Source organism: Streptomyces sp. NPDC102360, assembly GCF_044766085.1.
GTDB lineage: Bacteria > Actinomycetota > Actinomycetes > Streptomycetales > Streptomycetaceae > Streptomyces.
Genome location: NZ_JBIWLG010000004.1, coordinates 507,721 through 557,354, shown reverse-complemented (window position 1 = coordinate 557,354; position 49,634 = coordinate 507,721). Strand labels below are relative to the sequence as shown.

The 49,634-nt window shown below is 69.2% G+C and carries 38 protein-coding genes, 2 tRNA genes, 4 pseudogenes and 1 riboswitch; of the genes and pseudogenes, 24 read left to right on the top strand and 20 right to left on the bottom strand.

Features of this window, described 5'->3' with window-relative positions; translation table 11 throughout:
* Positions 1–606: 606 nt before the first annotated feature.
* Complete coding sequence (locus ACIRHA_RS20905; protein ID WP_403847651.1) at positions 607–1,161, bottom strand: MarR family winged helix-turn-helix transcriptional regulator; 555 nt, start codon at positions 1,159–1,161, stop codon at positions 607–609.
* A 147-nt stretch (positions 1,162–1,308) separates the two neighbouring features.
* On the opposite strand from ACIRHA_RS20905, the gene ACIRHA_RS20900 reads away from it, so the two are divergent.
* Complete coding sequence (locus ACIRHA_RS20900; RefSeq protein ID WP_403847719.1) at positions 1,309–2,583, top strand: MFS transporter; 1,275 nt, start codon at positions 1,309–1,311, stop codon at positions 2,581–2,583.
* A 4-nt stretch (positions 2,584–2,587) separates the two neighbouring features.
* Here ACIRHA_RS20900 and ACIRHA_RS20895 read toward each other — a convergent pair whose 3' ends face one another.
* The gene (locus ACIRHA_RS20895; protein ID WP_403847648.1) at positions 2,588–4,249 is read right to left on the bottom strand and encodes a SpoIIE family protein phosphatase; all 1,662 of its coding nucleotides are present in this window, start codon (positions 4,247–4,249) and stop codon (positions 2,588–2,590) included.
* A 157-nt stretch (positions 4,250–4,406) separates the two neighbouring features.
* Positions 4,407–5,870, bottom strand: coding sequence for an NAD(P)/FAD-dependent oxidoreductase (locus ACIRHA_RS20890; protein ID WP_403847645.1), 1,464 nt, complete (start codon positions 5,868–5,870; stop codon positions 4,407–4,409).
* Between the two features lie 374 nt (positions 5,871–6,244).
* On the opposite strand from ACIRHA_RS20890, the gene ACIRHA_RS20885 reads away from it, so the two are divergent.
* Together ACIRHA_RS20885 and ACIRHA_RS20880 are read left to right on the top strand one after the other, a co-directional pair.
* A complete protein-coding gene (locus ACIRHA_RS20885) occupies positions 6,245–7,009 on the top strand; it encodes a TetR/AcrR family transcriptional regulator (protein WP_403847642.1) in 765 nt (254 codons plus the stop codon).
* A 304-nt stretch (positions 7,010–7,313) separates the two neighbouring features.
* Positions 7,314–9,215, top strand: coding sequence for a sigma-70 family RNA polymerase sigma factor (locus tag ACIRHA_RS20880; protein ID WP_403847639.1), 1,902 nt, complete (start codon positions 7,314–7,316; stop codon positions 9,213–9,215).
* A gap of 10 nt (positions 9,216–9,225) precedes the next feature.
* On the opposite strand, the gene ACIRHA_RS20875 is transcribed toward ACIRHA_RS20880, so the two are convergent.
* Both ACIRHA_RS20875 and ACIRHA_RS20870 read right to left on the bottom strand, forming a co-directional pair.
* Positions 9,226–12,555 carry an AfsR/SARP family transcriptional regulator gene (locus tag ACIRHA_RS20875; RefSeq protein WP_403847636.1) on the bottom strand — a complete coding sequence of 1,110 codons (3,330 nt, stop codon included), beginning with the start codon at positions 12,553–12,555 and terminating at the stop codon, positions 9,226–9,228.
* A gap of 57 nt (positions 12,556–12,612) precedes the next feature.
* Positions 12,613–14,706, bottom strand: coding sequence for an asparagine synthase-related protein (locus tag ACIRHA_RS20870; protein WP_403847633.1), 2,094 nt, complete (start codon positions 14,704–14,706; stop codon positions 12,613–12,615).
* Positions 14,707–15,324: 618 nt separating this feature from the next.
* Between ACIRHA_RS20870 and ACIRHA_RS20865 the strand changes: the two genes are divergently transcribed.
* The 4 genes from ACIRHA_RS20865 to ACIRHA_RS20850 all read left to right on the top strand — a co-directional run bounded on the left by ACIRHA_RS20865 (position 15,325) and on the right by ACIRHA_RS20850 (position 20,378).
* Entirely contained in the window at positions 15,325–16,743 is a 1,419-nt protein-coding gene (locus ACIRHA_RS20865; RefSeq protein WP_403847631.1) for an MFS transporter, read from the top strand.
* 128 nt (positions 16,744–16,871) lie between these two features.
* Positions 16,872–18,104, top strand: coding sequence for an L-2-hydroxyglutarate oxidase (lhgO, locus tag ACIRHA_RS20860; protein WP_403847628.1), 1,233 nt, complete (start codon positions 16,872–16,874; stop codon positions 18,102–18,104).
* A 116-nt stretch (positions 18,105–18,220) separates the two neighbouring features.
* On the top strand, positions 18,221–18,988 hold the full coding sequence (gene trmB / locus ACIRHA_RS20855) for a tRNA (guanosine(46)-N7)-methyltransferase TrmB (RefSeq protein WP_403847625.1): 768 nt from the start codon (positions 18,221–18,223) through the stop codon (positions 18,986–18,988).
* 73 nt (positions 18,989–19,061) lie between these two features.
* Positions 19,062–20,378, top strand: coding sequence for a PrsW family intramembrane metalloprotease (locus ACIRHA_RS20850; RefSeq protein ID WP_403847622.1), 1,317 nt, complete (start codon positions 19,062–19,064; stop codon positions 20,376–20,378).
* On the opposite strand, the gene ACIRHA_RS20845 is transcribed toward ACIRHA_RS20850, so the two are convergent.
* The 5 genes from ACIRHA_RS20845 to ACIRHA_RS20825 form a co-directional block, all read right to left on the bottom strand.
* Entirely contained in the window at positions 20,372–21,325 is a 954-nt protein-coding gene (locus tag ACIRHA_RS20845) for an aldo/keto reductase (RefSeq protein WP_403847619.1), read from the bottom strand. The two genes, ACIRHA_RS20850 and ACIRHA_RS20845, sit on opposite strands and share 7 nt — an antisense overlap.
* Before the next feature lie 192 nt (positions 21,326–21,517).
* Positions 21,518–22,570, bottom strand: coding sequence for a M23 family metallopeptidase (locus ACIRHA_RS20840; protein ID WP_403847616.1), 1,053 nt, complete (start codon positions 22,568–22,570; stop codon positions 21,518–21,520).
* An 11-nt stretch (positions 22,571–22,581) separates the two neighbouring features.
* A riboswitch (cyclic di-AMP (ydaO/yuaA leader) is annotated at positions 22,582–22,726 on the bottom strand.
* Between the two features lie 253 nt (positions 22,727–22,979).
* On the bottom strand, positions 22,980–24,017 hold the full coding sequence (locus ACIRHA_RS20835; RefSeq protein ID WP_403847717.1) for a PP2C family protein-serine/threonine phosphatase: 1,038 nt from the start codon (positions 24,015–24,017) through the stop codon (positions 22,980–22,982).
* A gap of 268 nt (positions 24,018–24,285) precedes the next feature.
* Positions 24,286–24,359: transfer RNA gene (locus ACIRHA_RS20830), tRNA-Met, on the bottom strand.
* 62 nt (positions 24,360–24,421) lie between these two features.
* Positions 24,422–25,657 (bottom strand): alginate lyase family protein, encoded by a 1,236-nt coding sequence (locus tag ACIRHA_RS20825; RefSeq protein WP_403847612.1) that lies wholly within the window; start codon positions 25,655–25,657, stop codon positions 24,422–24,424.
* Between the two features lie 131 nt (positions 25,658–25,788).
* Here ACIRHA_RS20825 and ACIRHA_RS20820 point away from each other — a divergent pair.
* Positions 25,789–25,866: pseudogene (locus ACIRHA_RS20820) on the top strand (transferase); the annotation flags it as partial.
* Here the strand turns inward: ACIRHA_RS20820 and ACIRHA_RS20815 are convergent.
* A pseudogene (locus ACIRHA_RS20815) lies at positions 25,866–26,276 on the bottom strand (DUF5753 domain-containing protein); the annotation flags it as partial. The pseudogenes ACIRHA_RS20820 and ACIRHA_RS20815 sit on opposite strands and share 1 nt — an antisense overlap.
* 496 nt (positions 26,277–26,772) lie before the next feature.
* On the opposite strand from ACIRHA_RS20815, the gene ACIRHA_RS20810 reads away from it, so the two are divergent.
* The 5 genes from ACIRHA_RS20810 (at position 26,773) to ACIRHA_RS20790 (ending at position 31,136) form a co-directional block, all read left to right on the top strand.
* A complete protein-coding gene (locus tag ACIRHA_RS20810; RefSeq protein ID WP_403847714.1) occupies positions 26,773–27,615 on the top strand; it encodes a helix-turn-helix domain-containing protein in 843 nt (280 codons plus the stop codon).
* 407 nt (positions 27,616–28,022) lie between these two features.
* Positions 28,023–28,469, top strand: a complete 447-nt coding sequence (locus tag ACIRHA_RS20805) for a hypothetical protein (RefSeq protein WP_403847609.1) — start codon at positions 28,023–28,025, stop codon at positions 28,467–28,469.
* 632 nt (positions 28,470–29,101) lie between these two features.
* Complete coding sequence (locus ACIRHA_RS20800) at positions 29,102–29,437, top strand: hypothetical protein (protein WP_403847606.1); 336 nt, start codon at positions 29,102–29,104, stop codon at positions 29,435–29,437.
* Between the two features lie 689 nt (positions 29,438–30,126).
* A complete protein-coding gene (locus tag ACIRHA_RS20795; RefSeq protein WP_403847603.1) occupies positions 30,127–30,414 on the top strand; it encodes a hypothetical protein in 288 nt (95 codons plus the stop codon).
* Between the two features lie 233 nt (positions 30,415–30,647).
* Entirely contained in the window at positions 30,648–31,136 is a 489-nt protein-coding gene (locus ACIRHA_RS20790; RefSeq protein ID WP_403847600.1) for a hypothetical protein, read from the top strand.
* 130 nt (positions 31,137–31,266) lie between these two features.
* On the opposite strand, the gene ACIRHA_RS20785 is transcribed toward ACIRHA_RS20790, so the two are convergent.
* Entirely contained in the window at positions 31,267–31,911 is a 645-nt protein-coding gene (locus ACIRHA_RS20785) for a LysE family transporter (RefSeq protein WP_403847597.1), read from the bottom strand.
* Positions 31,912–32,000: 89 nt separating this feature from the next.
* Between ACIRHA_RS20785 and ACIRHA_RS20780 the strand changes: the two genes are divergently transcribed.
* From ACIRHA_RS20780 to ACIRHA_RS20760, 5 genes are all read left to right on the top strand, one after another.
* The gene (locus tag ACIRHA_RS20780) at positions 32,001–32,942 is read left to right on the top strand and encodes a LysR family transcriptional regulator (protein WP_403847594.1); all 942 of its coding nucleotides are present in this window, start codon (positions 32,001–32,003) and stop codon (positions 32,940–32,942) included.
* A gap of 319 nt (positions 32,943–33,261) precedes the next feature.
* Positions 33,262–33,474 (top strand): winged helix-turn-helix domain-containing protein, encoded by a 213-nt coding sequence (locus ACIRHA_RS20775; protein WP_403847591.1) that lies wholly within the window; start codon positions 33,262–33,264, stop codon positions 33,472–33,474.
* Positions 33,475–33,649: 175 nt separating this feature from the next.
* Complete coding sequence (locus ACIRHA_RS20770) at positions 33,650–34,477, top strand: alpha/beta fold hydrolase (RefSeq protein ID WP_403847712.1); 828 nt, start codon at positions 33,650–33,652, stop codon at positions 34,475–34,477.
* 868 nt (positions 34,478–35,345) lie between these two features.
* Positions 35,346–35,939 carry a hypothetical protein gene (locus tag ACIRHA_RS20765; RefSeq protein WP_403847587.1) on the top strand — a complete coding sequence of 198 codons (594 nt, stop codon included), beginning with the start codon at positions 35,346–35,348 and terminating at the stop codon, positions 35,937–35,939.
* A gap of 262 nt (positions 35,940–36,201) precedes the next feature.
* Positions 36,202–36,519, top strand: coding sequence for a hypothetical protein (locus tag ACIRHA_RS20760; RefSeq protein WP_403847584.1), 318 nt, complete (start codon positions 36,202–36,204; stop codon positions 36,517–36,519).
* A 114-nt stretch (positions 36,520–36,633) separates the two neighbouring features.
* Here the strand turns inward: ACIRHA_RS20760 and ACIRHA_RS20755 are convergent.
* A pseudogene (locus ACIRHA_RS20755) lies at positions 36,634–37,076 on the bottom strand (NUDIX domain-containing protein).
* A gap of 106 nt (positions 37,077–37,182) precedes the next feature.
* Here ACIRHA_RS20755 and ACIRHA_RS20750 point away from each other — a divergent pair.
* Positions 37,183–38,412: a hypothetical protein gene (locus tag ACIRHA_RS20750; RefSeq protein WP_403847582.1), complete on the top strand. Its 1,230-nt coding sequence runs from the start codon at positions 37,183–37,185 to the stop codon at positions 38,410–38,412.
* A gap of 760 nt (positions 38,413–39,172) precedes the next feature.
* Here ACIRHA_RS20750 and ACIRHA_RS20745 read toward each other — a convergent pair.
* The 4 genes from ACIRHA_RS20745 to ACIRHA_RS20730 all read right to left on the bottom strand — a co-directional run bounded on the left by ACIRHA_RS20745 (position 39,173) and on the right by ACIRHA_RS20730 (position 42,192).
* Complete coding sequence (locus ACIRHA_RS20745; protein ID WP_403847579.1) at positions 39,173–39,301, bottom strand: hypothetical protein; 129 nt, start codon at positions 39,299–39,301, stop codon at positions 39,173–39,175.
* 643 nt (positions 39,302–39,944) lie between these two features.
* A complete protein-coding gene (locus ACIRHA_RS20740) occupies positions 39,945–40,274 on the bottom strand; it encodes a hypothetical protein (RefSeq protein WP_403847576.1) in 330 nt (109 codons plus the stop codon).
* A 27-nt stretch (positions 40,275–40,301) separates the two neighbouring features.
* On the bottom strand, positions 40,302–40,835 hold the full coding sequence (locus tag ACIRHA_RS20735; protein WP_403847573.1) for an NUDIX domain-containing protein: 534 nt from the start codon (positions 40,833–40,835) through the stop codon (positions 40,302–40,304).
* 1 nt (position 40,836) lies between these two features.
* Positions 40,837–42,192 carry a tetratricopeptide repeat protein gene (locus tag ACIRHA_RS20730; RefSeq protein WP_403847570.1) on the bottom strand — a complete coding sequence of 452 codons (1,356 nt, stop codon included), beginning with the start codon at positions 42,190–42,192 and terminating at the stop codon, positions 40,837–40,839.
* Positions 42,193–42,422: 230 nt separating this feature from the next.
* On the opposite strand from ACIRHA_RS20730, the gene ACIRHA_RS20725 reads away from it, so the two are divergent.
* The 4 genes from ACIRHA_RS20725 (at position 42,423) to ACIRHA_RS20710 (ending at position 45,473) form a co-directional block, all read left to right on the top strand.
* On the top strand, positions 42,423–43,178 hold the full coding sequence (locus ACIRHA_RS20725) for a hypothetical protein (RefSeq protein WP_403847567.1): 756 nt from the start codon (positions 42,423–42,425) through the stop codon (positions 43,176–43,178).
* Between the two features lie 86 nt (positions 43,179–43,264).
* The gene (locus tag ACIRHA_RS20720; protein ID WP_403847564.1) at positions 43,265–44,185 is read left to right on the top strand and encodes an aminoglycoside phosphotransferase family protein; all 921 of its coding nucleotides are present in this window, start codon (positions 43,265–43,267) and stop codon (positions 44,183–44,185) included.
* The gene (locus tag ACIRHA_RS20715; protein ID WP_403847561.1) at positions 44,186–44,884 is read left to right on the top strand and encodes a class I SAM-dependent methyltransferase; all 699 of its coding nucleotides are present in this window, start codon (positions 44,186–44,188) and stop codon (positions 44,882–44,884) included.
* A gap of 28 nt (positions 44,885–44,912) precedes the next feature.
* On the top strand, positions 44,913–45,473 hold the full coding sequence (locus ACIRHA_RS20710) for a hypothetical protein (RefSeq protein ID WP_403847558.1): 561 nt from the start codon (positions 44,913–44,915) through the stop codon (positions 45,471–45,473).
* A gap of 41 nt (positions 45,474–45,514) precedes the next feature.
* Here ACIRHA_RS20710 and ACIRHA_RS20705 read toward each other — a convergent pair whose 3' ends face one another.
* The gene (locus tag ACIRHA_RS20705) at positions 45,515–47,296 is read right to left on the bottom strand and encodes a hypothetical protein (protein ID WP_403847556.1); all 1,782 of its coding nucleotides are present in this window, start codon (positions 47,294–47,296) and stop codon (positions 45,515–45,517) included.
* Between ACIRHA_RS20705 and ACIRHA_RS20700 the strand changes: the two are divergent.
* Positions 47,240–47,599: pseudogene (locus ACIRHA_RS20700) on the top strand (site-specific integrase); the annotation flags it as partial. The gene ACIRHA_RS20705 and the pseudogene ACIRHA_RS20700 overlap by 57 nt on opposite strands.
* A 148-nt stretch (positions 47,600–47,747) precedes the next feature.
* On the opposite strand, the gene ACIRHA_RS20695 reads toward ACIRHA_RS20700, so the two are convergent.
* Both ACIRHA_RS20695 and ACIRHA_RS20690 read right to left on the bottom strand, forming a co-directional pair.
* A tRNA-Lys gene (locus tag ACIRHA_RS20695) sits at positions 47,748–47,820 on the bottom strand.
* Positions 47,821–47,919: 99 nt separating this feature from the next.
* A complete protein-coding gene (locus ACIRHA_RS20690; protein WP_403847553.1) occupies positions 47,920–49,416 on the bottom strand; it encodes an amino acid permease in 1,497 nt (498 codons plus the stop codon).
* Positions 49,417–49,634 lie beyond the last annotated feature (218 nt).

The following is a 49,634-nucleotide window of genomic DNA, read 5'->3' as shown; positions in this document are numbered from 1 at the left end:
CAGTCGGAGGAATAATCCGACCGTTCACAGCGTCCTCGCTGTGCGCCTGCCCATCAAATGACCGGCAGGACTTTTCAAAGGAACCTCGTCCCAGCGAATGCTGGAGACGGGGTATCAACAAATTTTGGCGTTGATTTTTGGCACGCTGTTGAGTTCTCAAGGAACGGACGCTTCCTTTGTACTCACCCTCTCGGGCTTTCCTCCGGGCGCTTCCCTTCGGTCTTGCTGTTTTGCGTTTCCGACTCTATCAGATCGTTTTCCGATCCGTTTTCCTCGGTTCCGCTTCGCTTTCCGGCCTTTCGGCTTTCCGGCGAGTCCGACTCTATCAGATCCTTTCGGGCCTGATTCCCAGTCAGAGGGGCTTGTCTTCGCGGCTGTTGGGCCGTTCCGACGTTCCAAACTTTAGCGGATTCCCAGCCCCCGAGCTAATCGGGGGTTCGGAATTGAATTCGGGCATGCCGAACAGAATCCCGGTTGGGTGATCGTGCTGAGATTGGGTGCCGCTTGAGCGGCGGATGTACTGCCGAAGAACCGTTACGGCTCCGTGGCAACCCGAGGTACCTTACGGACCGGGGGAGGCCGTGTCAACCCTCCCCTTGCCCGGCTTCAGGCCAGGTCGTTGAGGCGGCCGCCGGCGTCCGGCTGGGCGTCCTCCACGCGGCGCAGAAGACGCGTGAGGACCTCGCCGAGGGCGCTGCGCTCCCCTGGGGTGAGGTCCTGGAGGAGGTCCTCCTCGAAGACCGAGGCGAGGCGCATCGCCTCCAGCCACTTTTCGCGGCCCTCCGTGGTCAGCTCCACGATGACCCGGACACGATTGTTCTCGTCGCGGTCGCGGGTGACCAGGCCCTCCTGGACCATGCGGTCGATGCGGTGGGTCATCGCGGCGGGGGTCAGACCGAGGCGCTTGGCGAGGTCGCCGGGGCCCAGGCGGTACGGATCGCCCGAGAGGACGAGTGCCTTGAGGACCTCCCAGTCGGTGTTGCTGATCCCGATCTCCGCGGTCTGGCGCCCGTACGCCACGTTCATGCGGCGGTTGAGTCTGCCGAGCGCCGAGACGATCTGCTCGACCTGGGGGTCGAGGGCATGGAACTCGCGCTGATACGTGGCGATCTGCTCTTCGAGCGTCGGCTCGGCAGCCGGTGCGCCTTGGGTGTCCGCCATGGCGCGAAGTATGGCACGGGAGTGATTGGCGTTGAAGTCCTTGCGTGTGTACTCTTTAGCTTCGAACTTTACCTTCTAAGTCTTCAGTACTAAGACCCGGACCAGTGCGCCGGGCCAGCGAAAGGGCAGGTGAACGTGGTCAGGGCGATGGGCGCCGCGATGCGCCGGATTCAGGTGGGCAGCGCGCTGAGCGCGTTCGGCGTCGGCTTCACGGTTCCGTTCCTCTATGTGTATGTGGCGGAGGTCCGGGAGCTCGGAGCCGGAGCGGCGGGGATCGTGCTGGCCGCCTTCGCCATGGCCGCCCTGGTCGTCCTGCCCTTCACCGGTCGCGCCATCGACCGGCGCGGCCCGCTGCCCGTGCTCGTCGCGGCCTCGGTCGTGGCGTCCGTGGGAGCGGTCGGTCTCGGGTTCGCCACGTACGAACCGGCTGCCATCGTGGCCGCCGCGGTGCTCGGTGCCGGGACGGCGGTGCTGCAGCCGGCCCTCGCGACCATGATCGTGTGGTGCTCGGCACCGGAGACCAGGACCCGGTCCTTCGCGACGCAGTTCTTCCTGCAGAACCTGGGCCTCGGCATCGGCGGGCTCATCGGCGGCCAGATCGTGGACGAGTCCAGGCCGGACAGCTTCCTGCTGCTCTTCTCCATCGAGGCCGTGATGTTCCTGGTGCTCGCCGGGATCGTGCTGACCGTGCGGATGCCGCATTCGCCGGCGCTCGGCGAGGCCGTGCCGAAGGGCGAGGGCCAGGGCGGCATGCGGGCGCTGCTCGGGCACCGGGCGATGATGCAGCTGTGCGTGCTCGGGTTCGTGTTGTTCTTCGCCTGCTACGGGCAGTTCGAGTCGGGGCTGAGTGCCTACGGGGTCGAGGCGGCCGGGATCTCGGCGTCCACGCTCGGGATCGCGCTCGCCGCCAACACGGCGATGATCGTGATCGCCCAGTTCGCCGTGCTCAAGCTCGTCGAGCGCCGGAAGCGGTCGCGGGTGATCGCCGCGGTGGGGCTCATCTGGACCGTCGCGTGGCTGGCGGCCGGGTATGCGGGGATCGGGCACGGCAGCCAGGCGATGGCGACCGCCGCGTTCATCTCCACGTACGCGCTGTTCGGTCTCGGTGAGGCGATGCTGTCGCCGACCGTGGCGCCGCTCGTCGCCGATCTCGCTCCGGCCGGCATGGTCGGCTCGTACAACTCGGCCTTCGCGCTGGTGAAGCAGCTCGCGCTGGCGGTCGGGCCTGCCGTGGGCGGGCCGATGGGCGCCGCGCTGCACGGGCCGTACATCGTGACGTTCGTGCTGTTCTCGCTGGCCATCACCGTGCTCGCGCTGCGGCTCGGCAAGCGGCTCACGCCGGTGCAGGACCAGCCGTCGCTGGCCGGCAGCCGTGTGGTGATGCAGAGCTCACCGGAGCCCGCCGCCGCCACGTCCGGCTGAGACGTCACGCCGGGGGCGCCCCCTGAGCCTTGCCCTGGGGAAGCACGAACTCGCACCACACCGCCTTGCCGCCGTCCGGCGTCCGCCGCGAGCCCCAGTTCGAGGCGATCGCGGCGACGATCGCGATGCCACGGCCCGCCTCGTCCGCCGCTTCAGCACGACGGCGGCGCGGCAGGTGGTCGTCGCCGTCGGTCACCTCGATGATCAGGCGGCGGTCCGTGCGGCGCAGGCGCAGGCGCATCGGCGGGGTGCCGTGCTGGAGGGAGTTGGCGACGAGTTCGCTGGCCGCGAGGACGCCCAGCTCGTGGAGTTCGTCGGCGAAGCGCCAGCTGGTGAGGACGCCGGACGCGAAGGCACGCGCGCGTGGGGCCGCCTCCACGCCGCCGAGCAGCTCGAGCGCCGCGTTGCGGAAGCGCTCGCCCTCGATGCCCTTGCGGGCCGGGTGCTGGACGACCAGGACCGCGACGTCGTCGTCGTGATCGGCCGTGACACCGGCCGCACGGATCAGGCGGTCGCAGACCACCTGGGGTGTGCCGGTCGCGCCCGCCAGCGCGTTCTCGAGCGCGGCCACCCCCTCGTCGATGTCCTCGTCGCGCCGCTCCACCAGGCCGTCGGTGTACATGACCGCCGTGGATCCGGCGCCGAGCGGCACGGAGCCCGAGGCGTGCAGCCAGCCGCCGGTGCCGAGCGGGGGTCCCGTGGGCTCGTCGCCGCGGTGGATCGTGCCGTTCTCGTCGCGTACGAGGATCGGCAGATGGCCCGCGGACGCGTAGACGAGGCGGCCCTCGTTCGGATCGTGGACTGCGTAGACGCAGGTGGCGATCTGGTGCGGGTCGATCTCCGTAGCGAGGCCGTCCAGTAGTTGGAGCACCTCGTGCGGGGGCAGGTCCAGGCGCGCGTAGGCGCGGACCGCGGTGCGGAGCTGGCCCATGACCGCGGCCGCCCGGACGCCGCGGCCCATGACGTCGCCGATCACCAGGGCAGTACGGCCGCCCCCGAGGGTGATCACGTCGTACCAGTCGCCGCCGACCGCGGCCTCGGTGCCGCCGGGCTGGTAGGTGGCCGCGATCCGCAGATCGTCCGGCTCCTCCAACTCCTGGGGCAGGAGCGAGCGTTGGAGTGTGACCGCCGTCTCGCGCTGTTCGCGCTCGCTGGTGCGCAGGCGCTCCGCCGCCTCGGCGTGGTCCGTGACGTCGGCCGCGAAGATCAGCACGCCGGGGCCCTCCGCGGTCTCCAGCGGGGTGCACGTGACGGTGTACGAGCGGCCGCCTGACGTCTTGCGGGACTTGACCGTGCGGGGCTTGCCGCTGCGCAGCACCTGGTCGAGGAACGGGAGCAGGCTGAGCTCGTCGAGCTCGGGCAGCGCCTCGTGGGCGGGCTCGCCCGCGGTGCGCTCGCCGAAGGCCGCGACGTAGGCGTCGTTGACGTACGCGATGCGGTGCTCGGGGCCGTGCACCACGGCGACGAGGGCGGGGATGCGGTCGAGGACCTCGCGTACGGGCAACTCGTCGACGCAGCCCTCCTCGACGGGGTCCTCTTCGGACACATGCTCGGCGCGGGCAGCGGGGACCGCGCCGTCGGCCCGCTGGGGTCCGCCGTGGTCGGCCCGCGCCGCCGCGCGGCGCTGCGTTCCGGGGAGCCGGGCGCTCCAGCGCGTGAAGTTCACAGGGGAAAAGCCTCGTGGGGTCGAGGGCGGGCGAGGGGCCCGCCCAGGGTCGTGGACCAGTCTGGCCGACCGTACTGACAAACGTCAGACGCCGGTCCGCGAGCGGGGGTTCCGCGCTCCGGTCACCAGTGCTCCGTCGGGGACGTCAACAACACGCTCAGGGCGACCCCTTCGGGTTCTCCGGGGGCCCTTGCGGGGTGTCGCGGGAGGGCCCTCCAGATGGGTCCGTAGGAGGGACCGCTCCGGCCGCGAGTTCGAACTCGGCGCGGGGCTGTTCCAGTGAGCCCAGCGAGACGATCTCTCGCTTGAACAGACCGGAGAGCGTCCATTCGGTCAGGACACGGGCCTTGCGGTTCACGGTGGGCACCCTGCTGAGGTGGTAGACGCGGTGCATGAACCAGGCAGGGTAGCCCTTCAGTTTGCGGCCGTAGACGTGCGCGACGCCCTTGTGGAGGCCGAGGGAGGCCACCGAACCCGCGTACGCGTGCTCGTAGTCGGTGAGCGGTTCGCCGCGCACGGAGGCCGCGATGTTGTCGCCGAGGGTGCGGGCCTGGCGCACCGCGTGCTGCGCGTTGGGCGCGCACTCCTTGCCGGGCTCGTCCGCGGTGATGTCCGGGACCGCCGCGGCGTCGCCCGCTCCCCACGCGTGCGGGGCGCCGTCGACGGCGAGCGTGGCGGTGCACTTGAGGCGGCCGCGTTCGTTGAGCGGCAGGTCCGTGGCGGCGAGCAGCGGACTCGGCTTGACGCCAGCCGTCCACACGACCGTACGTGTGGGGAAGCGCGAGCCGTCGCTGAGCACCGCTACGCGGTGCTCGCAGGATTCGAGCCGGGTCTCCAGGCGTACGTCGATGTTGCGGCCGCGCAGTTCGCGGATCGTGTACTGGCCCATTTCCGGGCCCACTTCGGGCAGGATCCGGCCGCTCGCCTCCACGAGGATCCACTTCAGGTCCTCGGCCTTGATGTTGTGGTAGTACTTCGCCGCGTATCGCGCCATGTCCTCCAGCTCGCCGAGCGCCTCCACTCCCGCGTAGCCACCTCCTACGAAGACGAAGGTGAGCGCCGCGTCGCGGATCGCCGGGTCGCGTGTGGAGGAGGCGATGTCGAGCTGTTCGATGACGTGGTTGCGCAGGCCGATGGCCTCCTCGACGGTCTTGAACCCGATGCCGAAGTCGGCGAGCCCGGGGACCGGGAGCGTGCGGGAGACCGAGCCCGGCGCCAGGACCAGTTCGTCGTAGGTGAGGGTGGCCGCGCCCGTCCCCTCCTCGTCGCTGGCCAGCGTGGTGTACGTGGCCGTGCGCTTGGCGTGGTCGATGGAGTGCGCCTCGCCGACGATCACCTGGCACAGGTCGAGCGCGCGGCGCAGCGGGACGACGACATGGCGCGGCGAGATCGATCCTGCGGCGGCCTCCGGCAGGAAAGGCTGATAGGTCATGTACGGGTCGGGGGTGATCACGACGATCTCCACGGCACCGCTCTTGAGCTCCGGTTTGAGCTTCTTCTGGAGTCGCAGAGCCGTGTACATCCCGACGTAACCGCCGCCGACTACAACAATGCGCGTACGCCTCGGGGGTACGGGGGTCGTCCCCCGGAAGATTGCAGTCCTCACCCTCCCATGACGCATCGGGCCCATCCGTTTGTCCACAGCCTCGACCATTTGTATGACGACCGGAAGTACCCCTCCTGGACGGGCGGGCGACCCGCGCGCGCGGGAGGTGCCCAGGTCAGCGTCCGGAGCGGGGCCCTGGGCCGGGGCGCGGAGCGGCGGGGCCGTCATGGCGAAATCCCGCGCGTCCTCCTTTCGAGGGGCACCCGGTGCGGAACCTGCCCCTTCTGAATTGCCCCCGGCTCAACTATGTTCGTCTCTTGTCGGGGTGTCTGGGGGGATACGCGGGCGATCGGGACGCGGTCCCGGAAATCGCTGTCTGTTCCGCTGGCTCCGACAGACAATGGCGGGGAGTGTCTCCGGGGGGAGACGTCATTACCGGGGGAACACATATGCACATTCAGGACTCTCATTGGACCTCAGCCTCTGCCGTCGCGCCCTCTGGCGCGGTCGCGGGGGCCAACGGGCGGGGTGCGGGCGACAGTTCGCGCTCCACGCCGCTTCGTGTGGACGCACAGCGCAATCTTGAGCATGTACTGCGCGCCGCCAGGGAGGTCTTCGGCGAGCTGGGGTACGGGGCGCCCATGGAGGACGTGGCGCGTCGCGCGCGCGTCGGGGTGGGCACGGTGTACCGGCGCTTTCCCAGCAAGGACGTACTGGTGCGGCGGATAGCCGAGGAGGAGACCGCGCGGCTGACCGACCAGGCGCGCACGGCGCTCGGCCAGGAGGAAGAGCCGTGGTCGGCGCTCTCGCGCTTCCTGCGGACCTCGGTCGCCTCGGGTGCGGGCCGGCTGCTGCCTCCGCAGGTACTGCGGGTGGGGGTCGCCGACTCCGACGAGGGCGGGCGGGACGAGCCGCGCGTGCCCGAGCAGCGTGTCGCGACACCCGAACTGCGGCTCGTCGAGCGGCAGCCGGCGGCCGGCGGCGAGAGCCTGCCCTCGTACGACACGGGGGCCGCGGCGCTCCTCGAGGTCGTGGGCCGGCTCGTGGACCGCGCCCGGGAGGCCGGTGAGCTGCGCACCGACGTGACCGTGTCGGACGTGCTGCTGGTCATCGCGACGGCGGCCCCGTCGCTCCCGGACGCCGTACAGCAGGAGGCGGCCTCCGCACGGCTGCTCGACATCCTGCTCGAAGGGCTGCGGTCGCGGCCGGCGTGACCGGTCGACGTGACGGGTCGGCGTGACCGGTCGGCGTGACCGGTCGGATCAACGGGCCCGATCAACGGGTCCGATCCTCACCGAACCGACGGAGTGACCGCGAGTCGACCACACAGTCACTCGCGGTCAACTCTCGTTTACGGCACGGTGGTTGATGCTTCCCCGAACGAGTGATCCTTAGGGGTCGAGCACGCGAAATCTCCACGGATGAGTGGTTGCGGTGCAGCAGCTACTTCGGGGGCCCGTGCGTGTGGCACTCTTTCCCGGTGATCGGGTCAGAGTGGGCGGTCGGGGGCATTCCGCAATGAGCGTTGACGGGCGGGACGAGCAGCGGCCCGAGGGCGGCGGGACGAGCGCGGAGAGTGCGCCGCCGCAGCAGGTGCCGAGCCAGGGCGGTCCGGGGCGCACGCCCACCGAGCAGCCGGACATCCAGACATCCGTGCCGCCTCAGCGCGAGGGCGGCTCACCCGGCGGCGTCGACGGCGAGGCGCCGTCCTCCGATGCCGACCTGATCGCCCGCATGCGCGCGGGCGACGACAGCGCCTACGAAGAGCTGTACCGCCGCCACTCCGTCGCCGTGCGCCGCTACGCCCGCACCTGCTGCCGCGACGGGCACACCGCCGACGACCTCACGGCCGAGGTCTTCGCCCGCACCCTGCAAGCGGTGCGCAGCGGCAGCGGTCCCGAGCACGCGGTGCGCGCCTATCTGCTGACCACGGTGCGCCGCGTGGCCGCGGGCTGGACGAAGTCGGCGAAGCGCGAGCACCTCGTCGACGACTTCGCCGTGTTCGCCACACAGGCCGCCCGCTCCTCCGAGACCCTGGACGACGACACGCTCGACCTGGGCGCCGACGTCCTCGCGATGCACGAGGCCGAGCAGTCGATGGCCATGCAGGCCTTCCGCTCGCTGCCCGAGCGCTGGCAGGCCGTGCTGTGGCACACGGAGGTCGAGGAGGAGTCGCCCAGCGAGGTCGCCACGCTCTTCGGGCTCGACGCCAACGGCACGCGCGTGCTCGCCAAGCGGGCCCGCGAGGGCTTGAAGGAGGCCTACCTCCAGGCCCATGTCTCGACCACGCTCACCCAGTCCGAGGAGTGCGCCCGCTACGCGGACCGGCTCGGCGCCTACGCGCGCGGCAGCCTGCGCACGCGGGCGGAGCGGGGCCTGCGCAAGCACATGGAGGAGTGCGCCAAGTGCCGGCTCGCCGCCGGCCAGATCAAGGAAGTCGCCAGCGGTATCCCCGGTGTCGTACCGATCGCGGTCATCGGCTGGTTCGGCGCCGCTGGGTACGCGAAGGCCGCGGCGTTCATCGGCGGTGGCGCCGCGAGTGCGGCGGGCGCGGCCGGGGCCGGTGCGGCCGCGGCGTCGGGCGGCGGCTCCACGAGCGGTGGCGCCGCCGGCGGCGCGGCCTCCGAAGGGCTCGGGGCGCCCGCGAAGGCGGGGATCGCGGCCGGTGTGGTGGCCGCCGGTACCGCCGTCGCGCTGGCGATGGCGCTCACCGGTGACCCGAAGCCGAAGCCGGAGGCGCGAGAGAAGGCGCCGCCGCCCGCCTCGCAGCCGATCGAGCCGAAGAAGCCGAAGCCCGAACCGAAGAAGCCGAAGCCGGAGCCGAAGCCCCCGGTGGCCAAGCCGACGCCGGTACCGCCGAAGCCCTCCCCCAAGCCGACGCCGAAGCCCACGCCCAAGCCGACGCCCCCGAAGCCGAAGCCGAAGCCGCCGGCTCCCAAGCCGACGCCGCCCAAGCCGACGCCGAAGCCGACGCCTCCGCCCGCCCCGGCCGTTTACCAGGTGAACAAGCTGCAGTACGACACCCTCGGGGACGATTCGAAGCCGGAGATCCGCCTCGGCGAGAGCAGCTGGGTGTGGCAGCGCTACGGCATGTCGATCGCCGACAAGCAGTACGCGAACGGGGTGTCGGTGCACTCCCGGTCCTCCGTCACCATCGACCTCAACCGAAGCTGCACGGCGTACGACGCCTATGCCGGTGTCGACGACATGACGCTCGGTCTCGGCGCCGTCCGGTTCTCCGTCTACGTCGACGGGGCGCGGGCCTGGAGCTCGTCCGTGGTCAAGGGCCGTGACCCCGCTGTGCCGGTTCATGTGAACGTGGCCGGGGCCAAGTCGATCCGGCTCGTGACCGAACCGGACAGCCCGGCCGACTCTGTGGCGGTCGCCGACTGGGCGGAGTCCCGCTTCACGTGTAGCTGATCACCCGGCGTCAGTCACCCGAATCGGTACCGGCGCCGGCCTCCAGCTCCGACAGGAGCTGCTCGTGCGTGAGCGTGCTGCCCGCCGCGTGCTCGGCCTCGTACCGTGCGTCGCCCAGTTCCACCCGCGCGCGGTCCTCCACCACCTCGTACTCCTCGCGCTCCGGCATCGACCTCGGCAGACCGGCGCGCATCACGTCGGCTGCCGCGAAGAGGCGCACCGCGCGTGCCATGTCGCCCACGCGCGCGTGAAGTGCGGCTCCGACGTCGACGAGGCCCGCGGTCACCAACTCGGCCGTCTGCCCCAGGACCTCGTCGCGCAGCAGGCGGACCACCTTCCGGAGGCCGGCCCCGGCCCCCGACTCCGCCGCCGTGACGCGCGCGTCGACCACGCCGAGGGCCGCGACGAACTGCGGTGGCGGGGTGCCGCCCTCGGCCACCGCGCGCGAGGCGTCGCAGTGCTCACGCGCGGCGGCCACGTCACCGTCCGACAGAGCGAGGTACGCCCGCAGCAGCCGGGCGAAAGCGGCGGTGTCCACCACCCCGTACCGCTCCGCCTCGTCGGTCGCCATGTCGAGCGTCTTCTGCGCGGCGTCCCGGTCGCCCGCGCGGAAGGAGATCTCCGCGAGGCGCGCCATGAGGAACGGCGACTCGGCGTACGCCCCCACTTCGTAGGCGAGCAGCAGCGCCTCCTCGTACTCTCCCTTCGCCTCCTCGAACCGGCCGCGCCCCATGGCGGCCTCGCCCGCCGCGCTGCACACCTGGGCCCGTATCCAGCGGTCGCCCACCCGGCGGCTCAGCCCCCGCAGCTCGGCGAGGTCGTCGTCGACGCCGCTCATGTTGCCCGGCATGTCGACCGCCATGTGCGCGCGGAACATCAGGGTGACGCCGAGCTCCCAGTCGCCGCCGTAGCGACGGCAGTTGGCGACGGCGGCGTCCAGGTCGGCGCGCACGTCACGGCCGTCGAGCAGGAACAGCGTGAACGGCCAGATGATGCCGGGGAAGCGGGCGCCCTCCGGGTTGGGCGGCGCGAAGACGGACTGCACGCGCAGCGCGTACGCGCGCCGTTCCGCACTGGCGACCGCGCTGTGCGGGTAGACCTCGGACAGCAGGAAAAGGGAGAGCAGCCGCAGATTCATCTGCGGCCAGTACATCGGGTCTTCGGTGTCCTCGGTGTCTTCGATGTCCTCGGTGTCTTCGGAGAGCGCATCGTCCGGCAGCATCTTCACGATGCGCTCGACCCAGTTCGAGCCCTCGTGGCGGTAGTTGCGCAGCCACCAGAACCAGCCCATGTGCAGCGCCAGGGCGATCGCCGACTCCAGATCGGCGGGTTCCGGCCCTGAGGTGACGCGGGTCAGCGCCGCGCGGATGTTGTCCAGCTCCGCCTCCAGGCGCTGGATCCACGGGAGTTGCTCGGCGGAGCGCAGCTTGGGGTCGGCCGCCTCGACCAGCGCGCGCAGGTGGGCGATGTGCCGCCGCTCGGCCCCTTCCCGGAGCTCGGGGTCCTGCGCGGCACGCTCCGTGGCGTACTCGTGGATGGTCTCCAGCATCCGGTAGCGCATGCCCGCGCCACGCTGCTCCTGGTGGGGTGCGGCGACGAGCAGGGACTTGTCCAGGAGGGAGCCGATGACGTCGGCGACCTCGCCGGTGGAGCACACGGCCTCCGCCGCTTCCAGGTCCCAGCCGCCGGCGAAGACGGAGAGCTCGCACAGGGTGCCGCGCTCCCCCTTGTCGAGCAGGTCCCACGACCAGTCGACGACCGCGCGGAGGGTCTGCTGGCGGGGCAGCACCGTGCGGCTGCCGCCGGTCAGCAGGCGGAAGCGGTCGTCGAGCCGGTCCGCGATCTGGCGGGGCGTGAGCAGTCTGAGGCGAGCCGCGGCCAGCTCGATGGCCAGCGGCAGCCCGTCGAGGCGGCGGCAGATCTCGGCGATGGCCGCCTGATCCTGGCTGGGGTCGAAGCCGGGGCGGACCGCTGCGGCCCGTTCGGCGAACAGGCGGTGGGCGGGGTCCGGAGGCAGCGGCTCGACGGGGCGCACGGACTCCCCCGGAACGCCGAGGGGTTCGCGGCTGGTGGCGAGGATCGTGAGGCCGGGGCAGCGCGTGAGGAGGGTCTCGGCGAGCTGGGCCGCGGCGCCGATGACATGTTCGCAGTTGTCAAGGATCAGGAGCAGGCTGCGGTGGGCGCAGTGCTCTACGAGGAGGCTGGTCGGATCGGTCTGCGGGCCCGACAACTCGTTCGTCATCAGGACCGTCTCACGCAGGTCCAGTGCGCTGACCACCGCGCCCGGCACCGCCAGCGGATCGTCGAGCGGCGCCAGCTCGACCAGCCAGGCCTGGGAGAGCGGTGCCGCGGCCTCCTCCGCCAGACGGGTCTTGCCGGAGCCCCCCGGACCCGTGAGGGTGACCAGACGTGCTCCTCGCAAGTGCGAACGGATGGCGGCGAGTTCGAGTTCCCGCCCAACGAACGAATTCAAGCGGGGGCGGAGATTCCCGGTTCGAGCCGGGGGCCGCTCAAGCCCCTGCGGCACGTCAAGCCCCCGCATTTCAAGCCCCGCCGTTGGACGAGAGCCAGCGGGGTCCGGGGCAGAGCCCCGCGACCGCAACCCCGGGTGGGCGGCAGAATCGGCAGGCGCCAGCAACTCCGCATGCAGCGCGGCAAGTTCGGGCCCGGGATCCGCCCCCAACCCCTCCACCAACACCCGCCGCGCATCCTCAAAGGCGGCCAGCGCATCCGCACTCCGGCCGGAGTCCCGCAGCGCCCGAATCAAAAGGGCCCGCATCGGCTCGTCGTACGGATGCGCGATGGTCAGCTCCCGCAGCTCCGGTACGAGGTCGAGGGCGCGGCCCAGGCGCAGATCCGCCTCCACGCGCGCGCGGATGGTGTCCTGGCGGCGGGCCTCGTGCCGGGTGGCGGCCGTGTGGTCGGGGAGGTCGACGAGGGCCGGGCCGCGCCACAGGGCGAGCGCGTCCCGCAGCGTCCGGGCGGCGGTCTCCGGGGCGTCCGCCGCGAGGTCCGCGGCGCCCTCGCGGGCCAGGCGCTCGAAGACGTACAGGTCGATGTCCTCGCGGCGCGCGGCGAGGCGGTAGCCGCCGGCCTCGGAGGTGACCGCCTCCCTGCCGAGTGCGCGGCGGAGCCTGCCGACCAGCGCCTGGAGGGCGGCCGGGGCGTCGGCGGGCGGGTCGCCGGCCCAGACGTCGCCGATGAGCGCGTCGGTCGGGGCGGTGTGCGGGGTGTGCAGGGCCAGGGACGTGAGCAGGGCGCGCAGCCGCGGGCCGCCCACGGGCACAGGTGTGCCCTGGTCGTCGTATGCCTGTGTGGTGCCCAGGATCTTGTACTGCACTGAGGCATTGTCGCCGCTCGGCGGCGGGAGGGCCCAGTTTTTTGCCCGCTGCGGGAGTTACCTGGGCCCCGCCCCCAGGGCGCGCTCCGGGACGACGCTCCCCGTCGGCACCGCACGCGCGCGTGCCGGGGTGCCGGTCCAGCAGGTGCCGCGACGGGAGAGGAGGCGGCGCAGCCACAGTTCGAGGGCGACCAGGTCCGCCAGACCGTCGAGCGGCAGCGGCTCGCCGTCGGCCGCGGCGCGCAGGGCCTTGCGGACCACGCGGGCCTCGATCAGGCCCGTCTGTGCGAGCAGCGGCGTGTCGAAGAGGCCGATCAGGTGGTCCGCCGCGAGGCGGAGCCCGGCGCGGGTCGCCGCGGACGACGAGGCGTGGGAGGGCGCGCCCCAGCCTGCCGGCAGTTCGCTGACGCCGGCGCCTTCGAGGACCCGGCGCAGGATGTCGGCGCGGGCTCCCGGCTGGACGCGCAGCGCCTCGGGCAGGGCGCGGCAGGCGCGGACGACCTGGTTGTCGAGGAACGGGGCGTGCAGGCGCTGGAAGCGGACCTCGGCGGCCTGTTCGAGGATGCGCAGGTCCGCGGCGTGCCGGGCGAGGACCGCGCGGGCGCGGAACTCTCCGGGGCGCTGGCCGGGACCCGGCCCCGGACGGGTCTTGCCGTCGTGCAGGCGAACCGATACTTCAGCGAGCGCCTCTCCGGTCAGCCAGCGCGCGGCGGGCCCCGGTCTCGCCCAGGCGAGGGCGGCGAGCGAGGCCCCGACGGCGCCGCCCGGCTCCTCGAAACTGCGCTGGAGGAGTCGGCTGGAGAGCCCTTCGAGGCCCGCTTTGTAGGGCGTACGGGCAAGTTTTCTGGCCGCTCCGTAGACGCGCGCGGGCACCGTGAAGGAGCCGTCCGCCTTGGTGAGTGCCGCCATGGGGCGCACCATGTGGCGTCGGCGCCGGTCCATCAGCAGGTCGGCCAGGCGTGCGGGGTGGGCGTCCAGGACCTGTCGGGCCCCGTACCCGGTGAAGTGGTCGGCGCTGCCGGAGACGAGGCGTGCGCGGTGCCGTGCGGCCGTGACGAGGGACGGGCTCGGCTCGTCGGTGAGCGGCCCGTCCAACTCGGCGTACGGGAGCGCCTCTTCACCTGCCGCCACCACTACGTGGTGGAGGCGTGGGTTGGCGGCGAGCACCCCGGCTCTCTCCAGCTCCGACTCGTGCTGGTCCGCCCGCGACGAGCGGTCGTTGAAGGTGACCGCCAGGAGGCGCTCGCCCGCGCCCGTGCCGTGCCCGAGGACGGTGCCGGGCATTCCGGGCAGACCCGCCGCGAGGAGGGCGAGGGTGCCGGACGCCGGCCCACCGGAGACGTCGGCGCCGATGCCGGGCACCGGCATCCCGCGGGCGGCCCGGCGCTCGGCGGGGCCCATGCCGGGCACGGGTCCGGGGTCCAGGTCGGTGCCGGGCACGTGCCGGGGCGCCGCGAGGCGGGTCCGCACGGCCTCGACGAGGGCGTCCCTGACGCCGTCCACGGCGCTCTCCGGGTCGACGGCGCCCGCACCCACCGCAAGGGACGCCACGGGCTCGTAGCCGGCGATCTCGCGGGCCCCGGCGCGCAGGATCAGCGCGTGGCCCGGCGGGATGCGGTGCACGCCCTGGTAGGGCGTCGAGTCGTGCAGCGCCTCCGGGACGTCGGGCGCCGCGAGGAGCGCGGCCAAGTGCCCTACATCCAGGTTGGCTTCGATCAGGTCGGCGAGCGGGAGCGCCGCCGTCGCGTACGCGGTGCCGCCCGCCCAGGGGGTGTGGAACACGGGGCGCGCGCCCGCGAGGTCGCCCACCACCGTGACGCGGCGGCCGACTTGGACCACGGCCGTGTAGCTGCCGGGCCAGGCCGTGAGGTGGCGCAGGGCGCCGCCGCGCGCCGCGAACAGGCCCACTCTCAGCTGCTCGTCGGAGGCACCGCACACACCGAGGACCGCGATCCTCGTCCGGTCGTCGGCCCGCACGATGCGTACTTCGTCGGGGCGCCAGTCACCGACCGCCCACAGCGGATCCGGGTCGCCCCACAGGAGTTGGGAGCCCACCGGGTGTACCGTTTCGCCTTCCGTTCCCGTGGCACCCGCGGAACCGAGGGCAACGGGCCCGGAGGTGGCACTGCTCCACCCCACCAACCAGCGCATCGCCGCCTCCACAGGCTGTGGACAACAAAGGGATCCCCATGCTGCCACGAAGGCGGCCCCAAAGAGGGGACACGGCGAAGGGAGGGAGCGGGCGGGAAGTGGCGTACGCTCCCCCTAATGCGCCCCTTTTGAGCCGTGGTTGAACCGTGGTACGACCCGGGCGAGTTCGGATTCCAGGGGCGAGATTCGGCCAAATCGGCCGTCGATGGCCGGAGCTGAACACCCCGCTTCGGCCACAGCGCGCAACGCACAGTCCGGGAGGCGGAGTTCGCCTCCCGGACCGGTCCGCCGCCCGCGGGGATGTAGGCGGCGGTGTCCCCCAGCCCACCGGATCCAGTACAGCGGGCCGACCCACGCAGGTCCCATGCAACCGCCGCCCTGTCGCCCGGGTAAGAGCGCACGCACAGGCGCACGGCACCACGCCCGGAGCACACGGTCACACGGCGTGGCCTGCGCCGTACTTCCGTACGGACAACAATCCCGCCATCCGGAATGCCGACCCTTAACGCTTGGGATGCGGCGAACTACGCTGTGTGTACGAATGCCGCGCGGTTATGCCAGGCCGAAACAGACGGTGTGGTGCCCGGCGCGGCAGCCGTCTGTGTCGAGGGGTGGCTCATGTCCAGGGAGCAACGCGGGCCGAACGAAAAGCTCGGTGCCGTCCTCGCCCTCGCGGGAATCAGCAACGCAGGACTCGCCCGCCGCGTCAACGACCTTGGTGCACAACGGGGATTGACGCTCCGCTACGACAAGACGTCGGTGGCGCGCTGGGTGTCGAAGGGCATGGTGCCGCAGGGCGCCGCCCCGCACCTCATCGCTGCCGCGATCGGCCAGAAGCTCGGCCGGCCCGTGCCGCTGCACGAGATCGGCCTGGCCGACGCGGATCCCGCGCCCGAGGTGGGCCTGGCCTTCCCGCGTGACGTACGGGCGGCGGTGAAGTCGGCGACGGAGCTGTACCGGCTCGACCTCGCCGGGCGGCGGGCGGGCGGCGGCATCTGGCAGTCGCTGGCCGGCTCGTTCGCCGTGAGCGCGTACGCGACGCCCGCGTCCCGCTGGCTGATAACCCCGGCCGACTCCTCCGTAGCGCGAGAGGCGCACCACGTAGAGGAGGGCTCACCCCAGAAGGTCGGCCACAGCGACGTGCAGAAGCTGCGCGAGGCCGCCGAGGACGCGCGGCGCTGGGACTCCAAGTACGGGGGCGGCGACTGGCGTTCGTCGATGGTGCCCGAGTGCCTGCGGGTGGAGGCGGCGCCGCTGCTGCTCGCCTCGTACTCGGACGAGGTGGGGCGCTCGCTGTTCGGGGCGGCGGCCGAACTGACGCGGCTGGCCGGGTGGATGGCGTTCGACACCGGGCAGCAGGAGGCGGCGCAGCGCTACTACATCCAGGCACTCAGGCTCGCGCGCGCGGCCGCGGACGTGCCGCTGGGCGGCTACGTACTCGCCTCCATGTCGTTGCAGGCCACCTACCGCGGGTTCGGTGACGAGGGCGTCGACCTCGCGCAGGCCGCCATCGAGCGCAACCGCGGCCTTGCGACGGCCCGGACCATGAGCTTCTTCCGGCTCATCGAGGCACGCGCGCACGCGCGCACCGGTGACGGGCACGCGGCCGGGGGCGCGCTGCGGGCCGCCGAAGGGTGGCTCGAGCGGGCCCGTGACGGTGACACCGACCCTTCGTGGCTCGGCTTCTACTCGTACGACCGGTTCGCGGCGGACGCGGCGGAGTGCTACCGCGATCTGAAGGCGCCCCGTCAGGTGCGGCGCTTCACGGAGCAGGCGCTGTCGAAGCCCACGGAGGAGTTCGTGCGCTCGCACGGCTTACGTCTCGTGGTGTCGGCGGTCGCCGAGCTGGAGTCGGGGAACCTGGACGCCGCGTGCGAGCAGGGGACCCGGGCACTCGAGGTGGCCGGGCGGATCTCGTCCGCGCGCACCACCGAGTACGTGAAGGACCTGCTGCACCGCCTGGAACCGTACGGCGACGAGCCACGGGTAGTGGAGCTGCGAGAGCGGGCACGCCCGCTGCTGATGGCTCCGGCGTAGGCGGATCAAGCCCCGCCGTTCGTACGAGAGCCAGCGGGGTGCGGGGCAGAGCCCCGAGGCGTGGGAGGACAACGGCCGCAACGCAAACCCAGCCGGTGCGGAGCCGATTGTCAGTGGGGTCGGGCAAGATGCTGAGTGTGTCGGGAGTGGAGGTGAGGCCCGTGGGGGCGGCTGCGTATGACGGGGACGTACTGGTGGTCGGCGGGGGAATCGTCGGACTCTCCACCGCGTACGCCGTGTCGCGGGCGGCGCCGGGTACCCGGGTCGTCGTCCTCGAGAAGGAGGAAGGCCCGGCCCGGCACCAGACGGGGCGGAACAGCGGGGTCATCCACAGCGGGATCTACTACCGGCCCGGCTCGCTCAAGGCCCGGTTCGCGGTGCGCGGCGCTGCCGAGATGGTCAAGTTCTGCGCGGAGTACGGGATCCCGCACGAGGTCACCGGGAAGCTGATCGTCGCCACGGAGCGGGAGGAGCTGCCCCGCCTGCACGCCCTCGTCCAGCGCGGCCGGGAGAACGGGATTCCGGTGCGCGAGCTCGGATCCTCGCAGATCCAGGAGTACGAGCCGGAGGTGCGCGGCCTCGCCGCGATCCACGTCGGGACGACGGGGATCGTCGACTACAGCGCGGTCGCCGAGCTGTTCGCCGAGGCCTCCGGGGCCGAGATCCGGTACGGGGCGGACGTCGTGCAGGTCGACCGGCGTGCGGACCGGGGCGTCGCCGTGCGGACGAGAGCCGGCGACGTGGTGCGCGGGCGGGTGCTCGTCAACTGCGCGGGGCTGCGCTGCGACGAGGTGGCGCGGTTGACCGGGGACGACCCGGAGATGCGCATCGTGCCGTTCCGGGGCGAGTACTTCGAGCTCGGGCGGCCCGACCTGGTGCGCGGGCTCGTCTACCCCGTGCCGGATCCGGCGTTCCCGTTCCTCGGGGTCCATCTGACGCGGGGGATCGACGGCGGCGTGCATGTGGGGCCCAACGCGGTGCCGGCGCTCGCGCGTGAGGGCTACGGGTGGGGGGTCGTACGGCCTCGCGAGGTCGGCGGGACGTTGGCGTGGCCGGGGTCGTGGCGGATGGCGCGGCGGCACTGGCGGTACGGGGCGGGGGAGGTCCACCGGTCGCTGTCGAAGTCGGCGTTCACGAAGGCCGTGCGGAGGCTGGTGCCCGGGGTCGTCGCGGAGGACATGGTGCCGGTGGCGGCGGGGGTGCGGGCGCAGGCGGTGTTGCGGGACGGGACGCTTGTGGATGACTTTTTGATACGTGAGGGTGATCGGGCGGTCCACGTGTTGAACGCGCCTTCGCCTGCGGCGACCGCGTCTTTGCCGATTGGGCGGGAGATCGCCGAGCGGGTCTTGCGGTTGGTGTGACCTCGGCCTGCGCCGGGGTTGACGTCGCGGGGTTCTGCCCCGGGCCCCGCGCCTCAAGCGCCGGCGGGGCTGGAAAGGCCACAGGGTCTTGGCGAGCCCGTAAAATCGACCCCACTGTGTCTGAGTCGTCTGAAACCCCCGTATCCGCCGCCCGCCCCAACGAGCCCCGGTTTCCCGAGGGGCCCCGGCCCGACCCGGCCGGGTCGCACCACGAGCACCGCATCCGGAGCTTTCAGCCCCGCCGCGGCCGGGTCACCGACGCGCAGGCGGATGCCTTGCAGCGGCTGTGGCCCAAGTGGGGCCTGGACATCGACGGGCGGCGCAGGCTCGACCTCGCGGAGATGTTCCCCGGTGTCGAGCGCGTCGTCCTGGAGATCGGCTTCGGTATGGGCGAGGCCACGGCGCAGATGGCGCAGGACGATCCGACGACCGGCATCCTCGCGGTCGACGTGCACACGCCCGGCCAGGGCAATCTGCTGAACCTGGCGGACCGCGCGGGAACCGACAACGTACGGGTGGCGAACGGCGATGCGATCGTGCTGCTGCGCGACATGCTCCCGGACGACTGCCTCGACGGGCTGCGCGTGTACTTCCCCGACCCCTGGCCCAAGAAGCGCCACAACAAGCGGCGGCTGATCCAGGCCGAATTCCTCTCGCTCGTGGGCGGGCCGCTCAAGCCGGGTGCGCTCGTGCACTGCGCGACCGACTGGGAGGACTATGCCGAGCAGATGCTTGAGGTGCTGACCGCCCATCCCGACTACGAGAACGCGGTCGAGGGCGGCGGTTATGCGCCCCGTCCCGAGTTCCGTCCGCTCACCCGCTTCGAGGGCAAGGGCCTGGACAAGAGCCACGTGGTCCACGACCTGCTGTTCCGGCGCCGATAGCCCCAAGGGCGGGTCCGGGCCGGATGTCCTCGGCCCCGTCGCGGTGGAGCGGATCCCTCGTTAGGGTCAATTGGTGGCCTCGTATCCCGTCTATCCGCATCCGCAGGACCACGTCCTCGGCGCGCACCCGAGCGGCGCGGTTCCGCATCCGCGCTGGTGGGAGCGGAAGGGCGTGCGGGCCACCGCGCTGGCGACGCTGCTCGCGGTCTCCGGGGCCGTGATCCTCGCCCTCGTCCGCGAGCAGACCGGCACCGAGGGGTTCCTGGTCGGGCTCGGGCTCGCCGTGCTGCCCGTCCCCCTCCTGATATCCGCGTTCCGCTGGCTGGACCGCGTACAGCCGGGACCCTGGCGGAACCTGATCTTCTCCTTCGCCTGGGGCGCGTGCGCGGCGGCGCTGATAGCGATCGTCGCCAACAGCTTCGCGACCCGCTGGATAGAGACCGCGACCGCCGACCCGTCGAGCGCCGACACCCTGGGCGCCACCGTGATAGCCCCGGTCGTCGAGGAGTCCGCGAAGGCAGCGGCCGTGCTGCTCGTCTTCCTGTTCCGCAGACGGGACTTCACCGGAATCGTCGACGGCGTCGTCATCGCCGGGGTCACCGCCACCGGCTTCGCGTTCACCGAGAACATCCTCTATCTCGGCAACGCCTTCGGCACCGACCAGCTCGCCGGCACCGGGCCAGGACTGACCTCGGTCACCGCCGCCACCTTTTTCGTGCGCGTCGTGATGTCCCCGTTCGCGCACCCCCTGTTCACGGTCCTCACCGGCATCGGCTTCGGCATCGCCGCCGCGATGGCGCCGGGCCGCGGCCGACTGCGCCGGATGCTGCTCCCGCTCGCCGGGCTGCTCGCCGCGATGGGCATGCACGCGTTCTGGAACGGCTCGTCGTCGTTCGGCGAGTACGGCTTCTTCGCGGTGTACGCCGCGTTCATGGTCCCGGTGTTCGGCGTGCTCACCTGGCTCGCGGTGTACGTACGCCAGCGCGAGCTGCGCACCATCCGCCAGGAGTTGCCCGCCTACGTCGCCGCGGGCTGGCTCGCCCCGCCGGATCCGTTCGCGCTCGGCTCGCTCAAGGCGCGGCGCCTGGCCCGCGACTTCGCCACGCACTACGGAGGCCGGGCGGCCGCGACGGCGGTCGCCGAGTACGAGGACCACGCGACGTCCCTCGCACTGCTGCGCCACCGCGGCCGCAAGGGCAGGGCCGGCGCGGACTACGTCGTACGGGAGCGGGAACTCCTTGAGGCGCTGTGGGCGCGGCGCCACTACGCGCGCCCGGCGCTCGCGTACGGCTCCCAGATCGCGACGCCGATGTGGCTGCCCCCGGTGTACGCGGTCCCACTGGCGCAGGGACCCGCGTACACCTACGACAACAACCCGTACCGCTACTGAGACGCCGCCGTGAGCCGGTCGAGCTCCGGCTGCGTCAGCTCCACGTCCGCCACCGCGAGCAGCGCCGGGAGCTGTTCGGTGTTCCGCGCGGACGCGATCGGCGCCGTCACCGTGGGCTGCGCGGCGAGCCAGGCGAGGGCGACCGTGGCGATCTCGGCGTCGTGCGTCTGCGCGATCTCGTCGAGCGCGGTGAGTACCCGCTGCCCGCGCTCGGTCTCCAGGTGCTTGCCGGCGCCGGCGGCCCGCGCGCTGTCGACCGTCACGCCCGGCCGGTACTTTCCGGTCAGGAAGCCGGACGCGAGCGCGTAGTAGGGAACGGCCCCGAGGCCGCCGCGCGCGGCGACGTCCTGCAGCTCACCCTCGTACGTGTCGCGCGAGACGAGGTTGTAGTGCGGCTGGAGCGCGACGTAACGGGCGAGGCCCTCGCGGTCGGAGAGGTCGAGGGAGTCCTGGAGGCGCTGCGCGGAGATGTTCGACGCGGCGATGTGGCGTACCTTGCCCGCCTTCACCAGCTCGTCGAGGGCGCCGATGATCTCCTCGACCGGGACCTCGGGCTTGTCGTAGTGCGTGTAGTACAGGTCGATGTGGTCGGTGCCCAGGCGCTTCAGGGAGGCGTCGGCCGCTGCCTTGATGTTGGCCGCGGACAGGCCCTGGAACTCGGGGTGCTGGCTGCCCTTGGTGGCGATGACGACGTCGTCGCGGCGGCCACGCGAGGCCAGCCACTTGCCGATGACGGTCTCCGACTCACCGCCCCGGTTGCCGTCCACCCACGCCGAGTACACGTCGGCGGTGTCGATGAAGTTGCCGCCCGCGGCGACGTACGCGTCGAGCACCTCGAAGGACGTGGCCTCGTCGGCGGTCCAGCCGAACACGTTGCCACCCAGGGACAGCGGGAAAACCTCGAGGTCGGAGGTGCCGAGCTTGCGCAGAGAAGGAGAGGAAGTCATGCCCCGACTCAACACCCGTACGGAATACGGTATTCCGCGATCACGCCGGAAATCGCCTCAAGAGACCCAAGCGGCCCAGTAATGGGCAAACCGGCAGCCCAGGCGTCGGGGGGTGAGCGCCAGGACTGCCGGAGTTCACCGGCTCAGAGCCCGCGAACAGGCTCTCAGGGAGAGGCTCTCAGGGAGAGGCTCTCAGGGGGTGAGGCCCTTTTCGCGCAGCCACGATGCCGGGTCGACGCCGGTGGACTGCCCGTCGGGGTGGACCTCCAGGTGGAGGTGCGGCCCGGTGACATTGCCCGTGGCGCCCACGCGGCCGATGACATCGCCGGTGCTGACCTTCTGGCCCGCGCTGACATTGAGCGAGGACTGGTGGCAGAACCACAGCTCCGTGCCGTCGTCGAGGGTGAGCACCGTGCGGTAGCCGTACGCGCCTGCCCAGCCGGCCTCCGTGACCGTGCCGGAGTGGATGGCGCGGATCGGCGTACCGGTGGAGGCGGCGAAGTCGAGGCCCGTGTGGTACCCGGAGGACCACATGGAGCCGGGCTGGCCGAAGGTGCCGGAGAGCGTGTACGAGGCGACCGGGAGCTTGAAGCTCTTGGCCAGCTTGGCGAGGCGCTCGGCCTCGGCCTTGCGGCGGGCCTCCGCCTCGGCCTTCTTCTTCTCGGCGAGCTCCTTGGCCTTGGCCGCGTCCTGCTTGGCCGCGGCCTCGGCGGCGGCCTGCTTCGCGGCGGCCTCCTCGGCGGCCTGCTTGGCGGTGGCGTCGGCCGCGTCCTGCTGCGTCTCGGCCTGCTGCATGATGCGGGCCCGCAGCGCCTCGCCGGCGCCGGTCTGCCCGTCGGCGGCCTCGGCCTGAGTGATACCGGCGCCGCTCAGCGGGGAGGCCGTGGCGCCGGAGTCCGCGTCGGAGTCCGAACCGTCGGACATCAACGAGCCCACGCCCGGCAGCGACTTGGCCTCGGGCAGCGAGTCCTTGACCGCCGACAGGTCGGGCATGGATATGTGGACGGCAGGCTTGCCGCCCTGTGCGGTGGCGATGCCGCCCGCGCCGACGGCGGCGACCACACCGACGCCGAGAACGGTGGAGCTGCGCGCGAATCCACCACGGCGGCGGGCTACGCGATGCCTGCCGCGGACGGAGGAGACGGACTCCTCGGTGGGATTCCACTCCTCCCAGGTCTCCTGCTCGACACCGAAGTCGTCTTCGGGTCCATAGAAGAAGTCTGGGGCAGGCCGGTTCGACGCCACGGGGGCGCTCTCCTTTCCTTCCTTCTCGCCTACCGGGTTAGCTGACGGGTTCGGAGCAGGAAGGTCTCCTACCGACATCGCGAGCTTCAACGATGTCCGATTCACCCCAAGTTGATGGTTCCCCGGTTCCCTTGCGGGATTAAGCGTGTGCGCACGGAGCCATCTCTTGTGACGGCTGGGACGACCGCGCTGCGTTATCGAACGTTAATAGACAGCAGACAGTAATTCCAAGCGCTTCCCACTGATCGTTCACGACTCTGGCCAGGACTTATCGGGACACCAGGGGGCGGATCGGGGCGAGTTGATCGCTCACCACAAACGTCCATCCAACTGATGGTGCGTCAATTGTTATGCGGAGCGACGCCGTTCGACTACGGTCGGCTACCACAGGTAACAACGATCAAGGAACTCAGCCCCGCCGCACGGCGAGCAGCGCCATGTCGTCCTTCGTCCCGTCGCCGGTGTGCGCGCGGACCTCCGCGGCGAGGGACGCGAGAAGTTCCTCGGGCCCCGGGAAGACACGTCCGGAGAGCCGGGCCGCCGGATCGTAGAAGCGGCCGCTCGCGTCGCGCGCCTCGGAGAGCCCGTCGGTGTAGAGCAGCAGCGTGGCCGCGGACGGGAACGCCGCCTCCACGGCCCGGTCCGGCCAGCTGCCGAGTTCGCTCATGCCGAGCGGCAGCGCCGCCTGGCACGGGTCGAGTGCGCGCACGGTGCCGTCGCCGAGCAGCAGCAGCGGGCTGGGGTGACCGCGGTTGAGGACGCGGACGAGCTCGACGCCGTGCGGGATCTCGACGAGCACCGCGGTGGTGAAGCCCTCGAAGTCGTCGATGCCGCTGCGCCGGGTGCCCTCGCGGGCCAGGGCCCGCTCCAGGCGCTGGGCGACCGCCTCCAGGGAGCCCTCCTGCTCGGCGGCCTCCCGGAACGCGCCGATGACGACGGCGACCGCGGCGACCGCCCCCATGCCCTTGCCGCGTACGTCGCCGACGATGATCCGGATGCCGTGCGGGGTGTCCTGGACCGCGTACAGATCACCGCCGATGAACGCGTCGGCCTGCGCCGCCTCGTAGCGCGCCGCGATCACGAAGCCGCCGAGCCGCTGGGCCGGCCGGGGCAGCACCGCGAGCTGCGCGGCCTGCGCGATCTCACGGGCGGAGGCCAGCTGCTCGTAGCCGCGGTACACGATCCGGTTGATCACACAGGCCAGGAGGCAGACGGTGGCCACGGTGACGATCTCGGTGACGAACACGGAGTCGAGGTTCCCCGTGTAGCGCAGGTGCACGGTGACGATCGCCCCGATCGACACGACGCCCGTCAGGATCGTCGCGCCGAGCGAGAAGAAAGGGGCGGCCACCAGAGGCGCCGCGCTGAACAGGGGGGCGCCGGGGAAGCCGCTGGGGGTGACGTACTCGTAGATCGCGCCGCCGATGACGAGCAGCAGGGGCAGCATCCGCAGGAAGAGACGGACGCTCACGGGGTCGGAGCCGTGCCGCCCCCGTCTCCCGCCGGTGCCTCCTGTTCGCTGCCCCACCACTCGTCTCCTGCCGTTCCCTGCCAGCTTCCGGCGTCTCACCAAGAGTTCCCGCACGGGGGCGCGGGGGCGAGCAGGGGTGGGCCGTACGGGTGGGGAAAGTGACGTGCGCAACACGGGTGACCGGGCGGGAACACACATGACAAGAGGCCGGAATCTCAGTGAGATTCCGGCCTCTTGTCTTCAGTAGCGGGGACAGGATTTGAACCTGCGACCTCTGGGTTATGAGCCCAGCGAGCTACCGAGCTGCTCCACCCCGCGCCGTTGTGTTCACAACTCTACGCCATCAGGGGGAGTGAACGCGAATCGCTTCCCGTGACCGCTCACGCGGCGACCGGCGCGGCGGCGTGGGTGAGGGTCTCCCACGCCACGAACAGATCGTCCGTCCCCTCCGGCCGCTGCTTGTGGGTGAGCTTCTCGGTCTGCGGAAGGTCCATCTTCAGCCGCCCCTGAAGGTGCTGGAGGCCCACCTCCGTGTCGGGCCCCATGTCCCGCTGCACCTTCCCGCCGCACAGCCAGGACGGGGCCTTGGCGCCCAGCTGGTACTTGGAGTGCAGTTCGAGCGCGGCGGCGAGCCGCTCCTTCACCTCTCCGTACAGGTCGACGCCCTGGTGCCAGGCGGTCTCCGCCATGTGGGAGGTGGCGGCGAGGGAGTAGCTGGCGTGCTTGAAGTTGCGGCAGGTCTCCTGGGCGAGCCCGTCCTTGAAGGTCCTCTGCCCGAACCAGTACGTGCGCAGTTCCTTCGGGGTGTCGATGCCGCTGCCCTTCGGCTTCACCGGCAGCTTCCCGTCGGACGACAGATAGAAGTACGCGGGAACGCGGGCACGGAAGCGCCCGACGGCCTGGTCGAAGGCCTTCTGGTCGTTCAGGTACACGGCCATGCTCATCGTCGCGTCGGCCATCACCAGGTCCCAGTTGCCGTTGAAGTCGGCGGATCCGCCCCGCACTTCGGGCAGGTAGGCCTCGCGCAGCATCCGCTGGAACTTCAGCTCCTGCCCGTCCGGCCAGTCCTCGTACGTGTACTGCATCAGCTCGGCGGCCTTCGCCCAGGACGTGCCGGCCCAGGCGGCCTGCAGCCCCGCGTTGTCCGCGGTGTGCCCGGTGACCTTGTCCGACCAGGCGTCCATGATCTCGACGGCCTTGGCGGCGTGCTTCTTGTCGCGTGTGACGTTCCACAGCAGCGCCTGCGTGTATGCCGCGATGGCATCCTCCCGCTCCTCGACGCAGCCCTGCCCGGCCTCGGCGTCGAAGGGGCACTCCACGGTCGCGTACGGCTTGGCCTTGTAGTCGAGGTCGGCGTACTTGCTGTCGCGCATCTCCTTGTACGCGGAGATCCACGGCTCCTGTTTACGGGCCACGTGGTCGCGGACGGCGGCCAGTTGGCCCTTGCCGACCAGGACGCCCGGGTGCGCGAAGGTACCGCCGGAGGGCCGGTGTTCGGGGTGCGCGCCCACGTCGGAGTCGGTCCGCGTGGACCCGCCGCACGCGGTCGCGGCCACCATCAGCAGGGGGACGAGGCCCCCCAGAAGAACACGTCGCGCCCGTGCGCCCGCTGCCATGCAACACCTCCGGTCGGATCATTGGCAGCCTGACGCGTCCTCAGCTGCGGCGCAGTATCTGTTGCGCCGGTCGGGAACGGGTCCGGAGGATCCGGGGGTGGGCTTGCGTCAGTGCCGACGGGCCACGAAGCTGCGGCCGCCTGGCGCTGGCACCGGAGGTGCTGGGGCGGGCCGGGATCCGCCGGGCGTACGCGCTCACGGACGTGGAGGCCAGTGACTCCCTTGGCGAGAGAGCCTGGGCCCGGATGATGCCACACCGGAGTTCGATGCTACGGAGCTGTTTCGGGTCGGAGACCGGGCGCCCGGCGTAGAGGCCCTCGCAACGTCCGACCGCTGCCCCGTCCGCGAACTTCAGCACCTGCATGTCCCCGTCCATTCCGGCGTGGTCCTCTCGACTGGTAGGCATCACCTGGATATCGACTGTGCGCAACTGGGCGAGTTCCAGCAGGTGTTCGAGCTGTCGCCTCAACACCAATCTGCCGCCGATCGGCCGCCGTAGCGTCACCTCTTCCTGGATGAAACTGAGCTCGGGTGCGGGGTCGCGGCCGAAGACCGACTTGCGGGCCGCGCGCGCAGCAACGGCTTGTTCGATCCGCGTCGACGACAGCGCGGGGCGACGCTCAGGACCCGCCCCGACGCCCTCCCCAAGTGTCAACAGCTCGCCCCTGACGGGGAGTCCGGCCGTGGCCTGATCCTCGTAGCCGCACTGGCGGACTGTTGGGGAGTGGCCCAGGGCCGACAGCCGCTCAAGACGGTCTAGGCGGAACTGCCCGCCCGCTGAACTGCACCGTCGCCCCTCGGCCGTCGCCCCTCGGCCGTCGTCCAGAATCCCGTACGCCGGTGCCGTGGTCGATCACCAACAAAGGACGACGGGGAAAAGCACCCGAACCAAGCCCCACCCTGCCTCCCGGCAGCCGGCGGGCCCGCCACCCGGTCGGGTGAATACCACCAACTCAGCTTGCGCAGCGCCGGGTTGCGCCCCATACGCTCACGCCCAACAACACCAGACATGTGACGGCCCCCGCCGGGACGGCAATCCCATTGGCGAGGGCCTGACCACCTAGGAAGAAGAGAGCTTCCTGATGGACACCACCGAGGAAGAAAAGAGCTTCCTGATGGACACCCAGCACACTAGCGCGCCGCCGCGCGCCCAGTCCCCCGTTGGGGGCAACCCCCACCCGCAAGGGTCGGGCATCATCCACGAGAACAGCCGGATCGCCGCCCGCTTCACGGTCATCGGCAATCACCTCGCCCAGCACCGCAAGCTGTCCCTCACGGCGATCGGCCTCTCGGTCCACATCCAGTCGCTGCCGACGGGCGCCCGCGTCGACATCCGTACGCTCGCGGCCCTCTTCCCGGAGGGGACGACGCGCATCTCCGCCGCTCTCAGGGAACTTGAGGCCCACGGATACCTGCGCCGCGAACGCCGCCGCACGTCCGAGGGCCGGGTCAGCACCCGCACGATCTCCTGCAACCACCCGGGCACCCACCCGACCCCCGCGGCGGCTGACCCCGCCCCCAGCCGCCCGAAGCGCCCGCCAACACCCCTCCACGTACCGCACCCGTCGACATCGGCCCCCGTCCTCCTCGACCGGGCCACGACCCTGCTCACCACCCTGCACCGAGCGGACCCCCGCCTCCTCCTCTCGGCGAAGGACACCGCCCGCCTGGCACCGGGCGTCGCGGCCTGGCTCGAACGGGAAGCCCCCGCGGACGCCGTACGCCACGCCCTGACCAGCGACATCCCCGATACGCTCCGCCACCCGGCAGCCCTGCTGGCCCACCGCCTCACGGCCCTGTTGCCACCCCTGCCACCACTCCGCCCACCCCACACACCACCACCGCCCACACCCCACCCCCTCCACAACTGCGACGGCTGCGACCGGGCTTTCCGGGGCCGGGAGCCGGGCCTGTGCCGGACTTGCACGCCGGACCCCGTGGCGGCGGCGCGGCCATGAGTGGCCCGGCAGGTTCCTCCGCCTCTTGGGCCCCCTCCGGCTGGCCTGGCCGAGTACGTTTTCGGCGCGGCAGCCGCCGCGCGCACCGCGCCCAAGGCGTTCCTCGACGCCGTCGAAGACGAGGCGGCCACACGACGGTCCCCGGCGGCATGTTCACGTACCAGGTGGTCGTCCGTAGCGAACGCGTCTACATCGTCCAGATCACCCACCTCGGCTTCTGACGCACGCGCCGTCAGCTGACATCAGTACGCTTCTCAAGCCGCGTGCCACGCCGGAGCGTGACCGACATGAGGTCACTTGGACCGTCGACTGTGCTCCGAGCAAAGTTGCGGCGAAGCATGGGGTGCCCTTCCTCGCTTGCTCGGTTAGGTTCCGCGCGTCTGTGTCCCCGGTGGTCTGGAGAGGGCATGTCCACACTGGTTGAGGCGGTCGATGTTCGGCCGCGCGTCTACTATCGGACCATCCAGATCGGTCCGCTCCTCTTCGATGACCAGCCCGCAGGAGATGACATCGTTGAGATCCCCGGTGACGGACTGACGCTGAATTCCAGTGACAACGACTTCTATCCGCTGGTACGCCTGGAGCTCTGGGAGGGGCCGGCGCTGGATCCGCATGGAACCTGGGAATATCGGCGCACCTTCGCCGCACGGTTGATGGATGAGCTGAGCGTGGTCGACATCAACGGCAACGTCCGAGGGACCCTTGATGTCAACGCTGGGAGTCATCACATCCGCGTCTTGTGCCGCGGCCGGGACCACGGTGAAGCATTGCTCATTCTGCAGCCCTTCCCGCCTCAGGCTCCGCACGAGGACCCTCTTGAGTTCTGGTTGATCCAGGCGTGGCCTGCTGGCTGACCTCAGGAGAGTCAGTGCCGAAATCTGCTGCTCCGGAGCAGTCCGTCCGGCCTCCGTCCGCCCCATCCGCTCACGCATCGCTCACGCAATGGCTCGCGAACGAAGAAGCGCCCGGGTCGACCGAAGCCGACCCGGGCGCCGCCCGTACTACCCGTGGACCGTGTCCACGTACACCGGTAGACCCTGTGGGACTCGAACCCACAACCAATGGATTAAAAGTGTCCGCGATCTTGTGGTGGGTGGTCGCGGGCACTGATCCGTGATCCGGAAACACCAGGTCAGACGGCTAGGGCCGTGGGGCCGGGTCCGCCGCGTGACGGGCTGTGGGGGCACGTCCGCTCACGCATCGCTCACGCATGACAGGGCGTTGACCAGCACTATCGACGCCGTGAGGATCTGCTTGTCGAGGGCGCCGCCATGGCAGCGCCCTCGACACCTGGGCAGGGGCGGCGGCGCCCCCTCAGTACCGGGCCCGGTACTGATGCTTCAGCTGCCGGGGCAACGGGATTTGAACTCACAGCCCCTTCGTCCCGAAGCGACTTGGGAGGCTCGCTGTCTATCGGACGGCCCGGCTCTGCCCCACTTCCCAGCCACTCTTCGGCGTGGTTCGCGACTTGAGTAGGAGCGCTCATGTGGAACTCGAGCCGGCGGAGCAAGCTGAGCGCGTGAGAGTGCCTTCTGCACATCAGCAAGCTGCGGTCACGGTGGTTCTCGTCATCGCCGATGTGTCGGTCGTCGCTTGGTTGTTCTGGGGCTACGCGTGGACCGGATGGGCGGACACCTGGGACCAGAACAATGCACCGGTGGCACCGAGGGTTGCGTGGCGCGCGGTGTGGATCTTGGCGGGGGTGGCGCTGGTGACAGGTATTGGCCTGCTCGCTCTGGGATGGCGCACCGCAGGAGTCATCCAATTGTCCGTGCTGGACTTCTGCGGAACGCTGTTCGCTTACTGGGCTATCCGTGGGTAAGCAGTGGAGCTGTGGCGCGCACGTCAGCGAGGCGCCGCCCTGAGCCCTGACTCGGCCCACCAACCAACCCAAGCTCTTGTCCCGTCTGCCGTCGACCCACACCTCTGTGGAGCGGGCGTGGTTCATGGCGTCCAGGTGGAGCGCGCCACTGTACGAACGACCTGGACGCCATGGGCCGCGTCTGCTCGGCTCTGCCTGGGTCAACGGTGGACGGGATGGGAGCTCCCCACGCTCACCACGATTCGGCCGGCACTCGCGAACGGCGCCCCCTCCATCCCGGAGTCGGAGTGCCCCCGCCGGAGGCATCGTCTTTGACCGTGGCCGATGCCCTTCGGGTGCTCGCCGTATGGCCTCCGGCCCTTTCCACATGTGGGCGGGCGTCGGCGCAGCGCGGGCCGAAGGGGCATGAGCGCGGAGGACAGCGGAACCGGGAAGTGCGCCCGGCGGAGCGGAGCGCAGCCGGGGCTTGATGAAGTAGGGAAAGTTCTATCGCGCTGGCGTCAGCCGGTTGCCGTCATGGCTTCACACATGCGGGCCTGCCTCGTCGAGGGCGTCCAGGAGCCGGATCGCATAGGCCTCGGAATGGCCTTGGGCGTCGGCGGTCTGTGGTCCGCAGTTCCCCGTCCAACCTGGCACGGGTCTGGCACGGATCCCCGAGGGCATCGAGCTGTCACATCTAACGTACGGACATGGACTGGCTCATATACCTCGCTATTGCCATCCCCTTCGTGGCGCTGGGGACAGCCATCGTCCGGGACTTTCGCGGGCTCCGGAGCAGCCACTACCAGCCGCAGTTGGGGCCACCATCCGAGGCGGCAGAGCAACGCTACGGAGGGGTCTTCCGGCTGGTCGGCTGGATCTTCATTGCGGTGTCGCTGTACCCGTTCGCCGCCGAGACGGTCCGGCTGGCCGGTTGGGGCTTCGTCCCGCTGTCGCTGCGACTGCTCGTCGCCGAGATAGTCCGACTCTTCCTGTAGGCATCTGAGCCACCTTGAAAACCGTCGCGGCGAGAGTCACCGTGGGTTCAAATCCCACACCCACCGCGCAGGTTGAAGGCTCCTGACCGGCAGGATCGGTCGGGGGTCTTCCTCGTTCCTCCTCGCTGTGAGCGACCGTAGTTCCCCGTGATTCCCCGCCTGATCGGGCACGGAAGGGGCACGCTCTTTACGTGCATGGGCATGGGCCGGCGGAGGGGTTGCATACTGGCGTCATGCTCTCGCCGCAGCGGTTTCGAGACGCCCGGCACACGAAATACCACTTCATCGATCATGTGCTCGTGCGTTGTCCGAAGTGCACTGGGATTGCACACGTTGCCCCGGTCGCGTCTGCGGCTGAGGGCGCGATTCCTTCGGTGTTTGCGCGCCGCCGTCTCGTCTGCAGGGCATGCGGCCTGTCGCGAGACGCTGCCGGGGGAGGGTTCCGCCTCTTCCGGGGGCGAGGCGAAGCGACAGACCCCCACTTCGGTCTGCCGTTGTGGTTGCAGGCAGAGACGCGACACGGCTGGCTGTGGGCTTACAACCCGGAGCATCTGGAGCTGATCCGCCAGTTCGTACAGGCGCCGTTGCGTGAACGAGCCCCGTGGGATGCGGAAGTAAAAAAGATGACGCTCGTCGCGCGGCTACCAACCTGGATCAAGAGTGCGAAGAACAGAGATGAGGTTCTGCGCGCCATCGGCCGGATCCGGTCATCCCTCGTCTGACCATCTCAACCACGGACCTACCCCAGCTCCCATCCCGTCTGCCGTTGACCCACACTCTGTGGAGCGGGCGTGGTTCATGGCGTCCAGGTGGAGCGCCCAACTGGACGAACGACCTGGACGCCAGAGGCATTCACGGCGTGGTTGCCAGGCTCACGGCCAGCGCACCGATCACGGCGCTCGACACCAGTGTGGTGATGAACCGCCCCCGTGAGCCGGTCAGCGCCCTGCCCAGTACGGCTCCACCCGTGGCCAGGAGCAGTTGCCAGCTCGCGGAGGCGGCGATGACGGCCGCGACGAACGCAGTGCGGGCCGACCCGTTGACGTCTCCGCCCGCAGGTCCGGCCAGTACGAGGGCCGAGAAGTAGATGATGGTCCAGGGGTTGAGCAGGGTCAGGCCGAGGAAGCCGAGATAGGCCCGCGTCGGCCGGCCCAGGGCGGACGGGACCGCGGCGTCCGGAGTACTACCCCGTTCCCGTACCGCCCTCAGCGCTGTACGGGCCGCCAACCCCAGCAGGACCGTGGCGGCAACCCAGCGCAGCGGGCCCGTGACGGGCTGGATGGTCCTGGAGAGTGCTGCCCCGCCGAGCACGGCGAGCACCGCATAGAGACCGTCGGCTGTGGCCACACCGAGTGCCGCTAAGACGCCCACCCGCAGGGAGGTTCGGGCAGTGAGGCTTACGAGGAGGACGGCGAGCGCGCCGACGGGCACAGCGAGGGCATATCCGGCCCACAGCCCCGGCAGGAACGCATCGGTGAAGAGTTCGGAGACGACCATGCAGGAAGTCTCCGGGGCTACAAGCGTACGTGTCTATCGAATGTTTCCACCTATAACCATGCGGCTTGACCGAATGATTGGATGGCCACATGATCGATCCCCGGCTCCAGACCCTGCGGGTCCTGCACAAGCAGGGCACGGTCATCGCAACCGCTCGCGCGCTGCACCTCTCCCCGTCCACCGTCTCCCAGCAACTGCGTCAACTCGCCGTCCAGGTGGGCGTCGAACTACTGGAACCGGACGGGCGGCGGGTCCGCCTCACGCCCGCCGCGCAAGCCCTGATCCGGCACGCCGATGCGTTGTTCGCACGCTGGGAACAGGCAAGCGCCGAGCTGGCGACCTACGGGGCAGACGAAGCGGGGCGGCTGCGGATAACCGGAGCGGCTACGGCCATCGCGGCAGTGATAGCGCCCGCCGCCCGGCGCCTCCTGGACGAGCATCCGCGGACCACAGTGGAGATCAGCGAGGATCACGCCGAGAACCGGTACGACCTGCTGCTCACCGAGCGTGCCGACATCGCGGTGGTGATCCCCGCTCCCGGCGGCCCGGCGCAGGACGATGCACGCTTCACCCAACTCCCCCTACTTGAGGAGCCCCTGGATGTACTCGTGCCAATCGGACATCGCCTCGCGGAACGCTCGGACGGCATCCACCTGGCGGAGGCCGCAGAGGAGACCTGGGTCAGGGCAGGGGACCCCCTCGATCAGGAGCAATTGCTCACGGCAGCCGGCGCAGCGGCCGGGTTCGTCCCGCGGACCGCGCACGCCGCAGTGGACTGGTACGCGGTAGCCGCACTGGTCGCACACGGCTTCGGGATCGCACTGGTACCGCGCCTGGCACCGGTTCCACAGCAGCCTGAGCTGGCGCGGGTGCCGCTGCGCGGCGCCGCTGCGCCGGTGCGGCGGTTCGTCGCCTGCGTGCGGCGCGGCAGCGAGGAACACCCCGTGATTGCCCGCGGACTGGCTGCGCTGCGTGTAGTCGCCGCCACTGATCAGGACCGACAGGCGAGCATCAACTCTTGTCAGGGCTAGTGAGATTGAACTCGTGGAGTCGTAGCTGCTGACAAGCCTTGATCCTCGCAATACGCCGTTTCTATGAGGTACGCACAGGGCGATGGGCTGACGGACGAGCGGCGGGCATTCGAGGGATCTACGGGTCAGCGTCCGGTCGGTGCAGCGATGGCGTCTGGCGTGGGCCAAGGGCGGCCCGCGAGCTTTGCGCTTGACGGGTTCGGCGTCGCCTCCGCGTCTGAGTGAGGACCAATTCGGCCTGCTGGAGGCGGAGTTGGGCAAGGGGACGATGGCGCACGGGTGGCCAGATCAGCCGTGGGCGTCGACCAGGGTCAAGACCGTGATCGGGCGACGCTTCCACCAGAGCTACACCATCCAGGGCGTACGCAAGTTGCTGATCCGGCACGGCTTCTCCTGCCGGATCCCGGCCAGCCGCGCCCTGGAGCGCGACGACGAGGCCATCACCGGCTGGGTGAAGGAGACCTGGACACAGGTGGAAGCACCGCGGCGGCGCTCGGCAGGCGGTCGCGGGCACGATGCCGCCGGTAGCTAGCGCCGAAAGCGTGCAGGAAGTCAGCCTCGTCGAGGATGCGCTCGATCGGGTGCGGCTGTGGTGCGGCTCCCCTCCGGAACGAGACCTCCCCAGCTCGCATCCCGCCCGCTGTCACTCGGCGGCTGTTCGGAGCCATCCCCCTCGACCGGCAGGTTCAACAGAATCGTACGGTGGCGTGTGCTTGCCCATTGATCCTGAACAGAGGAGCACCGTGTCAATCCCGTCCGCTGCAGGGCCTGTTGTTCTCCACCACCGTGCACATGGCCAGGGGGAGGGAGTGGTGATGGTCCATGGGGTGGCCGGCTCCCTCGCTACGAGCTGGGGCAGTCTGCCGGAACACCTTGCCGAGCATCATCACGTCATTACCGTCGATAACCCCGGCTCAGGTCTCAGCCCCCTGCCCGACAGTCCGCTCAACCTGGACAGCCTCGCTGACGACATCGCCATGACGGCCGAGAACGCCGGTCTTGAACGCTATTGCGTCGTGGGCTACTCGATGGGCAGCGCGATCGCAGTGCGGCACGCCATCCGTCACCCAGAGCGCACCGCCACACTGGCACTGGTCACCGGGTTCGCCAAGCCGGACGACCGGCTGCGTCTGGCGTTGCGTAATTGGCGCGACCTGATGGACGGGGATCCGCAGGTACTCGGCCGCTACCTCATGCATCTCTCTAGCGGACCGGCCGGCTTGGCTCAGCTGGATGGTGACGATATCGATCGGATTGCAAAAGAAGTCGGTGTTGGGCTCCAGCCGGGCACCCGACAGCACATCGACCTTGCTCTGGGAATCGACGTGCGTACCGACCTTCCGAACCTCGACGTGCCCACTCTCGTCATTTCCGCATCCCAGGACATACTCGTCGCGCCCAGCCACTCGGACGAACTGGCCGAAGGAATCCAGGAAAGCCGTCTCGTCCACGTACAGGCCGGCCATGACGCACCCTCCGAACAACCAGCAGCCATCGCCGCCCACATCCGTGCCCTCATCAACGGGGGCTCCTGAACCAGTTCGATGAGCGTCGGGGGAAGGCCTTGTGGGAGGGCGATGCCGTCCCGTATGTGATGGGGGACCGGGCCGCTCTGGCGAAGATGGCAAAGCGAGCAGTTGCATGACGCGGAACTGAACGGCTGCGAGACGAGGGACTGCGCACCAGTCCACCCACGAAGCGAACGCAGCCCTACCCCTGTAGCCCCAGGGGGACTCGAACCCACCGCCAATGGAATGGAAGTGTCCGCGATCTTGTGGTGGGTAGTCGCGGACACTGATCCGTTGTCCGGAAATAGCAGGTCAGACAGCTAGTGCTGGATAGCTGGGACCACTGCATGACGGGCCGTGGGGCTACGTCCGCTCACGCATGGAGTCCTCTACCTCGCCCCACTCGCCGCCGGGTGGCACGGGGTCCGATCACTCGAGGTGACCGCATCCCTGGTCGTCGCCAGGAACGCGATCAAATCCTCGGCATCTGGCAGATCGGGCGGGAAGGCTGGCTCACCCGTCAGTCAGATTCCAATCGCGGGTGCCCCTATTGCAGGATCGGAAGTGAACGACCGGCAGCCCCAGGCCGGAGCCCAGACACCTCAAGGCGCTCGCGAAAGACTGCCGGCCTCACCCAGCCAAAAGGGCCGGACCGTCATGGTAGAGCCGACAACCGAGGGCGAGACGCTGTCCGAGATCGCCGGCCGGTACGACCACGCGTGCAACACGATTCTGACCTTCATGCGGCTCGGGCCGTCGCCCGCGAAGAGATCGGACTGCCACATCCGGCCAAAACACAGGCCGGGCTCGTCGCGTCACGGGAACGTCACATCCCCCCTAAAGATCTCCTTCGTCCCAGATGATGCAGCTTCAACAGCTCATCCCAGGGGGGATAATGCACACCAGACGGGCCATTGGCCTGCTCTCAGCAGGGTTACTCATCACCACCTGCGCCGCCTGCAGCAGCACCAGCAGTCACGGCAGCGTCAGCAAGCCGGTCAAGTCTTCAAGCCGCTCCGACCAGACACCCGCCGGCAAGGCCAAGGCCGACGCCCCACTCAAGCTCGGCAGCGGAACCCACTGGCGCGACACCAACAACGACGGCGGCAAGGTCAGCGGCACCACGACCGCGCTCAGCTACATGCAACCCGCCGAAGTCGATCTGCCCAATGACGCTGCCGACTTCAAGAACCCCGTGTGGGCAGTCCTCGAAGTCAAAGCCTGCGCCGACACCAACAGCGCAACCTTCGGGGTATCCCAGGAACCATGGGCCCTCGGCTTCCCTGACGACACCCGCCTGCAAGCCCCGATCCTCTCGGGCTCCGGGGTCCCGAAGCCCGAGTACGCCAGTGACGGCGAGCTCATCAAGGCCGGCACCTGCCTCCGAGGAAAGATCACCTTCTCGATAGAGAAGGGCACCAGGCCCGACACAATCGTCTACAGCCCCGAGGGCAGAGACCCCATCGAGTGGTCCATCCCCAAGGCGTAGCGAGGACGGCGCCCGTGGCCTCAGACCCTCGCAACGGGCGCCCCTACCGTCGCCGCACCACCACCATCCGAAGCCAGAGCAACCCCGGCTGGATCTGCGAGCACAACATCGACCGCAACCTCGACCCCGCCAACACCTGCAGCGCACACCGCCGATGCAACCCCGCACGCCGTAACCACATGCCCGGCACACGGTCACAAAGAGCCTCACGCCGGTGGTAGTTGCGACGGCCACCCACTCTGACAACGAGCACACTGCGCATATGGCCCACTGCAACGACGACCATGCGTCGGTACTGGCCGACGGCACCGCATACGACGTGCACGCACGGCTCACGAGCCACACCACCCGGATCACTGCCCGGGCGTTCAACGACACCACCACAGAGGACGGCCTTACAGATTGGTACGGCACCATCGACATCACTGACGACACGGCAGTCTGGGCGATCAGCCAGGCCGACGAGCCAAAGCTGAGGCTGGCTAACGGCGAAGAACGCACCTTCTTCGTGGCCGACTCCACCCCGGACGGAACAGGGCTCAGCATCCGTGGCAACGGCAGCGTGCCCTTCGGAGACTGAGCAACAATTCAGCCACGGGCTAGAGGCTATGCAGCGGGCTCGACGTCATCTTCTGCGGTTCGGTGAAGAGCGTGAAAGCCGCCAGAGGCTATGCCCTCCTGTTCTCCGCCCTCGTCACTTCCAACCGTCGAGGGATACCTCCGGACCGCCCTCAAGTAACGATGCAGCGCGCTCGCGGTGGTATCAACGAACTCCTCAGGGATGGCATCGGCGTCGACCCACCGCACCTGCACATGCTTGCCAGGTTCGCGGTTTTCGGGCTCGCCGGACCATTCATGGGCAGCGAAGACGACGGTGAGGTACCCGTTCAGGTCCTCAACTCCCCACCCTCCGTGGATGATGTGGGCGACCTTCAGCCCCTCCGGCTTCACGACCAGGCCGGTCTCCTCGTACAGCTCCCGCACCGCGGTCTGCGTGATCGGCTCGCCGGGCTCACTCTTGCCGACCGGCAAGTCCCACATGCCCTGGGCCGACTTGGCGTTCTCGCTGTGCTGCAGCAGCACGACGCGGTTGGTTTCCTTGTCATGGACGATGACGCCGGCGACCATCAGAGTCATGGATTCGAGAGCGGGCTTGAGCTGGCCCCCCGATCCCGCAAGAAGGAGACGGTCACGGAATCAAATCCCGTCACACTCTGAGGAGAAGCACCGCAAGATTGCTGTCGTGGAAAACGAAAGCAATCCATCCATCACGCTCATCACGATGGACCGCGCGGCGTCGTGCACCATCTTCACCCGCTCGGATGGGAAGGAGGCCCGGTTTCCTCTGGATCCCTCCCCGTTCGAGGGCACGAGCGTCATAGCCAGACTGGATTTCAGCCCGGCTTTAGCAGCCCTCCTCGCTACCACCCTGAGCGGCGATCAGGTTCTCTTCGAAATGCCCTTGGAGGGGGTCACTGATCAGCTGGCAGAACGACTCGTCGTGTACCTCGACCAGAATCAGTGGAGCCTGCTGAGCAACGCTGTCCACGGCGCGCCGAAGAGCAGCGAGCCAGATCGAGCCGCTGCCCGAAGGCTCAGAGAGTGGGTGGACCAACGCCGGATCGTCCTGCCCGCTTCTGCCGGCCACTACTACGAGACCGGCAAACGGTTCAGCACCGACAAGCGCTACGACCTCGGGTTGACGGTTCTGCAGTACAGCCGGGGCTGGCAGATGCGTGATCCGTTGCAGGTCAGACGAAACGAGCTTCACGATGTCTTCTGCCACCGACTAGATCGGCCCGGCAGCGTACGCAACGCCCCGGTCTTCACCCTCGCCCCGGATGCTCTCTACTCCCCTACCCGCTGGGTTGGTGCTGAGTTGCCGTCGACGTTCCCGAACCACTTTGTTTTCAAACCCAATGCGCTGCTCGCTGCTTCCGTCTCCATCGATGCCATGCTCGACACTCAGAGGGTCGAGGAGGGACCGGACACCGGTTGGACTGCGGAAAGCCAGCGGTTCAGTGACTGGCTGGATGAGCTGGATCAAGACTCACAGCAGAAGCGCAGGGCCATCGACATCCATCTCGTGAAGGACCTGCAGCAGGACCTGGCCGAGGAGGCAGCTGCGGCAGATGTAACAGAAGAACTGTTCCGGCGGTGGGGCTTCAGGGGATGGGTGCGGGCCATTGGCGAGTCTCCGGCTGTCGGCCTCTTCCGGGAGATGCTTCACAGTCGGCACCTCAACAAGGGCACGACGTGGCGTCCTAATGACCTGACGGACATGATCTACCTGTCCTGCGCGGCCGGATACGCAGACGTCGTCGTCTGCGAGAAGCACATGCGCGATCCGTTGCAGCACGGCTTGAAGCGCATGGGACGTTCGGCGCCGGTCTACCGTCGGCTTACTGACGCCGTAGCGGCCATCGAAGAAGCCCTGGAAGCATCATCCGTCCCTGCCGACCCAGCGCAGTAGTAGCGCTGGATGCTGCTCCATCTCGCGGCGTCCGCTCACGCATCAGCTCGGCAACGGCTAAGCGCCCCTTCGACCAAAACCAGAAGGTGCGCTTAGTACCAGGTCAGAGGGGCTTTCCTGCCCCCTCTCCTCGTAGGCCCTGTGGGAGGCGACCTGCAACCAGGGGACCCGTTACGACGCGCTGCTGCAGCCTCACCTACGGCCCGCCGCCGTCGACCAAGCCGTCATCGAGCACTTCATACGGCCCGCCGCCGAACTCGAGCCTCGTCGTCGCTACACCGCCCGCGAGATAGAGCAGGCGACCGGCATCACGGCCGCGACGATCCGCACCGACTGCTCCAAGGACCGTTGGCTGGCGCCTGACGACACGACAGGGCGCGCACCGCTGGTACGGCGAGACCGTCATGACGGCCGTCACGCCCGCCGGAGCTACGGGCGCTCTTGAACTCGGCGTTGGTATGCGACGCCCTCAGCGAAGTGATCGGGCACATCCGTCTGGCGGCAGGACGGCCTATACGTCTCCCCCAACCGGCTTGGAAATCCGTAATGGAGAAGGCGTTCCCCGCGCTGTACCATCGACCTGACACTTAAAGTTGCCTGCCGACCGTAGGTAGCAGCAAAGATAAGTGTCGGAGGGCCCTCCCTGGCTCCATCCAGGTCAGGCCCTCCGCGCAGTAGTTCACGAGCCCGGCCGCGCTTCAGAAGGCCGGGCTCGCTGCGTGAGCGGCTCCGGTCCCGCCGGGTTCATGTGTGGACCTCGCTACCGCACGAGGTACTGGCCCACGAGGGCGGCAATCCCCAGCAGCAGCCCCGCGACATCGATCCCTATCTGCCACCACTCCGGGCGGGTCCAGGGCCTGCGCAGCTTCTGCTCGTTCTCGTCGTCCACCTGTGCTCCTCCAGCTCTTCCGACGGTGCCCTGACGGGCGGAACAACCCGCCACTTCCGGCGAACAGATCCATCACCGGGTGACGGGACCTGAGGGGAAGAACTGGTGGAACACGAATCATCATACGGGCGCCACACGGCCCCAATGCAGCATGCGGCTACTCCAACTAGCCGTAGCCACACGGCCGTTGATGCCGCACTTCTGTTCGAATTGCAACTCGCCTTACTGGAAAGTGAGTTATGTGATCATTCCGCTTGTGCCTTGAGTGTGAAGGTTCTGCTTGCCTGCATCCGTCCGCCCGGCATGGCTGAACCGCGTTCGTCTTCTGGTGCCCCTGCATCCCTTCAGGACACCACTCCTGGCCGCGCGGCGGCCTCCTTCGGGAGACCCATTCCATCGGTTCAGTGTCCGCATATCCGAGACACTGAACTCACTTATGCATGTGTGTAGTTAGATGCCCCCCAAGCACACACAACGCGCGCGATCCACGTGACGCAGCTTGCGTAGCCACCCGCCCCATGCCGCATTGGTCGCTAAGCGCGGCGTGCCTAGACACCACAGACACCTGCGCTGAGGGATGCGCTGGGAGAGCTCGTCCCGGCGTAGACGTATGCGGGCACAGTCGTCCGACTGGCTCCCTCGCTCAAGCTGTCCCTTCGACCAGCTCAGGCCGCCACTGTGGGATGTCACCATCGAACTTCCCGGCCCGTACGTCCTTCAGCGCCGCCGCGTACCCGATCTCGAGGGCCTGGTCGATCAACTGATGCAGTTCCGTGGGGATGTGCAGAAGCTCAGGACCGGCACCCGAACAGAGGTCTGCTGCGGCATTTTCCGCCCGGCGGGCGAAACTGCTGGAGACCGTCTCCTCATGCAGGATCGAGATGGCCTGGGCTGCACCCTCGAACTCTTCCTGTGAGCACAAAGTCATGCCACTCAGTATCTGCGGTTCGGTGAAGAGCGTGAAGACCGCCAAGGGCCGGACCAACCTGTGTCGACTCAGTCACTTCCAACCGTCGAGAGAAACCTCCGGGCCACTCTCCAGGTAGCGGTGCAACGCGCTGTCGGTCGTGTCGACGAACTCCTCAGGGATTGCATCGGCGTCGACCCACCGCACCTGTGCATGCTTCCGAGGCTCCCGGTTCTCCGGCTCACCTGACCACTCGTGCGCCGCAAACACGACGGTCAAGAATCCGTTCGGTGCCTCAACTCCCCACGCCCCGTGGATGATGTGGGCGACCTTCAGCGCCTCTGGCTTCACGACCAGGCCGGTCTCCTCATACAGCTCCCGCACCGCGGTCTGCGTGATCGGCTCCCCTGGCTCGCTCTTGCCGACGGGGAGGTCCCACATTCCCTGGGCGAACTTGGCGTTCTCGCTGCGTTGCAGCAGGACGACGCGGTTGGTGGCCTTGTCGTGGACGATGACGCCGGCGACCAGCAGGGTCATGGATTCAAGTGCGGGCTTGAGTGCTTTGGGCTGATCGTCGGTGGTCGGTTGAGCCACTGTGCGTCCCTTCATCGGCCGGTTGCTGGGCATGTTAGGCGAGTGCTTCGCGTGCGCGGTGGGCGAGTTCGGCGGCTCCAGGCACTTTGCGTCGCTGGTAGATCGCGAGGGTGGAGCGCAGCGACGTGATCGCCTTTCGAGTGCGGTCGGAGGTCATGCCCTCCATCAGCGTCAGGGCCTGAAACCAGGCGGCAACGGCCTCGTCGGCGCGGGCCTGGGCGGCGAGGCTGTCGCCGAGGTCGGCGTAGGTGAGGGCGTGGACGCGTTTGTACTGGACTGGATCCCAGCGGGTGAGTGCGGCTCGGTGCTGGACTTCCGTGCCGGGGTGGTCGGCGAGGTCGGTGAGGGTGCGGGCGGTGTGGCTGGCGACGGTGCCGGCGGCCGGGCCGCTGACGCGGGAGTAGCTGGGCTGCGGTCCGTCCTCGCGGAGGAGCGCGTCCTCGGCGGCGAGCAGGGCGCGGGCGGCGGCGGGCTTCTCGCCGGTGGCGGCGTACGCGCGGGCGTGGGTGATGTGGAGGAGGGCTTCGGTCTGGCCGTCGACGTGGCCGAGTCCGCGGGTGAGGGCGCCTTCGACGAGGTCGACGCAGTGGTGGGGTTGTTTGAGGCTGAGGGCCTGGTGGGCGAGGGCGCGCATCATCCAGGCGGCGTGGCCGTTCTGGTCCGCTTCGCAGGCGAGTTGGTAGCCGACCTGGTAGTAGCGCTGGGCGGCGCCCTCCTGGCCGAGGTCGTGGTGTTTCCAGCCGGCCAGGTAGGCGAGTTCGGCGACCGCGCCGAAGGCTGCCTGGCGTAGGGCTTCGTTCGGGAAGCGGGCGCGGAGCATGGGGGCGGCGGTGTCGGCGAGGTAGGCGGTGACGGTGGTCAGGCCGTGGCCGCCGCCGAGACGCTCATCGGCCGAGCTGAACGCGGTGGTGATCTGCCGTACGACCTCGACGTCCTCGGACCCGACCAGGACTCTTCCGACTCGGGCGCGGAGCATGCGGGACGTCGCCTCGTGGTCGTAGGCGAGCGGCATCGCGACCCCGGCGGTGGTGAAGGCAGCGATCCCCAGGAAGCGTCGTCGGTCGACGTCTGCGCGGCCCAACTCCGTAGCGGCGAGGACCGGGTCAGCGTCATCGGCCGGCGTCTCCGTCGGGCCGCGCAGGCCGATCTCGGAGAGCGTGACGGTCCGTGCGAGACGCCGAGAGAGCGCCTCGGCCAGGTACTGGCCCATCCGGCCGCTCGGCTCACGTGCACCGTTGACCCAGTGGGAGATCGCGGACTTGTTGGTCTGCAGGATCTCGCCGTTCTCGGCGGCGATCCGGCGCACGTCCTTCGCGAGGGCGTCGTAGGTGCACCGGCTGGTGGAGATCACGTCTCGTAGAGGCGAGTTGGGCTGGTTGGGCGCTGGCACGACCTCCCCCGATCAGGAGCTGTAAACCGCGTATACCGCTTCCACTGCCCTTCACCGTACCCACTGAGCGTGACGAGAGGTTCACTAATCATCAGCCACCCGGAACGGTTCCAGGTTCCGACCACCATCCAGGCTCCCCTCCTGGTCCGGGCGGTCCCAAGTTCCGTACGCCTGCTCCGGGTTCGGGCATTCCTGTGCCCGAACCCGGCCGAAGAAGAGACGGAGACACGGTGACCACCATCGACACCACCGCCATCACGGCCGTACTGCCCGAGGCGTTCGACGAGCGCTGGAGCCGCCTGCCCGGCATCCAGGTCGACGGCCGGCGCATCACCATCGACCCGGCCGAGTACTTCTTCCGCTTCGAGTCCAGCACCTGGCTCGTCGCCGACTGGGAGCTGGTCAAGGACAAGCTCCTGCACGTGGAGGAGACAACCGAGAGCGCGGTCGAACAGCTCGCCCTCGACTTCATCAGGGAGCACGCCCGCTCCACCCTGGACGCGGCACGCGTGCTGGCCACCGCGTACGAGGTGTACGCGTACCTGTTCCGCGAGGAGCACCTCGCCTCGCTCGGCCTGCCGCAGATCACCGCCGAGCACCTGCGGATGCTGCGCGAGGCGGCCACGCTGATGGCCCTGAACAAGGTCGAGCTCGACGGGCACATCTCCAACGTCGGCCCCTGCTGGTTCTTCCCCGCCGCCACCTCTGTCGTCTTCGACCTGGACGACGCCATGGGCGGCCTGCTCGACGAGGTCTACCACGGCGGCTGGTTCAACGAGCACCGCCGCATCGAGTCCATCAAGGCCCACGCCGCCCTCGGCGGACGCCTGGTCCACGGCTGCCAGTCCGTGCCGGACCAGTCCGGCGGCGTCGTCGCGCCCTACGGTGCCTCGATGGCCAACTTCCGCGGTGACCTTGCTCAGTTCAAGGCCGGATGGATGGAACAGGTCTACGCCCACCGCGTGACCGACCGCCCGGCCGCCTAGCCCCTCCGACAGGCTCCGGGGCGGGACGCGCTGCTGCTCCCGCCCCGGACGCCTCACCCCGTACAGGAACTACAGGAGCACTTCCCATGGACGAGTCCCTCACCGCCGACCTCCTCCACAACCTGTGCACCGCCACAGGCCGCCCGACCCCCGCCCGCGAGGAGGTGAGGGTGTGGTCGATGTCCGGTGTCGAACGCGCCACCTTCCCCGACCGCACCACCGCGATCTTCAAGTACGCCAAGCGCCCCTTCGACAGCGAGGACCAGGCCCTGCGCCTCGCACACACCCTCGGCATCCCCGTGCCCAAGGTGTACGTCTCCGCGGTGCGCGAAGGCCGGCTCGGCATGCTCCTCGAAGACCTCGGAACGGCGTTCCGGGAAGCCGACGACCTCGACGGCGCCTCGGCAGCGGTGGTCGTACACAGCGCCCGTACCGCCCCACCGCTCGCGCTTCTCGACGAAGAAGGGCTGCGCGCCCTCCCCGTCCGCGCCCTCGACCACCTCCGCGCCCTGCGCAAGGCCGACCGCTGGGCGGCTGAGGACACCGACGACATCGAGCAGGCCCTCGAACTCCTTGCCCGAGCCGCCCCGCACCGAGCCAGCGGTGCCACCCTCGCCCCGTTCGGCTGGGTGCACTCCGAGTTCCATCCCACCAGCCTGCACATCGGCCGCGGCAGCACCTGGCGCCTCCTCGACTTCGCCCGCGCCTTCACCGGCCCCGGCCTGCTCGACCTGGCCAGCTGGCACGGCACGATCGAGGACCCTGACCCGGCCCGTCTGCGCGCCTTCATGGAGCGATACGTCGCCGCGGGCGGCACCCCCGACGCCCTCGCCCCACGCGGCGAACTCCCCGCCGAGCAATGGGCCCTGGGATGGCAGCGCATCTGGAGCGTGGAGTGGTTCATGGAGCAGGCGGCGCGCTGGATCAACGACCCGGCCACCGACCCCGCGTACACCAAGGTCGTACGCCGCCACCTCACCGACGTCCTCCGCCTCCTGGAGGTCTAGATGCCCGCGGCACCAGCGCCCTCCCCGTGGCACGCGCACGCCCTGCAACGCACAGTGGCCGCATCCGCCGAGCCCCTGCCCGTCCCCGCCCGGATGGAATGGACCACCCGCCCGGGCCTCGGCCCCGGCGCGGAGATCCTCGGCCACGACCTCGCCCACCGCCGCGTCCTCGAACTCGGCTGCGGCCCCGGACACAACGCCGCCCACCTCGCCACCCGCCGCGGTGCCCGCGTCACCGGCGTCGACCTCGTCGGCCTCCAGATCCGCCGGGCCCGCGCCCACTACGGCCGCCTCTCCGGCCTCACCTTCGCCGCCGGCCACGCCCTCCACTACCTCCAGGCGTCCGACGAACAATTCGACGCCATCTACTCGGTCTTCGGCGCGATCGGCCTCGTTCCCCCGAACCTGCTCCTGCCGGCGATCACCGCACACCTCAAACCCGGCCGCACCCTCGCCTTCTCCGTCCCCCACCCCCAACGCGGCGGCCGACGCACCACCACCGACGACCGCCCCCGCCGCGACCACGTCACCCTCCCCGACCGCACCCGACTCCCCCTGGTGCGCTGGGAATTCGACGCCAAACGCTGGGAACTGCACCTCATCCGAGCCGGCCTCCGGATCACCTCCGCGCACGACTTCCACGACGGCCGCCACGGGCCCTGGCCCACCACCCTGCTGATCACCGCGCACAAGCTCTGACACCGCCCCCCACGAGCCGGAGGAACCAATGTGCCCGCCCTACCTCCTCATCGACATAGATGGGGTCCTCATCCCCTTCCCTGACGACGACCACGGCTCAACCCCCGCGACACACCTCCGCCACGACGTCGTCCCCACTGGCCGAAGTGCCGACAACCCAGTGACCGTCTGGCTCAACCCAGCTCACGGGGCCCTCCTCATGGACGTGATCCGCTCCGGCCTGACGACTCCGACCTGGTGCACCAGCTGGCGTCAGGACGCAGCCACTCTCATCGGACCGCTCCTCGGCCTGCCACCGCTGCCGTACATCGACCTCCCCCGGCCGGACATCACCACCAGCCACCCCAACGGCTACCTCTGGAAACGCGACCACGTCGACACCCTGCTCGGCGGCTCCTCAGCCGCATGGATCGACGACGACTTCACCGCACTCGACCACGAGTGGGCTGCCCAGCGCACTGCGGCAGGCGCGCCCACCTTGCTCGTGCAGCCCGGCGCCCACACCGGCCTGTTCCCCGAGCACCTCCTGACGGTGGTCACCTGGGCCGCGAGCCTCACGCAACAACCGCCAACGGCAGCAGCGGCATAGCAGGCAGGCCCCCTCGACGGCGGGCCCCGCCAACAACCAGATCAGCTGCACCCTCCGCGTACGTACACATTAATCAAGGCGCCGCGCACTTCTTTCGAACTGCAGCGTGTGTAAAAGTTCTTGAGGACTCTCCGTTTCGCCGCATCTTCCTGCTCCTCAGAGCGAATATCTGGGGTTTCCGGGTCCTCAAGCGTAACAATTCGGCGCGATGAGATGACTCGCTCTTGTACCTGCCCGGCAGCCACCTCTGCACCGTAGAGGGTATGAGAACCACTCGGACTTTGAGCGAGCGCCAAGTCCTTCAAATGGCCATACGCGTTCGGCGTCACTGCCGTCCACACGCGTCGACGGCCTGGGATGTACAGGATGCCATCGCCCGATCGGCTGACCTTTTCCACGACTTTCGTGACTGCCGATGCGTTGTCCACACGACTTTCTGGGCGACGCAAAGAAAGAGACTGCGGGATAAGAGCGAGCAGGCATAGCATGATAGCGAGAATCAGCCTGGTTCTCTGAGGTCCTGCGCAAAATTCCCACGCGCGCGTCAATAAGGCAGCACCCGCCAGAGAGAAACCGGCCATGCCATACAGGACGTAGCGGTCTACATACATCGGCTGATAGATACCAGCCATTAGTAGAAGTCCCGCTGGGACAGCCATCAAGCTTGCACTCAGCGAGTACAAACGGGTGGCGCGGGGCCCCGGGTCAGAGATTGTTCGAAGTTTGTGGATTGCCCACGTGCCAATCACGAAAATGATGAGACTGGCAGGCTCGGGCCACCCAATCCAGCCCACCTGCTCCGATTGCTGGAAACTGATAAAAGCTACGGGCACCACCGCGGCGAGGATAGGCAGTGAGATGAGTGTCCAGATGCGGAGAGTATCCCTACGGGTGCAACCACTCTCGCTCAAAAGTATCGATACCCCGTGCGCCGCTACGGCCAGGATTGCGAACTCATGGAGATTTACAGCGAAAACACCGAGTAGGCAATAGGTAACTTGTGACAGGCGTCCACTACATAACTCGGCACTAGTGAACACGTAGGTCATCCAAATTACCAGCGCACTTACGAGGGCATACGAACGTCCCTCCTGGGCGTACTGCTGAACCAGAGGGAGGAGCCCATATATCAGACCTGCAACGCACCCAAAAAGAGGCGTAGCCAGCCTACGCCCGAGGGCGACCACGCCCACAACTGCCGCCACCGTAGCGATGACCGATGGAACTCTTAACGCATAAACATTCGCACCGAATACGCCGAATACGAGGTGCATAAGAAAGTAGTACAGCCCATGCACCGCGTCGGAGTTGAGTATTGTGTCCCACAGTGAGCTCGGGGCCCGCTGCGCCATATTGAAGGTCACGGCTTCATCGCGCCAAATGGAGCCGTCGCGCGTAATCCGGAAGAGCCCGAAAAGCAGCGTCATAGCGACCGGCAAAGCCCAGCAAAGCGAATTCCTCACCCGGGAATGCTTGATTACGACTGGGCGGCCGACCATTGGTCGCGACGACAACAAGTGACTGGGAATGACTAGCACCTCGCGATCTAGTTCACACCATAAAAAACAGATTGTCGACCAACCTGGCACCTTTGTACAGCCAATCCGAAGTATTGCGTTTTTCGCCAGATGACCCAATAGCGCGATGGTCGCCAACTCAACTCCGCGAAGCAGGCCAACGATGCGGTGGCCACTGTCCGCAAGGCGGGACGCCGCGCGAACTGCTACGCCGAACATCACCTGCCCCACAAACCCGCAGCCGGGCGAGGCAGCGCCGATACCATCGCGCTCGCCGGCATGAACGTCCTCGTCCTGAGCGAACACACGGCCCGCCAGGACAAGGAGCGCGCGGAGTGGGGACCGGCCTGGCAGAACACGGGCAAGGTCTTCACCCAGGAAGACGGCTCCTGGCTGCACCCCGAGACGCTCTCCGCGTCCTTCCGCCGGATCCTCGCCACCACGGACCTGCCGCCCATCACCCTCCGGGACCTACGGCACGTGGCCGCGACGCTCACGCACGGCGGAGGCGGCGACATCCACACGGGCCTGCTGCCGGAACTCGACCGGGAGATCGCGGAGAAGGCGGCGGGCCTGATCCCCCGCGCCTCCCGTGTGCCGAAATCTGCTGCTCCGGAGCAGTCCGTCCGGGCGCCGGCCGACCCATCCGCTCACACATCGCTCACGCAATGGCTCGCGAACGAAGAAGCGCCCGAGCCGACCGAAGCCGACCCGGGCGCCGCCCGTACTACCCGTGGACCGTGTCCACGTACACCGGTAGACCCTGTGGGACTCGAACCCACAACCAATGGATTAAAAGTCCACTGCTCTGCCAATTGAGCTAAGGGTCCACACGCCGACCTGAGCCGACGCACCCCCGAGCATAGCCCGCCGAGACCGGGAGGCCGATCGGGTATCGGCATCCCGGGTTCCGCGCGCCGGACGGAGCGTCAGCGCAGGAACCAGTGCCGGGCCGATACCGCCCACCACGTGCCCGCGAATCCGAGGACCACGAGGACGGCGATCGGCGCGTAGTTGAAGGTCTCCCAGGTGACCGGGGAGACCTGCGGCAGCATGAACAGGATCGTGATGACGACGACCCAGGCCACCGCCACCACACCGATCACCGTCGACCAGCGGCCCAGATGCCACGGCCCCCGCTCGAACGCGTCGCCCTTGCGCAGCCGCAGGAACGTCGGGATGACGTACGCGATGTAGAGGCCGATGACGGCGATCGAGGTCACGGCCGCGTACGCGGTGACGTTGATCAGGTAGGGCAGGCCGAGGACCAGGGCGCTCGCCGCCGCGAGCCAGACCGCCGCGACCGGGGTGCGGGTGCGCGGGCTCACCGTGTGCCACACGCGGGAGAAGGGGAGCGCTCCGTCGCGCGAGAAGGCGTAGATCATGCGGGAGTTGGCCGTGACCGAGGCCATGCCGCAGAACAGCTGGGCACCGATCACCACCAGGAGCAGGAGCTTTCCGCTCGTCGCGCCCAGGGCGTCGAGCAGGATCTGGGCCGGCGGCGCCCCCGTGGGCGAGTTCAGCGCACCCTCGTACGACTGGATCGCGAAGGTGAAGCCGAGCAGGAGGACGAAGCCGGCGATCCAGGACGTCCAGATCGAGCGGACGATGCCCTTCGGGCCCGCCGTCGACGCGTCGTGCGTCTCCTCCGTCATGTGCGCCGACGCGTCGTAGCCGGTGAAGGTGTACTGCGCCATCAGCAGGCCGATCAGGACGACGTAGACGCTGCTGCCCCAGCCCGTGTTGTTCACGAACTCGCCGAAGACGAAGGACGCCGACTGGTGGCTGTCCGGCGCGAAGGCGAGCGCGCCGACGATCAGCGCGACACCCAGCACGTGCCACCACACGCTGACGCTGTTGAGGAACGCGACGATGCGTACGCCGAAGGTGTTGAGGAGTCCGTGGAGGACCAGGATCCCGGCGAAGAGGAGGATCGTGCGGCCCGGTGTCACCTCGAAGTCGAACTGGAGGTTCAAGTACGCCCCGAGGAAGGAAGCCGCGCCGAAGTCGATGCCGGCGGTCACGGCCACCTGACCAAGGACGTTGAACCAGCCGGTGAACCACGCCCACGCCGCCGCGCTGCGCTCCGGTGCGAGCCGGTGCGCCCAGAAGTACAGCCCCGCCGACGTCGGATACGCCGAGCAGATCTCGGCCATCGCCAGTCCCACGAAGAGGGTCATCAGGCCGACGGCGACCCAGCCCCAGGTGATGAGCACGGGGCCGCCCGTGTTCATGCCGAAGAGGTAGAGGGTGAGGCAGCCGGAGAGGACCGAGATGATCGTGAAGGAGACGGCGTAGTTCGAGAAGCCCGACATGCGGCGGGCGAGGACCTGCGTGTAGCCGAGTTGGGCGAGGCGCTCCTCGTCGGAGCCCGCCGCGACGGCTGACCGTTTCGCGTCAGTGGGTCTGCTGGCGTCACTTGTCATGCCACCAGCGTTTCCCGCACCGGGCACCCCGCATGCGGCCGATCAGGTCCCAACTCGCGTACGGGGGATGCCTGTTGCGCTCCGTACGAGAAAAGAGCCGTGGGGGCCCCCCCCCCCGGGGGGGGGGGGGGGGCGCCGGCCCCCGCGCCCCCCCCGCCGGGGCGGCCGCCCGGGGGGGGGGGGGGCGGGCGGGGGCGCGCCCCCCCCCCCGCCCGCGC

Coding starts and splice junctions, on each gene's coding strand:
- lhgO (WP_403847628.1), top strand. CDS start 16,872: ATGCTGAGTGTGTCGGGAGTGGAGGTGAGGCCCGTGGGGGCGGCTGCG.
- ACIRHA_RS20805 (WP_403847609.1), top strand. CDS start 28,023: ATGTCCACACTGGTTGAGGCGGTCGATGTTCGGCCGCGCGTCTACTAT.
- ACIRHA_RS20865 (WP_403847631.1), top strand. CDS start 15,325: ATGTCCAGGGAGCAACGCGGGCCGAACGAAAAGCTCGGTGCCGTCCTC.
- ACIRHA_RS20710 (WP_403847558.1), top strand. CDS start 44,913: ATGTGCCCGCCCTACCTCCTCATCGACATAGATGGGGTCCTCATCCCC.
- ACIRHA_RS20880 (WP_403847639.1), top strand. CDS start 7,314: ATGAGCGTTGACGGGCGGGACGAGCAGCGGCCCGAGGGCGGCGGGACG.
- ACIRHA_RS20795 (WP_403847603.1), top strand. CDS start 30,127: ATGGACTGGCTCATATACCTCGCTATTGCCATCCCCTTCGTGGCGCTG.
- ACIRHA_RS20760 (WP_403847584.1), top strand. CDS start 36,202: ATGGCCCACTGCAACGACGACCATGCGTCGGTACTGGCCGACGGCACC.
- ACIRHA_RS20825 (WP_403847612.1), bottom strand. CDS start 25,657: ATGGCAGCGGGCGCACGGGCGCGACGTGTTCTTCTGGGGGGCCTCGTC.
- ACIRHA_RS20790 (WP_403847600.1), top strand. CDS start 30,648: ATGCTCTCGCCGCAGCGGTTTCGAGACGCCCGGCACACGAAATACCAC.
- ACIRHA_RS20720 (WP_403847564.1), top strand. CDS start 43,265: ATGGACGAGTCCCTCACCGCCGACCTCCTCCACAACCTGTGCACCGCC.
- ACIRHA_RS20890 (WP_403847645.1), bottom strand. CDS start 5,870: ATGCGTCATGGGAGGGTGAGGACTGCAATCTTCCGGGGGACGACCCCC.
- ACIRHA_RS20715 (WP_403847561.1), top strand. CDS start 44,186: ATGCCCGCGGCACCAGCGCCCTCCCCGTGGCACGCGCACGCCCTGCAA.
- ACIRHA_RS20690 (WP_403847553.1), bottom strand. CDS start 49,416: ATGACAAGTGACGCCAGCAGACCCACTGACGCGAAACGGTCAGCCGTC.
- ACIRHA_RS20735 (WP_403847573.1), bottom strand. CDS start 40,835: ATGCCCAGCAACCGGCCGATGAAGGGACGCACAGTGGCTCAACCGACC.
- ACIRHA_RS20810 (WP_403847714.1), top strand. CDS start 26,773: ATGGACACCCAGCACACTAGCGCGCCGCCGCGCGCCCAGTCCCCCGTT.
- ACIRHA_RS20780 (WP_403847594.1), top strand. CDS start 32,001: ATGATCGATCCCCGGCTCCAGACCCTGCGGGTCCTGCACAAGCAGGGC.
- ACIRHA_RS20900 (WP_403847719.1), top strand. CDS start 1,309: ATGGGCGCCGCGATGCGCCGGATTCAGGTGGGCAGCGCGCTGAGCGCG.
- ACIRHA_RS20870 (WP_403847633.1), bottom strand. CDS start 14,706: ATGCGCTGGTTGGTGGGGTGGAGCAGTGCCACCTCCGGGCCCGTTGCC.
- ACIRHA_RS20765 (WP_403847587.1), top strand. CDS start 35,346: ATGCACACCAGACGGGCCATTGGCCTGCTCTCAGCAGGGTTACTCATC.
- ACIRHA_RS20885 (WP_403847642.1), top strand. CDS start 6,245: ATGCACATTCAGGACTCTCATTGGACCTCAGCCTCTGCCGTCGCGCCC.
- ACIRHA_RS20845 (WP_403847619.1), bottom strand. CDS start 21,325: ATGACTTCCTCTCCTTCTCTGCGCAAGCTCGGCACCTCCGACCTCGAG.
- ACIRHA_RS20905 (WP_403847651.1), bottom strand. CDS start 1,161: ATGGCGGACACCCAAGGCGCACCGGCTGCCGAGCCGACGCTCGAAGAG.
- ACIRHA_RS20785 (WP_403847597.1), bottom strand. CDS start 31,911: ATGGTCGTCTCCGAACTCTTCACCGATGCGTTCCTGCCGGGGCTGTGG.
- ACIRHA_RS20835 (WP_403847717.1), bottom strand. CDS start 24,017: ATGCTGCCCCTGCTGCTCGTCATCGGCGGCGCGATCTACGAGTACGTC.